Annotated in this window: 31 protein-coding genes and 1 other RNA gene; 20 read left to right on the top strand and 12 right to left on the bottom strand. The window is 61.3% G+C overall.

The window, feature by feature from the left end; translation table 11 throughout:
* Window positions 1-126: 126 nt before the first annotated feature.
* Both HX869_RS17265 and HX869_RS17260 read right to left on the bottom strand, forming a co-directional pair.
* Window positions 127-702 (bottom strand): ANTAR domain-containing response regulator, encoded by a 576-nt coding sequence (locus HX869_RS17265; RefSeq protein ID WP_003219125.1) that lies wholly within the window; start codon window positions 700-702, stop codon window positions 127-129.
* A 12-nt stretch (window positions 703-714) separates the two neighbouring features.
* Window positions 715-1,914 carry a CmpA/NrtA family ABC transporter substrate-binding protein gene (locus HX869_RS17260; protein ID WP_177080446.1) on the bottom strand — a complete coding sequence of 400 codons (1,200 nt, stop codon included), beginning with the start codon at window positions 1,912-1,914 and terminating at the stop codon, window positions 715-717.
* A 236-nt stretch (window positions 1,915-2,150) separates the two neighbouring features.
* Here HX869_RS17260 and sctC point away from each other — a divergent pair, with 236 nt between their 5' ends.
* From sctC to HX869_RS17240, 4 genes are all read left to right on the top strand, one after another.
* Window positions 2,151-3,614 carry a type III secretion system outer membrane ring subunit SctC gene (gene sctC, locus HX869_RS17255; protein ID WP_178903390.1) on the top strand — a complete coding sequence of 488 codons (1,464 nt, stop codon included), beginning with the start codon at window positions 2,151-2,153 and terminating at the stop codon, window positions 3,612-3,614.
* Window positions 3,615-3,788: 174 nt separating this feature from the next.
* Window positions 3,789-4,166, top strand: a complete 378-nt coding sequence (locus tag HX869_RS17250) for a winged helix-turn-helix domain-containing protein (RefSeq protein WP_178903389.1) — start codon at window positions 3,789-3,791, stop codon at window positions 4,164-4,166.
* Entirely contained in the window at window positions 4,163-4,630 is a 468-nt protein-coding gene (locus HX869_RS17245) for a transglycosylase SLT domain-containing protein (RefSeq protein WP_003219119.1), read from the top strand. The genes HX869_RS17250 and HX869_RS17245 overlap by 4 nt, the downstream gene beginning before the upstream one ends.
* An 86-nt stretch (window positions 4,631-4,716) precedes the next feature.
* Window positions 4,717-5,742: a quinone-dependent dihydroorotate dehydrogenase gene (locus HX869_RS17240; protein ID WP_003219118.1), complete on the top strand. Its 1,026-nt coding sequence runs from the start codon at window positions 4,717-4,719 to the stop codon at window positions 5,740-5,742.
* Window positions 5,743-5,862: 120 nt separating this feature from the next.
* Here HX869_RS17240 and rmf read toward each other — a convergent pair whose 3' ends face one another.
* Window positions 5,863-6,078: a ribosome modulation factor gene (gene rmf, locus HX869_RS17235; protein ID WP_002553055.1), complete on the bottom strand. Its 216-nt coding sequence runs from the start codon at window positions 6,076-6,078 to the stop codon at window positions 5,863-5,865.
* Window positions 6,079-6,609: 531 nt separating this feature from the next.
* On the opposite strand from rmf, the gene rlmKL reads away from it, so the two are divergent.
* Together rlmKL and HX869_RS17225 are read left to right on the top strand one after the other, a co-directional pair.
* Window positions 6,610-8,874, top strand: a complete 2,265-nt coding sequence (rlmKL, locus tag HX869_RS17230) for a bifunctional 23S rRNA (guanine(2069)-N(7))-methyltransferase RlmK/23S rRNA (guanine(2445)-N(2))-methyltransferase RlmL (protein WP_178903388.1) — start codon at window positions 6,610-6,612, stop codon at window positions 8,872-8,874.
* 141 nt (window positions 8,875-9,015) lie between these two features.
* Window positions 9,016-11,415, top strand: a complete 2,400-nt coding sequence (locus HX869_RS17225) for a diguanylate cyclase (RefSeq protein ID WP_177028693.1) — start codon at window positions 9,016-9,018, stop codon at window positions 11,413-11,415.
* 136 nt (window positions 11,416-11,551) lie between these two features.
* Here HX869_RS17225 and dacB read toward each other — a convergent pair whose 3' ends face one another.
* Complete coding sequence (dacB, locus tag HX869_RS17220) at window positions 11,552-13,012, bottom strand: D-alanyl-D-alanine carboxypeptidase/D-alanyl-D-alanine-endopeptidase (protein WP_003219103.1); 1,461 nt, start codon at window positions 13,010-13,012, stop codon at window positions 11,552-11,554.
* Window positions 13,013-13,248: 236 nt separating this feature from the next.
* On the opposite strand from dacB, the gene HX869_RS17215 reads away from it, so the two are divergent.
* Entirely contained in the window at window positions 13,249-13,593 is a 345-nt protein-coding gene (locus HX869_RS17215; protein WP_003219101.1) for a YggL family protein, read from the top strand.
* A gap of 54 nt (window positions 13,594-13,647) precedes the next feature.
* On the opposite strand, the gene HX869_RS17210 is transcribed toward HX869_RS17215, so the two are convergent.
* On the bottom strand, window positions 13,648-14,838 hold the full coding sequence (locus HX869_RS17210) for a benzoate/H(+) symporter BenE family transporter (RefSeq protein ID WP_017477152.1): 1,191 nt from the start codon (window positions 14,836-14,838) through the stop codon (window positions 13,648-13,650).
* Window positions 14,839-15,167: 329 nt separating this feature from the next.
* Here HX869_RS17210 and HX869_RS17205 point away from each other — a divergent pair, with 329 nt between their 5' ends.
* On the top strand, window positions 15,168-15,932 hold the full coding sequence (locus HX869_RS17205; RefSeq protein WP_003219095.1) for a GntR family transcriptional regulator: 765 nt from the start codon (window positions 15,168-15,170) through the stop codon (window positions 15,930-15,932).
* Between the two features lie 138 nt (window positions 15,933-16,070).
* Here the strand turns inward: HX869_RS17205 and guaD are convergent, their stop codons facing one another.
* The 4 genes from guaD to xdhA all read right to left on the bottom strand — a co-directional run bounded on the left by guaD (window position 16,071) and on the right by xdhA (window position 22,188).
* Complete coding sequence (gene guaD, locus HX869_RS17200) at window positions 16,071-17,375, bottom strand: guanine deaminase (RefSeq protein WP_178903387.1); 1,305 nt, start codon at window positions 17,373-17,375, stop codon at window positions 16,071-16,073.
* Between the two features lie 7 nt (window positions 17,376-17,382).
* Window positions 17,383-18,225, bottom strand: coding sequence for a xanthine dehydrogenase accessory protein XdhC (gene xdhC, locus HX869_RS17195; RefSeq protein ID WP_102368368.1), 843 nt, complete (start codon window positions 18,223-18,225; stop codon window positions 17,383-17,385).
* A 122-nt stretch (window positions 18,226-18,347) separates the two neighbouring features.
* Complete coding sequence (gene xdhB, locus HX869_RS17190) at window positions 18,348-20,747, bottom strand: xanthine dehydrogenase molybdopterin binding subunit (RefSeq protein WP_003219089.1); 2,400 nt, start codon at window positions 20,745-20,747, stop codon at window positions 18,348-18,350.
* Window positions 20,740-22,188 (bottom strand): xanthine dehydrogenase small subunit, encoded by a 1,449-nt coding sequence (gene xdhA / locus HX869_RS17185; protein WP_177067679.1) that lies wholly within the window; start codon window positions 22,186-22,188, stop codon window positions 20,740-20,742. The genes xdhB and xdhA overlap by 8 nt, the downstream gene beginning before the upstream one ends.
* Before the next feature lie 280 nt (window positions 22,189-22,468).
* Between xdhA and HX869_RS17180 the strand changes: the two genes are divergently transcribed.
* The 8 genes from HX869_RS17180 (at window position 22,469) to HX869_RS17145 (ending at window position 33,763) form a co-directional block, all read left to right on the top strand.
* Complete coding sequence (locus HX869_RS17180; RefSeq protein ID WP_003219085.1) at window positions 22,469-23,128, top strand: GntR family transcriptional regulator; 660 nt, start codon at window positions 22,469-22,471, stop codon at window positions 23,126-23,128.
* Between the two features lie 2 nt (window positions 23,129-23,130).
* Complete coding sequence (gene smc, locus HX869_RS17175; protein ID WP_003219082.1) at window positions 23,131-26,619, top strand: chromosome segregation protein SMC; 3,489 nt, start codon at window positions 23,131-23,133, stop codon at window positions 26,617-26,619.
* 259 nt (window positions 26,620-26,878) lie between these two features.
* A complete protein-coding gene (gene zipA, locus HX869_RS17170) occupies window positions 26,879-27,730 on the top strand; it encodes a cell division protein ZipA (RefSeq protein ID WP_003219080.1) in 852 nt (283 codons plus the stop codon).
* Between the two features lie 87 nt (window positions 27,731-27,817).
* Window positions 27,818-30,175, top strand: a complete 2,358-nt coding sequence (gene ligA / locus HX869_RS17165) for an NAD-dependent DNA ligase LigA (protein ID WP_008437559.1) — start codon at window positions 27,818-27,820, stop codon at window positions 30,173-30,175.
* Between the two features lie 221 nt (window positions 30,176-30,396).
* Window positions 30,397-31,560, top strand: a complete 1,164-nt coding sequence (locus HX869_RS17160) for a putative zinc-binding metallopeptidase (protein WP_003219075.1) — start codon at window positions 30,397-30,399, stop codon at window positions 31,558-31,560.
* 132 nt (window positions 31,561-31,692) lie between these two features.
* Window positions 31,693-31,789, top strand: an RNA gene (gene ffs / locus HX869_RS17155) — signal recognition particle sRNA small type.
* Window positions 31,790-32,100: 311 nt separating this feature from the next.
* The gene (locus HX869_RS17150; protein WP_178903386.1) at window positions 32,101-33,147 is read left to right on the top strand and encodes an N-acetylmuramidase family protein; all 1,047 of its coding nucleotides are present in this window, start codon (window positions 32,101-32,103) and stop codon (window positions 33,145-33,147) included.
* Between the two features lies 1 nt (window position 33,148).
* Window positions 33,149-33,763 (top strand): hypothetical protein, encoded by a 615-nt coding sequence (locus HX869_RS17145; RefSeq protein ID WP_003219069.1) that lies wholly within the window; start codon window positions 33,149-33,151, stop codon window positions 33,761-33,763.
* Between the two features lie 40 nt (window positions 33,764-33,803).
* On the opposite strand, the gene HX869_RS17140 is transcribed toward HX869_RS17145, so the two are convergent.
* On the bottom strand, window positions 33,804-34,667 hold the full coding sequence (locus HX869_RS17140) for a LysR family transcriptional regulator (RefSeq protein WP_003219067.1): 864 nt from the start codon (window positions 34,665-34,667) through the stop codon (window positions 33,804-33,806).
* 97 nt (window positions 34,668-34,764) lie between these two features.
* Here HX869_RS17140 and HX869_RS17135 point away from each other — a divergent pair, with 97 nt between their 5' ends.
* Window positions 34,765-35,733, top strand: a complete 969-nt coding sequence (locus HX869_RS17135; protein ID WP_102368374.1) for a DMT family transporter — start codon at window positions 34,765-34,767, stop codon at window positions 35,731-35,733.
* Here HX869_RS17135 and HX869_RS17130 read toward each other — a convergent pair.
* Both HX869_RS17130 and HX869_RS17125 read right to left on the bottom strand, forming a co-directional pair.
* On the bottom strand, window positions 35,647-36,018 hold the full coding sequence (locus HX869_RS17130; protein ID WP_003219063.1) for a VOC family protein: 372 nt from the start codon (window positions 36,016-36,018) through the stop codon (window positions 35,647-35,649). The genes HX869_RS17135 and HX869_RS17130 overlap by 87 nt on opposite strands.
* A gap of 150 nt (window positions 36,019-36,168) precedes the next feature.
* Window positions 36,169-36,483 (bottom strand): helix-turn-helix domain-containing protein, encoded by a 315-nt coding sequence (locus tag HX869_RS17125; RefSeq protein WP_003219061.1) that lies wholly within the window; start codon window positions 36,481-36,483, stop codon window positions 36,169-36,171.
* 306 nt (window positions 36,484-36,789) lie between these two features.
* Here HX869_RS17125 and HX869_RS17120 point away from each other — a divergent pair, with 306 nt between their 5' ends.
* The 3 genes from HX869_RS17120 to HX869_RS17110 are packed head-to-tail and all read left to right on the top strand — an operon-like array spanning window position 36,790 to window position 40,219.
* On the top strand, window positions 36,790-36,942 hold the full coding sequence (locus HX869_RS17120) for a hypothetical protein (RefSeq protein WP_157222851.1): 153 nt from the start codon (window positions 36,790-36,792) through the stop codon (window positions 36,940-36,942).
* A 1-nt stretch (window position 36,943) separates the two neighbouring features.
* A complete protein-coding gene (locus HX869_RS17115) occupies window positions 36,944-38,509 on the top strand; it encodes a PAS domain-containing methyl-accepting chemotaxis protein (protein WP_178903385.1) in 1,566 nt (521 codons plus the stop codon).
* An 18-nt stretch (window positions 38,510-38,527) separates the two neighbouring features.
* Complete coding sequence (locus tag HX869_RS17110) at window positions 38,528-40,219, top strand: bifunctional diguanylate cyclase/phosphodiesterase (RefSeq protein ID WP_003219057.1); 1,692 nt, start codon at window positions 38,528-38,530, stop codon at window positions 40,217-40,219.
* Window positions 40,220-40,427: the final 208 nt, after the last annotated feature.

Here is a 40,427-nt window from a genome sequence, read left to right as displayed (position 1 = left end):
CGAGGTGGAGAGTGGTGTGGCAAGAGCGTTTTGCATACTTTTGCGCTGTTCAAAAGTGAGCCGCCGTAAGAGCGGAACCAATAGTTGCCGTTACCTAAATAACGGATATACACCCCGCCCCCCCTCTCACCCCAACAACTCACTCATCGCAATAATCTGCTCCGCCACCTGAATCAGCTTCTGCTGCCGACTCATCGCCTGGCGCCGCATCAGCGTGTAGGCCTCTTCCTCATTACACCCCTTCATTTTCATCAACAACCCCTTGGCCGTTTCGATCCGCTTGCGTTCGGCCAACTGCTGATCCCGCGCCTGCAACTGCGCGCGCAGCGCCTGGTCACTCTCGAACCGCGCCATCGCCACATCCAGAATCGGCTGCAACCGCTGCGCCTGAATCCCCTCGACAATGTAGGCACTCACCCCGGACTTGATCGCCTGACGCATCACCCCCGGATCATGCTCATCGGTAAACATCACAATCGGCCGTGGCTGGTCGCGACTCACCAGCACCACCTGCTCCATCACATCGCGTCCCGGCGACTCGGTATCGATCAAAATCACGTCCGGGCGCACCGCTTCGACCCGCGCCGGCAAGTCGATCGTCAACCCCGACTCATCGATCACCTCAAACCCGGCCTCGGTCAACGCAGCCTTGAGCCGCCCGACCTTGCGCGGTGTGTCATTGATCAACAGGATTCGTAGCATGGGTTCCTCCTGTCAGCGCAAGGCCTGGCGGCTGGCAACATCTGCCATGGCATGCAGGCGAAAGCTGCGGGCATACCCGGCCGGGTCCGAACCGTCCCAGATTTTTCCGTCGATCAACTGGCTGCTGCGCATGGCCTCGCCATCGGCAGGCACGCCCACGGCGCTGGCCGCCTGGCGATAGATGTCCAGTTGTTGCACACGCCGGGCAACGCCGAGGTAGTCCGGGTCCTCCCGCAGCAGGCCCCAGCGGCGGAACTGGGTCATGAACCACATGCCATCAGACAGGTAGGGCAGGTTCACCTCGCCGTCGCCATAAAAACGCAGCGCGTGGGGATCCTGCCAGTGGTTGCCGAGGCCGTCATCGTAGTCGCCGAGCAGGCGCGGTTCGATGCAATCGAGCGGGGCGTCGAGGTACTGCGGGGCGCTCAGCAACTGTGCAGTGGAGCGGCGGTTTTCCGTGCTCTGTTCGATAAAACGGCTGGCCTGCAGGATCGCCATCACCAGTACCCGGGCGGTATTGGGGTATTGCTCGACAAATGCCTGGGTGCAGCCGAGTACTTTTTCCGGATGGTCCGGCCACAGTGCCTGGGTGGTGGCCAGGGTAAAGCCCTGGTTCTGCTTCACCGCACTGGCGCACCAGGGCTCGCCCACACAAAAGCCGTCGATGCGCCCGGCTTGCAGGTGCGCAACCATCTGCGGCGGCGGCACCACCACACTGTCCACATCCTGCAGGGGATGAATGCCCTGGCTGGCCAGCCAGTAATACAACCACATGGCGTGGGTACCTGTGGGAAAGGTCTGGGCGAAGGTGAGTTTTGTTCGGCTTTGGTGCACGTGGCGGTCCAGTGCCTCAGGACTGGTCACCCCCAGCTGTTGCAGGCCACGGGACAGGTTGATGCTCTGGCCGTTCTGGTTCAGGCCCATCAGCACCGCCATATCGGTGGGTGCCACGCCGCCGATACCCAGGTGCACGGCGTAGATCAGGCCGTACAGGCTGTGGGCGGCGTCCAGTTCGCCGCTGACCAGATTGTCCCGCAGGCTGGCCCATGATGACTGGCGCCTGAGATTCAAGGTCAGGCCATAGGGCTGGGCGAAGCCCTGGGTGGCGGCGACCACCACCGAGGCGCAATCGCTCAGGGCCATGAAACCCAGGTTGAGGCTGCTCTTTTCCGGGGCATCGCTGCCGTTGACCCAAGCCAGGGGATCACTCATCAATACGTACCTTTCATAAAAAAACGCCGTTCCGTCGGGTACTCAGAGGAAGAGCCCGGGGTAACGACGTCTGTGTCCTTGAGCCCGTTCCGCCGTTGGCGCGAGCTGCGATAGACAAGGCAAAGCAAGGCACATGCCACGATGCGCACAGGATGGGCTGGGCGTCAGCTTTCCATCAGGATTGAAATCGGCCTGCCTCGCAGTATGGCCGCTCTTTCAGCCCGGGCCATGCAGGCATGTTCAGCCACCTTCACCGTTTCTCGACGCTGCTTTTCTGCCTGGTGCTGCTGGGCAGCCCCGGCGCGTTCGGGGGCTCCTACCAGGCCCGTGATGAAAGCCTGCACACTTTTTTTACCGCGTTGTCCCTGCCGCTGGGGCAGCCGATCGTTGTCAGTCAGGCGGCAGCTCGCAAGCGCATTAGCGGGGCGTTCGATTTCGACTCGCCCCAACCGCTGCTGGAGTCGGTCGCCCAGCAGCAAGGCCTGATCTGGTACACCGATGGCCAGGTGCTTTACCTCTATGACGCCGACGAGGCGAAAAGCTCGGTAGTGACCCTGCGGCATATCTCGGTCGACCTCCTGCGCGGGTTCATGCGCCGTTCGGGGCTCGAAGAGGCGCGCTACCCGCTGCGTGCGAGTGGGGCGCGGGTGTTCTACGTGTCCGGGCCGCCGAACTATGTCGACCATGTGCTGCGCCTGGCCCAACTGATGGACCGCCAGCGTGCGGAACTGCACCTGGGGCCGCAGCGGATCGGGGTGGTGCAGGTGCTCAACACCCACGTTGCAGACCGCGAGTACAACATGGGCGACAGAACCGTCACGGTGCCGGGCATGGCATCCATGATCGAAAAACTGCTGGCCGTCGAGCAGGAGAGTGCGTCCCCGCGGCAACCCGGATTACTGGCCGACAAGAATATCTCGGTGCTGGCGTACCCGGACACCAACAGCCTGCTGATCAAGGGCAAGCCCGCGCAGGTGAGCTTTATCGAAGGTCTGGTGGCAGAACTGGACGTACCGAAGCGCGCGGTGGAGGTTTCGATGTGGCTGGTGGATGTGGACCGCGATGAGCTCAAGAAGATCGGCGCGACCATGCACAAGGGGTCGGACAAGCCTTCAGCGACCCGGCTCATGGCACCCATCGAGGACGAAGCATTCATGCAGCGGATCACCGCCTTGGAGTTGCGCAGGCGAGCGAGGGTCACGACGTTGCCGGTGATTCTCACCCAGGAGAATGTGCCCGCGGTTTTCAACGACAACCAGACGTTCTATCTGCCCCGGCCGGGTGAAGACCACGACGAATGGCAACCGGTGGTCTTTGGTACGCAGGTCAGTGTTCTGCCGCGCTTCGCCGAGGCGAATGAAATCGAGATGCTGCTCACCGTCGAGGATGGCCGCCAGATGGGCAAGGCTGCCAGTCGCGACAAACCCTCGGTGGGGGTGGAGCGGATGGGGATCAACACGGTGGTGCGTGTGGCTCCGGGCAGGCGATTGCTGGTGGGGAATTTTCAGCGCGATACCGGCACAGCCTTGCTCGGACGCTACAACGGGCCCATGGCCAACAGTGTGCGATTGTTTGTGATTCAGGCGACGGCGGTCGCAAATGTGCTGCATACCGCTGCCGAGCCGGGGCAGGCGCCGCCGTTGACGCGCTCCCAGCATGAGCAGGTGAAGCGGGCATTTAACCGGGTGACCGAAGGATAAGAACGTTGGTGGCGCCCCTGGGCGGGCATCGCCGAAAGGTCCTACGTGTCCAGTCTGAAAAAATCAGTGCCTATGGGGTTTTTTCCTCTCCTATACAGCGAGTGGGCTTTTTATAGTCGCGACCTTCAGGAAACCAGTGTTGGAAATGAAGGTGAGTTGGGTGCGGAGGTACGAATGGCCGTGGTGAACGATGGGGTACTGGCTACCCCCATGGTCTTTGAGCGCTGGACGTTGCACTGCGACGGTAGATTGACCAGTGAAGACTCGGATATTCAACTGCCGCCCAAGGAGTGGCAGGTGTTGCGCCTGTTGCTGTCCTCGGCCGGAGTGCTGGTGACCAAGGACCACTTGCTGGAACAGGCATGGCCCCATAACGAGGCCACGGAAGAGTCCCTGACCCGTTGCATCTGTTCGCTGCGCAAATATTTGAAGGGCGGCAAGGGCCTGATCAAGACGGTATACGGCAAAGGGTACCGGGTGACCTGTGCAGTCAGGGTGACCAGCCTGGCGGTGGGCGCTGTCTGTTCCACCTGCGGTCGGGGGCAGGCATGAGCAGCGCCCGGTGCAAGGGGGCGCTGCTGCTGATGCTCACGCTCGGCTTCGGCAATGAAGCCCGGGCGTATTGCTGGGCCGAGGCTGCCAGCCGATACGGCATGGAGCCGGAATTGTTGCAGGCCATCGCCGCAGTGGAGTCGGGCTACCGCGCCAAGGCCATGAATTACGCCAACAACAACGGCACCCGTGATATCGGGCTGATGCAGATCAACAGCATTCACCTGCCGCGCCTGCTCAAGGAGGGCATTACCGAGCAGCGCTTGCTGGATGAGCCTTGCCTGTCGGTGGAGGTGGGGGCGTCGATCCTTGCCGACTTCGTCAAACAGTTCGGCTACAACTGGACAGCGATCGGTTCCTACAATGTGGGCGGCGGGCCCGGGCCTCAGCGTGAGGCCCTGCGTCTTCGCTATGCGCAAAAAATCTGGGCCCGCTATGAGGAACTGATGACGCACCGTAACTGACGATTGGACGGCACGCCTCGCATGCAGCCCGTCACCCCGGCTATAATCGCCGCCACCTTTCGCCGCCATCCGAGTCAAGCCCGCCCATGTATACCCTGGCCCGCCAGCTGTTGTTCAAACTCTCTCCGGAAACCTCCCACGATCTGTCCCTGGACTTGATCGGTGCCGGTGGCCGCCTGGGGCTCAATGGCCTGGTGTGCAAGGCCCCGGCGAAAATGCCGGTGTCGGTGATGGGGCTCGATTTCCCCAACCCGGTAGGCCTGGCTGCGGGTTTGGACAAAAACGGTGCGGCCATCGACGGTTTTGCGCAGCTGGGTTTTGGCTTTGTCGAAATCGGCACCGTGACCCCACGGCCGCAGCCAGGCAACCCGAAGCCGCGGATCTTCCGCCTGCCGGAAGCCGAGGCGATCATCAATCGCATGGGCTTCAACAACCTGGGTGTGGATAACCTGCTGTCACGGGTTCAGGCGGCTAAGTACACCGGTATCCTCGGGATCAATATCGGCAAGAACTTCGACACGCCGGTGGAGCGTGCGGTGGATGACTATCTGATTTGCCTGGACAAGGTCTACGCCCACGCCAGCTACGTCACGGTCAACGTCAGCTCGCCTAACACCCCGGGCCTGCGCAGCCTGCAGTTTGGCGACTCCCTCAAGCAACTGCTCGAAGCCTTGCGCCAGCGCCAGGAAGATTTGGCTGTGCGCCACGGCAAGCGTGTGCCCCTGGCAATCAAGATTGCCCCGGACATGAACGACGAAGAGACCGTACTGGTGGCCCAGGCCCTGGTGGATTCGGGCATGGATGCGGTGATCGCCACCAACACCACCCTGAGCCGCGTCGGTGTCGAAGGCCTGGCGTATGGTGACGAAGCGGGCGGCCTGTCCGGTGCGCCGGTACGCGACCAGAGCACCCACATCGTCAAGGTGCTGGCGGCCGAGTTGGCAGGGCGCTTGCCGATCATTGCCGTGGGTGGCATCACCGAGGGCAAGCACGCGGCCGAAAAAATCGCCGCCGGCGCGAGCCTGGTGCAGTTGTATTCCGGCTTTATCTACAAGGGCCCGGCGTTGATTCGCCAGGCGGTGGATGCGATTGCGGCATTGCCGCGCGGCTGACAACAGGCAATAAAAAGGGCTCCTTGAAGGAGCCCCTGGGCCGAAGCCCGCCGCCCGGATGGGGCGTGCGTGGTTAAGTGGTTGCGTATTCGTGCTGGTGTCGGAATTAAATGCCCTTGATTAGCCGACGGCGTGAAGTTCGTTGAGTCTGTGGATTCCCGCAGTGCCAGTCATACCGTCCCAGTTGTCGCCGCGTCCTTCTCGCCAGCCGTTGATCCAGGCTTGGCGTACCGACGGTAGAGTAAATGGGCAAAGCTCACGGGATTTGCCATGAACGCCATATTGATATCCGCGTAAAAATGCTCTTTCCAACGGATCACGCTTAAGTCTTCTCATAGGGTGTTTCCCTCACTTGTTGACTGTCTTGATATCCTTCGGCCTCGTCCGAGGCCGGGCAGAGTTTTTCTGCCGTTGGTGCGCTCGCTGCCGGCGTGGCGAGCTATGTGTCGGCGTCGTTACGGCGCCAACCTGTGTTGAGTTCTAACCAATAGGTCACATGGATTCAATGATCGTTTTGTCATAAGCACGTAACGATAATGATGCTATAGCCATAAGCTGGGATGGCTTTTCGCCCCTTTTGTTGGGCAAACCCAGCTATGATGTGCCCTTCAAAGAGGATGGGTTTAATCCTTTAGTGAGAATGTCCGCCTGTTGCAGTCGGTTATTATTCGACGAAGGGTCGGAATGTTTCTTTTTGTTGCTTCAAATACTTGAACTGCCCCGTCGATAAAGACCCGAAAGGCCGGTAGCCGGGGTGGAACGGCACATTCGTGCCACACGAGCGTTCTTCAAGAAAAGCGCTTGATTGAAAACCGAATGCGCGATGCGTCGCCCGTTCACTTATTGCTGAAAAGCCTGGAATGCCCCATGTCGGACCGTTTTGAACTCTTCCTCACCTGCCCCAAGGGCCTCGAAGGCCTGCTGATCGAGGAAGCCGTCGGGCTTGGCCTTGAGGAAGCCCGCGAGCACACCTCGGCCGTGCGCGGCATGGCCGACATGGAGACCGCCTACCGCCTGTGCCTCTGGTCGCGCCTGGCCAACCGCGTGTTGCTGGTGCTCAAGCGCTTCCCGATGAAGGACGCCGAAGACCTCTACCACGGGGTGCTGGACATCGAGTGGGAAGACCACATGCTCGCCGACGGCACCCTGGCCGTTGAATTCAGCGGCCATGGCTCGGGCATCGACAACACCCACTTCGGCGCGCTAAAGGTCAAGGATGCGATTGTCGACAAGCTGCGCACCCCGACCGGCGAACGTCCATCCATCGACAAGATCAACCCGGACCTGCGCATCCACCTGCGCCTGGACCGTGGCGAAGCGATCCTTTCCCTTGATTTGTCCGGCCACAGCCTGCACCAGCGCGGCTACCGCCTGCAGCAGGGCGCGGCACCGTTGAAAGAGAACCTGGCGGCGGCGATCCTGATTCGCTCCGGCTGGCCGCGCATCGCTGCCGAAGGCGGCGCGCTGACGGACCCGATGTGCGGCGTCGGTACCTTCCTGGTGGAAGGCGCGATGATCGCCGCCGACATGGCGCCCAACCTGAACCGTGAGCTGTGGGGTTTCACCGCCTGGCTTGGCCACGTTCCGGCGCTGTGGAAAAAACTTCACACAGAGGCCAGCGAGCGTGCCGCCATCGGCATGGCCAAGCCACCGCTGTGGATTCGTGGTTACGAGGCGGATCCTCGCCTGATCCAACCCGCCCGCAACAACATCGAACGCGCAGGCCTTAGCCACTGGATCAAGATCTACCAGGGCGAAGTCGGTACCTTCGAGCCGCGTCCGGACCAGAACCAGAAAGGCCTGGTGATCTGCAACCCGCCGTATGGCGAGCGTCTGGGTGATGAAGCCAGCCTGTTGTACCTCTATCAGAACCTCGGCGAGCGTCTGCGCCAGGCGTGCCTGGGCTGGGAAGCGGCGGTGTTCACCGGTGCTCCGGACCTGGGCAAGCGCATGGGCATCCGCAGCCACAAACAGTATTCGTTCTGGAACGGCGCCTTGCCGTGCAAATTGCTGCTGATCAAGGTCACCCCGGATCAGTTCGTCACCGGCGAGCGTCGCACCCCGGAACAACGCCAGGCCGAGCGCGAGCAAGCGGCCTACGACCAGGCGCCGACCGAGCCGCAAGAGCGCCAGTACAACAAGAACGGGAATCCGATCAAACCCGCCCCGACCCCAGTGGTCGAGCAGGCGCGCTTGAGCGAAGGCGGGCAGATGTTTGCCAACCGCCTGCAAAAGAACCTGAAACTGCTGGGCAAGTGGGCCAAGCGCGAAGGCGTCGATTGCTACCGTGTGTACGATGCCGACATGCCGGAATACTCCATGGCCATCGACCTGTACCACGACTGGGTCCACGTCCAGGAATACGTGGCGCCGAAGTCGATTGACCCGGAAAAAGCTTCGGCACGCATGTTCGATGCCCTGGCGGCCATTCCCCAGGCGCTGGGCATCGACAAGAACCGTGTGGTGGTCAAGCGTCGCGAACGCCAGAGCGGCACCAAGCAGTACGAGCGCCAGAGCGCCCAGGGCAAGTTCACCGAGGTCAGCGAAGGCGGCGTCAAGTTGCTGGTCAACCTGACCGATTACCTGGACACCGGCCTGTTCCTCGACCACCGTCCAATGCGCATGCGCATCCAGAAAGAGGCGGCCGGCAAACGCTTCCTCAACCTGTATTGCTACACCGCCACCGCCAGTGTGCACGCCGCCAAGGGTGGCGCGCGCAGCACCACCAGCGTCGACCTGTCGAAGACCTACCTGGACTGGGCGCGCCGCAACTTCTCCCTCAACGGTTTCTCCGACAAGAACCGCCTGGAGCAGGGCGACGTTATGGCCTGGCTGGAAGCCAGCCGCGATGAGTTCGACATGATCTTCATCGACCCGCCGACCTTCTCCAACTCCAAGCGCATGGAAGGCATCTTCGACGTGCAACGCGACCACGTGCAGTTGCTGGACCTGGCCATGGCGCGCCTGGCACCGGGCGGCGTGTTGTACTTCTCGAACAACTTCCGCAAGTTCCAGCTGGAAGACAACCTCGTCGAGCGGTATGCCGTCGAAGAGATCAGCGACAAGACCATCGACCCGGATTTTGCGCGTAACGCCAAGATCCATCGGGCGTGGAAAATCACCGCGCGCTGATCACTGCGTTCTGAAGCCGCAGGCCCGGATCATTCCGGCCTTGCGGCTTTTTTTTGCGCTGGTCAAACGCAAGTCCTGTGGCTATAACTTAGGACCTGGCCAAAGTGACGCACCCGCACGCTGGCGTTCCGAGTCTTGTCTATGCCGCTGCATGCCGTCCGCCCGAAAATCCTAGGCTTTATCAGTGAGCAGGTGTCGGCGTGGCTGGTGGCGGTGGTGGTGTTGCTGGCCGGTATCGCGCTGACGATTGTCGTCGCCTGGGCCGCGTCCGAGCTTTACCAGCAGCAGATGCGCCAGCGCTTTCAACTGCTGGTCAACGAGCGCTACAGCCGTCTCCAGGAGCGTTTCGAGGACCAGGAACAACGCCTGGGCAGCCTGCGGCGGTTCTTCGTCAATTCAAATACAGTCTCGCGCAAAGAGTTCGAAGGGTTCGCGCAGCCCTTGCTGTTGCGTACCCGCGCCTATGCCTGGGCACCCCGGGTTTTGCGTGACCAGCGCGGTGCGTTCGAGCAGGCAATCACGGCGGAGCGCGGTGCGAATTTCTCCATTCGTGAATTGAATGCGGCGGGCGAACTGACCCCGGCGACTGATCGCGATGAGTATGTGCCGGTGCTGTACAGCCAGACCCAGAGCATTCTCGGCTCGCCGCTGGGTTTTGACCTGTTGGCCCAGCCACTGCGGCGCTCGACGGTGGAGCGTGCGCAACAGTCAGGGAAGATGGCGGTGTCCCAGCCCATGCAACTGGTGGGTGTGGAGCCGGCCTATGCCATGGGTGTATTGCTGGTGGCACCGGTCAGCCGGGCACCGACGACACAAGTGCCCAACAGTGAACCTTACGGCTACGTCATGGCGGTGATCAGCATGCGCCAGCTGGTGGCCGATGGCTTGCCCAAGGCCGCACGGGACAACCTGGTGATGCAGATTGTCGACACCTCCGATGCAGAGCAACGGGTGTTGTACGAATCCAGCAACCCCGTGGCAGACAGTGACCTGGTGGCAGCACGCCGGCTGACGCTCGGCGACCACGTCTACGCCTTGAGCCTGCGCCCCAGCCAGGTGTTCCAGCAGGGCAATCACTCTTCGCTGGTCAGTATCCTGGTCATGGGCAGCCTGCTGAGCGTGCTGCTCAGTGCGTTGCTCTACGTGGTGGTCAGTCAGCGCCAGCGCGCATTGAAGCTGGTGGAGCAGCGCACCGCCCAATTGCGTCAGCGGGAACAGGAACTGAGAGGCACCCACGGCCAACTGCGCAGCGTGCTCAATGCGGCCACCCAGGTGGCGATCATCGCGACGGACTTGCGCGGTGTGATCACCACCTTCAACGCTGGCGCCGAGCAGATGCTGGGCTTTGAAGCACAAGAGGTACTGGGCCACCTGACCCTCGAAAGCCTGCACCTGGCCCCCGAGCTGGAAGCCCGTGCCGCGCAATTGAGCGCAATCCTCGGCAAGCGCATCGCGCCAGCCCAGGCGATGCTGGTGGACAGCGCCGATGCAGTGCATGAGGCCCGCGAGTGGACGCTGGTACGCAAGGACGGCAGCCAACTGACGGTGAACATGCTCGCCACTGTTCTGCTGGACGAGCATGGCCTGTGGGTCGGGCACCTGGCGATCTGCCTGGATGTCACCGAGCAGAAGCGCGCCTATGAGGCACTGGCCGCGCGGGACCGCCTGCTGAAGAAACTCAGCGCCCATGTGCCCGGCGGTATTTTCCAGTTCATCCTGGAACCGAACAATGTCTCGCGGTTCATTTATGCCAGCGATGGCATCCGCGACATCTACGAAATCGAGCCTGGGGTGTTGCAGCAGGATGCGCGAAAGGTCTTCGAGCGGATTCATCCGCTGGATGTCGAGCGGGTACGGGAGTCCATTCGCCTGTCCACCCTGCAACTGAGCCATTGGCGTGAAGAATACCGGGTGCAGTTGCCCCATCGGGGGCTGCGCTGGGTTCGCGGTGAGGCGACGCCGGAAGAGCTGGCCGGTGGCGGTACGTTATGGCATGGCTATGTGTCGGATATTTCCGATCTCAAGCGGGTCGAGGAAGAGCTGCGGGCGCTGTCGATTACCGATTCCCTGACCGGCATTCATAACCGACGCTACTTCCAGGACCGGCTGAAGGCCGAGATGATCCGGGTCAAGCGTGCCTCGGGGGCGTTGTCGGTGATCATGTTCGACATCGATCACTTCAAGCGCATCAACGACCAGCATGGTCACGCGGTGGGTGATGAAGTGCTCAAGGAGTTATGCCGGCGCATCAGCCAGCGGTTACGACGCACGGATGTGTTTTGCCGGCTGGGCGGCGAGGAGTTTGTGGTGCTGTGCGCCAATACCGACGGCAGCCAGGCGTTCAATGTTGCCCTGGAGTTGTGGCAGGCGTTGCGCGGTGAGCCGATGGAAGGTGTCGGCACGGTGACGGCGAGCTTCGGGGTCGCCAGTTGGCGGGTCGAGGAGGGCGTCGACAGCTTGTTGCTGCGGGCGGATTCGGGTGTCTATGCCGCCAAGCAGGCGGGCAGGGACAGGGTTGAGGCAGAGCGGGTGCTTGCCTGAAGTGCACGGCCATTCAAGCTATTAGAGATCAATGTGGGAGCTGGCTTGCCTGCGATAGCATCACCTCGGTATTCCTGATAGACCGAGGCGTATACATCGCAGGCAAGCCAGCTCCCACATTTGATATTTGCTGCTGTTAGAGGACCGGGGCCGCCGCCGCCAGTTTCGGCTGGCGATACAGGTCCAGCAGCACCTGGTCCAGTACCGAGGACGCGCCCCACGGTTTCGGATCGTTGAGAATCGCCACCACAGCCCAGGTATTGCCATTGTTGTCGCGGCTGAACCCGGCAATCGCCCGCACGGTGTTCAGGGTGCCGGTCTTGACGTGGGCTTCGCCGCGCATGGCCGTGGTCTTCAGGCGTTTACGCATGGTGCCGTCGGTGCCGGCAATCGGCAGCGAACTGATGTACTCCGCCGCGTACGGGCTTCTCCACGCCGCTTGCAGCATGGTCGCCATCTCGCGGGCGCTGACCCGTTCAGCACGGGACAGGCCGGAGCCGTTCTCCATCACCAGGTGCGGCGCGGTGATGCCTTTTTTCGCCAGCCACTGGCGCACCACGCGCTGGGCGGCCTTGGCGTCGTCGCCGTCGGCATCGGTGCGGTACTGCGCACCCAGGCTCAGGAACAACTGCTGGGCCATGGTGTTGTTACTGTATTTGTTGATGTCGCGGATGATCTCCGCCAGGTCCGGCGAGAACGCACGAGCCAGCACTTTGGCGTTCTTCGGTACCGGCGCCTGGATGTCGCGGCCCTGGATGCTGCCGCCCAGTTCCTTCCAGATCGCCCGAACGGCGCCGGCGGTGTAGGTGGCGTGGTCCAGCAACGACAGATACGTCTGCGAGCTGCAGCCGTCCGCCAACTGGCCGCTGACGGTCACGGTGACGCTGCCGTCGGCGGCGGTCATCGGGCTGTAGCGCACATCGCCGGTGCATTGCTTGGCGTTGGAGACCTTGACCTGGTTGTCGATGCGGATGCTCGCAATCGGCGGCTCGACCGAGACCAGCACCTTGCCCGAATCATTGCGGGTGACGAAGCGCAGCGCCTTGAGGTTGACCATCAAGGCATCGGGCTTGACCAGGAACGGCTTGTTCTCGTCGTTGCCGTCGTCATTGAACTCCGGCAGTTGCGGCGGGATGAAGAAGCCACGGTCCAGCACCAGGTCGCCGGTCACTTGCTGCACGCCATTGGCCCGCAGGTCGCGCATCAGCAGCCAGAGTTTTTCCATGTTCAGCTTGGGGTCGCCGCCGCCCTTGAGGTACAGGTTGCCGTTCAGGATCCCGCCGCTCAGGGTGCCGTCGGTGTAGAACTCGGTTTTCCACTGATGGTTGGGACCGAGCATTTCCAGGGCCGCGTAGGTGGTGACCAGCTTCATGGTCGAGGCCGGGTTGACCGACACGTCAGCGTTGAACACGGTAGGTGTGCCCGGGCCATTGAGGGGAATCATCACCAGGGACAGGGCATTGTTTTGCAGCTTGGCTTTCTGGAGGGCTTCCTGGACCTTGGGCGGCAGGGAAGTGTTGATCGGGGCGGCGGTAACGGAAAAGGCCAGGGGCAGAAGAAAACTGGCGAGTAACAGTGGACGCAAAGATTTGATCATAAGAATTAAAACCCTACTGCTGAGGGGGTAAAAAGGTGAGGGGTATGTACGAAAAATCCCTCAATGGTCATGAAAGTGTCGGCATTATGCCCCAAGGCTGTCGCACTTGTGGCTGAACGATAGCTGCAATTGGCGGTTTTTTTTACTGGCACTCTGCCGCCTGTCCCAGAGAATCGGGCAAAGGCCTGCTTAAACTGCTAAAGTGCCGCCCGTTATTACTTAAGAGGATTGTTCCAATGGCGACTAACCGTTCCCGGCGTCTGCGCAAAAAACTGTGCGTTGATGAATTTCAAGAGCTGGGTTTCGAACTGAACCTGGACTTCAAAGAAGGTTTGGACGATGAAGCGGTTGACGCTTTCCTCGAAGCATTCCTGACTGAAGCGATGGACGGCAACGGCCTGGACTACGTCGGCGGTGATGACTTCGGTCTGGTTTGCAAAGCCACCCGTGGTTCGGTCAACGAAGAACAGCGTGCCGCTGTTGAAGCGTGGCTGAAGGCTCGTCCAGAGCTGACCCGCGTTGAAGTCAGCGCCCTGCTGGACGCTTGGCACCCAGAAAAGCCGATTAATCCGGCAGTCTGATGTCATGAAAAAGCGACCCGCCCGGGTCGCTTTTTCGTTACTGGGTCTAAAGAATCAGGCCTTGCGCCAGTTCAGAATCACCAGCGTCAACACCCCCGCGACAATCCCCCAGAACGCCGAACCGATGGAAAACAACGTCAACCCCGACGCTGTGACCATGAAGGTGATCAACGCAGCTTCCCGTTCCTTGGGTTCATTCATGGCGATGCTCAGGCCATTGATGATCGAGCCAAACAACGCCAGTGCCGCAATCGACAGCACCAGTTCCTTGGGCAGGGCGGCGAACAACGCGGCCAATGTCGCGCCAAACACCCCGGCGATCCCGTAGAAAATCCCGCACCAGACCGCGGCGGTGTAGCGCTTGTTGCGATCCTCATGGGCATGAGGGCCGGTGCAGATCGCCGCGCTGATGGCTGCCAGGTTGATGCCATGGGAGCCAAACGGCGCCAGCACCAGCGAGGCCAGGCCGGTGGTAGTAATCAATGGCGACGCCGGTACGTTATAGCCGTCGGCCCGCAGCACCGCGACACCCGGCATGTTCTGCGAGGTCATGGCCACCACGAACAGTGGGATGCCGATGCTGATGGTCGCGGCCAGGGAGAAGTGCGGCGTGGTCCACACCGGCGTTGCCACTTCCAGGTGAAAGCCACTGAAATCCAGCAGCCCCATCAGCCCGGACAGTGCCGTGCCGATCAGCAGTGCCGCGAGCACGGCATAACGCGGCGACAGGCGCTTGATGACCAGGTAAGTGAAGAACATCCCCAGTACCAGCCCGGTACGGTGCTGCGCGGCGACGAAAATCTCGCTGCCGATCTTGAACAGAATCCCCGCCAGCAAGGCGGCCGCCAGGGACGCGGGGATGCGCTTGACGAGTTTTTCGAAGCTGCCGGTCAGCCCACAGATGGTCACCAGCACCGCGCAGGTGATGTAGGCGCCGATGGCCTCGCCATAGCTGACGCCGCCCAGGCTGGTGATCAACAGCGCCGCGCCCGGTGTGGACCAGGCAATGGTGATCGGCGTGCGATAGCGCAGGGACAGACCAATGCTGCACACCGCCATGCCGATGGAGATCGCCCAGATCCACGAGGAAATCTGCGCGGTGGTCAGGCCGGCAGCCTGGCCAGCCTGGAACATCAGCACCAGGGAGCTGGTGTAGCCGGTCATCATGGCAATGAAACCGGCGACGATGGCCGAAGGCGAAGTGTCGGCCAGTGGGCGTAATCGCGCTTGGGGGACGTCGGACATGGGGCGGTGTTCCTTTTACCGGGCTGTCTGTAGGAGCGAGCTTGCTCGCGAAGGTCGTTAACGATGACGCTGGCATCCTGACTGAATGCGGTGCTTATACGTTTTTCGCGAGCAAGCTCGCTCCTACAAAGGAGAAAGTGCGGAATCAAGCCTAAACTCAAACGTAACGATTCATTGCAATACAGCCGGCGCCGCAAACAGCCGTACAGTGTGTTGGCGCACTGGGTTGTGTACAATGTGCGCTGATTTTACGCGATACTTGCCAGCGACCCTCTGTGCCGTATTACAGTCAACGTCAATTCGCCGCCGTTCTCCCGACCCGAGTGCCCATGAACGAACAGTTGCAGCCCCTCAAGAAACAGCCGCGAGCCGGTAAGGCCGGTCGCAGTGGAACCCAGGACGATATCGTCTACGCGCATATCTTCGAGGCGATCCTCGAACAACGCCTGGCGCCCGGTACCAAATTGAGTGAAGAAGCGCTGGGCGAAATCTTCGGCGTCAGCCGCACCATCATTCGCCGCGCGCTGTCGCGCCTGGCCCATGAAGGCGTGGTACTGCTGCGGCCCAATCGTGGTGCGGTAGTGGCCAGCCCGAGCGTCGAGGAAGCCCGCCAGGTATTCCTCGCCCGGCGCCTGGTGGAGCGTGCGATCACTGAATTGGCGGTGCAGCATGCCACGGCCGAGCAACTGGCCGAGCTGCGGCAGATGGTCAACGACGAGCGCGACAGCTTCTCCCGGGGCGATCGCGGCGCGGGCATCCGGCTTTCCGGCGAGTTCCACCTGAAGCTGGCCGAGGCGGCGAAGAATGCGCCGCTGATCAGTTTCCAGCGCAGTCTGGTGTCCCAGACCTCGTTGATCATCGCCCAGTACGAAAGCGGCAACCGCTCGCACTGTTCCTACGATGAGCACACGCAGTTGATCGACGCGATCGAAGCGCGGGATGCGGATTTGGCGGTGAACCTGATGATGCATCACATGGATCACATCGACAGCAAGCTCAACCTCGATGAGGAAAGCGCGTCGGATGACCTGCATGCGGTGTTCTCGCATCTGTTGCAGACAAAGAAGCCGGGGCGCTCGTCTGTAAAACTGTAATTTTCCAGGCTCGCCACTAACTAAATGTGGGAGCGGGCTTGCTCGCGAAGGCGGTGGATGAGTCAGCACATCCAGCGACTGACACACCGCCTTCGCGAGCAAGCCCGCTCCCACATTTGTTTTGTTGTACCTGTTAAATCAGCGTTGGTGCACCAATTGCCCCGCCGCATACGTCTGCAACACCGCCCGGTCATCCCCCAGCGTCATCAACACGAACAACGTCTCGGCGATGTTATTGGCCTGCTTCAGGCGATAGCTGAGCAGCGGGGTGGCGTTGTAATCCAGTACCAGGAAGTCCGCGTCAGTGCCGGGTTGCAGCGTGCCGATCTTGTCTTCCAGACGCAGCGCCCGAGCACCACCCAGGGTCGCCAGGTACAACGACTTGAACGGACTCAAGCGCGTCCCTTGCAGTTGCATCACCTTGTACGCTTCGTTCAGGGTTTGCAGCAGCGAGAAGCTGGTGCCACCGCCGACGTCCGTACCCAGGCCGACATTCAGCTTGTGCTTCTCGGCCATCGGCAGGTTGAACAAACCGCTGCCCAGGAAGAAGTTCGATGTCGGGCAGAACGCGACTGCCGAACCGGCTTCTGCCAACCGCGCGCATTCGTCGTCGCACAGGTGCACACCGTGGGCGAACACCGAGCGTTCACCCAGCAGTTTGTAATGGTCGTACACGTCCAGGTAACCCTTGCGTTCCGGGAACAGTTCTTTCACCCATTCCACTTCCTGCAGGTTTTCACTGATGTGAGTCTGCATGTAGAGGTCCGGGTATTCCCCCAGCAGCTGCCCGGCGAGGGTCAGTTGTTCAGGTGTACTGGTCGGTGCGAAACGTGGCGTCACCGCGTAGTGCAAACGGCCCTTGCCGTGCCAGCGCTCGATCAGCGCCTTGCTTTCCGCGTAGCCGGATTCGGCGGTGTCGGTCAAATAGTCCGGCGCGTTGCGGTCCATCATTACCTTGCCGGCGATCATCCGCAGGTCGAGCTTCTCGGCCGCTTCAAAAAACGAGTTCACTGACTGCGGGTGCACGCTGCCAAATACCAGCGCGGTGGTGGTGCCGTTGCGCAGCAGTTCCTTGATGAAAATATCCGCGACTTCTTCGGCGTGGGCCTTGTCGGCGAACTGGCTTTCACACGGGAAGGTGTAGGTGTTGAGCCAGTCCAGCAACTGCTCGCCATAGGCACCGACCATGCCGGTCTGCGGCAGGTGGATGTGGGTGTCGATCAGGCCGGGGGTGATCAGCGCGTCCTGGTAATGGGTGACTTCGATGTCGGCGGGCAGGCTGGCGAGCAAGTCGCTGGCGTGGCCAAGGGCACTGATCTGGCCGTTGTCGATCACCAGCAGGCCGTCCTCGAAATATTCGTAGGAGGCTTCGATCCCCACTTCGGCAGGGTCGGCGATGCTGTGCAAAATGGCGGCACGGTAGGCTTTGCGTGTCAAAGGCATGGTCGTCTCAGTTAGTCGCTTGGCTGCGGCGGGATACCGGCAGCAGTTTGGCAATGGGTTCGGCGCTCGCAGTGTGCTGGCCGAAGTTGGCGTTATAGGTGGCGATGATTTCGCCGGCGATGGAGATGGCGATTTCCACAGGCAGTTTGCCTTTGACCTCGGTCAGCCCCATCGGGCAATGCATGCGTTGCAGTTGCGCGGTGTCGAAACCGCGATCCCGCAGGCGGTGTTCAAACTTGACGCGTTTGGTCTTCGAGCCGATCAGGCCGAAGTAGGTGAAGTCATTGCGCTTGAGCAGGGCGGCGGTGAGTTCCAGGTCCAGCGCGTGGTTGTGGGTCATGACGATGCAATAACTGCCCACAGGCAAGTGGTCGATTTCATCCACCGGCTCTTCGCTGACGATTTTACGCACGCCTTGGGGGATGTGTTCCGGGAATTCCTGTTCCCGGGAATCGATCCAGCGCACCCGGCACGGCAGGCTGGCCAGCAACGGCACCAGCGCGCGGCCCACGTGGCCGGCGCCGAACACCGCGATCTGCGCCTGCACCTGGCCCATGGGTTCGAACAACAGCACCGTCACGCCGCCGCAGCACTGGCCCAGGCTGGCGCCGAGGCTGAAGCGCTCCAGGTGGGTGTTTTGCTGGCCGCGCACAAGCATGTCCCGGGCGATCTGCATCGCCTTGTATTCCAGGTGCCCGCCACCGATGGTGTCGAAGGTGTGGGCGGCGCTGATCACCATCTTCGAACCGGCGTTGCGCGGCGTGGAGCCGAGCTCTTCGATGATGGTCACCAGCACGCAGGGCTCGCCCTGGTTCTGCAGGTCGGCGAGGGCGCTGATCCAGTTGTTCATGTTTACCTCAACATCTCTGTTGTCAGTTCGACCGCCTTCGCGAGCAAGCCCGCTCCCACATTTGAATGTGTTCACAAATCAAAATGTGGGAGCGGGCTTGCTCGCGAAGGCAGCGCCTCGGTCTAGAGCGAAGCCAGCTCGGTTTCCGTTTCCACAGCTTTTGCAGCGGTCAGTTGGCGCATCTGCTCACAGCCCCACAACACCCGCTCCGGCGTCGCCGGTGCATCGATCTTCGGCTGATGGCGATAGTCACCCAGGCTCGCCACGGCGTCCTTGATCGCACACCACGAGGCAATACCAAGCATGAACGGCGGCTCACCCACGGCCTTGGAATGGAACACCGTGTCTTCCGGGTTCTTGCGGTTTTCCACCAGCTTCACCCGCAGGTCCAGCGGCATGTCGGCCACCGCCGGGATCTTGTAGCTGGCCGGACCGTTGGTCATCAGCTTGCCCTTGTTATTCCACACCAGCTCTTCCATGGTCAGCCAACCCATGCCCTGGATGAAGCCGCCTTCGACCTGGCCGATGTCGATGGCCGGGTTCAGCGAGGCGCCCACGTCATGCAGGATGTCGGTGCGCAGCATCTTGTACTCGCCGGTCAGCGTGTCGACGATCACCTCGCAACAGGCCGCGCCGAACGCGAAGTAGTAGAACGGCCGCCCACGTGCCTGGCTGCGGTCGTAGAAGATTTTCGGGGTCTTGTAGAAGCCCGTGCTGGAGAGCGACACCTGGGCGAAATACGCCTGCTGGATCAGCGCTTCAAAGGTCAGGATGTGATCGCGGACCCGCACATGCCCGTTGTGGAATTCAACGTCGGCCTCGCTGACTTCATATTTGCGCGCGGCAAACTCCACCAGGCGCTGCTTGATGGTTTCGGCAGCATTCTGTGCGGCCTTGCCGTTCAGGTCGGCGCCGCTGGAAGCCGCCGTCGGCGAGGTGTTGGGCACCTTGTCGGTGTTGGTGGCGGTGATCTGCACGCGGTCGATTTCCACCTGGAAAATCTCGGCCACCACCTGCGCGACCTTGATGTTCAACCCCTGGCCCATCTCGGTGCCGCCGTGGTTCAGGTGGATGCTGCCGTCGGTGTAGATGTGGATCAGCGCACCGGCCTGGTTGAGGAAACTGGCGGTGAAGGAAATGCCGAATTTTACCGGCGTCAGGGCCAGGCCTTTTTTCAGGATCGGGCTGTTGGCGTTGTAGCGACGGATCGCTTCGCGGCGCTCGAAATACTGGCTGCTTTGTTCGAGTTCGGCGGTCATCTCTTCGAGCATGTTGTGCTCGACGGTCTGGTAGTAGTGGGTGACGTTGCGCTCGGTCTTGCCGTAGTAGTTGGCCTTGCGCACGGCCAGCGGGTCGAGGGCCAGGTGTCGGGCAATCGCGTCCATCACTTCTTCGATGGCGACCATGCCTTGGGGGCCGCCGAAGCCACGGTAAGCGGTGTTGGAGGCGGTGTTGGTCTTGCAGCGGTGGCCGTTGACGGTGGCGTCGCCCAGGTAATACGAGTTGTCGGAGTGGAACATTGCGCGGTCGACAATCGAGTTCGACAGGTCCGGTGAGCAACCGCAGTTGCCCGCCAGGTCCAGGTTGATGCCGTGCAGCCGGCCACTGTCGTCGAAGCCTACGTCGTACTCGATATAGAACGGGTGGCGCTTGCCGGTCATCAGCATGTCTTCGACACGCGGCAGGCGCATTTTGGTCGGCTGGCCGGTGAGGCGTGCGACCACCGCACACAGGCATGCCGGGCTGGCGGCCTGGGTTTCCTTGCCGCCAAAACCACCGCCCATGCGGCGCATGTCGACCACGATTTTGTTCATCGATACGTCGAGTACTTCGGCCACCAGCTTCTGTACTTCGGTGGGGTTTTGCGTGGAGCAGTAGACGATCATGCCGCCGTCTTCGGTGGGCATCACCGAGGAGATCTGGGTTTCCAGGTAGAAGTGTTCCTGGCCGCCGATGTGCAGGGTGCCCTGGATACGGTTCTTCGCGGTCGCCAGTGCGCCCGCCGAATCACCGCGCTGGTGGGTGTGGCTGTCGAGCACGAAATGTTTTTTGCGAAACGCCTCGACCACGTCCAGCACCGGCTCCAGGTCTTCGTATTCGATCACAGCGGCCATCGCCGCCTTGCGTGCGGTTTCCAGGTCGCGGGCGGCGACGGCCAGCACCACCTGGCCGACGAACTGCACGGTGTCGATGGCCAGCAACGGGTCGCCGGGCATCAACGGGCCGATGTCTTTCAGACCCGGCACGTCTTCGTGGGTGATGACGATACGCACGCCTTCAAAGGCGTAGCAGGGCGCGGTGTCGATGCTGAGGATCTTCGCGTGGGCGCGGTCCGACATGCGTGCGTACAGGTGCAATTGGTTGGGGAATTCCAGGCGGTCATCAATGTACTGCGCTTCGCCCGAGACGTGCTTGGCGGCGCTGTCGTGCTTGACGCTGCGACCGACGCCGCTGGTCAGGTCCTTGGCAAACAGTTCGGCGAGTTCGGCCTGGGATTTTTCCACGGCGTGATGGTTAGACATAAGCGGTCACCCGAGTCTCGATGTGCGGCGTTTGCAGTTCGATGAAGTATTTGCGCAGCAGGTTCTGTGCGCTGAGCAGGCGGTATTCCTTGCTGGCGCGGAAGTCCGACAGCGGGGTGAAATCCTCGGCCAGGGCCGCGCAGGCTTTTTCCACGGTGGCGGAATTCCAGGTGGCGCCGTTCAGTACGGCTTCGCAGTTCTTCGCGCGTTTCGGGGTGGCGGCCATGCCGCCGAACGCCACGCGGGCATCGTCGATCACACCGTTAGTGATCCTCAGGTTGAAGGCCGCGCAGACGGCAGAGATGTCATCGTCCAGGCGCTTGGAAACCTTGTAGGCACGGAACAGCGGCACGCCTTTGGGCACGATGATTTTCTCGATGAATTCGCTGTCCTGGCGGGCGGTGACGCGGTAGTCGATGAAATAGTCTTCCAGCGCCAGGGTACGGCGGGTGTTGCCCTTGCACAGCACGATCTGCGCGCCGAGGGCGATCAGCAGTGGCGGCGAGTCACCGATGGGCGAGGCATTGCCGATATTGCCGCCCAGGGTGCCCTGGTTGCGGATCTGCAAGGAGGCGAAACGGTGGAGCAATTCGCCGAAATCCGGGTATTCGTGGTTGAGCGCGCTGTAGCAATCGGACAGGGGAGTGGCGGCGCCGATTTCCAGGCGGTCGTCGAAGCTTTCGATGCGCTTCATCTCTTCGATATTGCCGACGTAGATCATCACCGGTAGCGTGCGGTGGAACTGGGTGACTTCCAGCGCCAGGTCGGTGCCGCCGGCCAGCAGCCGGGCTTGTGGGTAAGCGTCGTAAAGGTCCGCCAGGTCGGCGACGGTCAGCGGCACCAGGCAGCGTTTGTCGCCGCTGTTCAATTCACCGGTTTGCGTCGGCGCGATGGCTTTCAGGCGGGCGATGGTGTCGGCCTGGCGACTGTCGAACTGGTCCTGGGGCTTATTGCAGCAGGCCTGTTCGGCGGCGGCGAGAATCGGGCGATAGCCGGTGCAGCGGCAGAGGTTGCCAGCCAGGGCTTCGTGGGCCTTTTGGCTGTCGGGTGCATCACTGTTCTTTTGCAGGGCGAACAGCGACATCACAAAGCCCGGGGTGCAGAAGCCGCATTGCGAACCGTGGCACTCCACCATGGCCTGTTGCACGCTGTGGAGTTGGCCCTGGTGCTTGAGGTCTTCGACGCTGATCAGTTGTTTACCGTGCAGGGACGAGACAAACGTCAGGCACGAATTGAGGCTGCGATAGCGAATCTGCTCGGCGCCCTGATCGTCGGTGTGCAACTCGCCGACTACCACGGTGCAGGCGCCACAGTCGCCGCTGGCGCAGCCTTCCTTGGTGCCGGATTTGCCCAGGTGCTCACGCAAATAGTTGAGCACAGTCAGGTTCGGGTCCAGGGCGTGCTCGCTACGGAGCTCCTGGTTTAGTAAAAACTGGATCACGGAAGGCCTCGCAGACTCATTATTGTTGTTAACCGCTTTGCGCCGAATCTAGTCATGTCTGACTTTTCGGTCAACGATTTTCTGACCTAAAGGTCAAGAAAATGCGATATCAACATCCTTAATTATGGTCCAGTTCTCTGGAACCGCCGTTTTTGGGGGCTTCTGGACTTTAATGGCTGCTTATTTCATGCCAAATTCCGCTCTGTGGGCCGTACGCCATCAACCGGCAAGTGCGCTACACTGCCGCGCTTGTACCGATAGAAGATTTTGAAGGGAAAACATGACGTTCAAGGCGCCGGATAGTCTTGCCGAGCAAATCGCTCACCACCTCGCCGAACGTATCATTCGCGGCGATCTCAAGCCTGGGGAGCGGATCCAGGAGCAGAAGGTCACACTGGCGCTGAATGTCAGTCGTGGTTCCGTGCGCGAAGCCTTGCTGATCCTCGAGCGCCGGCACCTGATTGCGATCCTGCCGCGCCGTGGCGCCCACGTCACCGAGCTGACGGCCCACAAGGTGCAAAGCCTGTGCACGCTGATGGGCGAGCTGTACATCCTGCTGGGCAATGCGGTCGCCGCCGGCTGGCAGACCCAGGCCGACATGGCGCCGTTCGTGCAAATCCAGCAGCGCCTGATCGCCAGCTTCGAACGCCAGGACATCCGCGCCTTCGTCGAAGAGAGCTTCAACGTGATGCGTGCCGCCTATCCATTCGCCAACAACCCGTACCTGCAGGAAACCGTCGAGAACCTGCAGCCGGCGATGAACCGCGCCTATTACCTGGCGCTGGATCAGCGCAAGGCGTCCATGAGCGAGTACCTGGTGCTGTTCGAGCAATTGCTCGCCGCCGTGCTGGCCCGTGACCTGCCGCAGATTCGCCTGGTGCTCTCGGCCTACGGCGAGCGCAGTTGCTCGCTGGTCATTGCTGCGTTGGCGGAAGCCTAAGCGTGCGGCTCAAGTGCATCAAACTGGCGGGGTTCAAATCCTTCGTCGACCCGACCACGGTGAACTTCCCCAGTAACATGGCGGCAGTGGTCGGGCCCAATGGCTGCGGCAAGTCGAACATCATCGACGCCGTACGCTGGGTGATGGGCGAGAGCTCCGCAAAAAACCTGCGTGGCGAGTCGATGACCGACGTCATCTTCAACGGCTCCACCAGCCGCAAGCCGGTGAGCCAGGCCAGCATCGAACTGGTGTTCGACAATTCCGACGGCACCCTGGTGGGCGAGTACGCGGCCTATGCGGAAATCTCCATTCGCCGCAAAGTGACCCGCGACAGCCAGAACAGCTACTTCCTCAACGGCACCAAGTGTCGCCGCCGGGACATCACCGACATCTTCCTCGGTACCGGCCTGGGCCCGCGCAGCTATTCGATCATCGAACAGGGGATGATCTCCAAGCTGATCGAAGCCAAGCCCGAAGACCTGCGTAACTTTATCGAGGAAGCGGCCGGCATCTCCAAGTACAAGGAGCGCCGCCGCGAGACCGAAAACCGTATCCGCCGTACCCATGAAAACCTTGCCCGCCTGACTGACCTGCGTGAAGAGCTGGAGCGCCAGCTGGAGCGCCTGCACCGCCAGGCCCAGGCCGCCGAGAAGTATCAGGAATACAAGGGCGAGGAGCGTCAGCTCAAGGCGCAACTGTCGGCCCTGCGCTGGCAGGCGTTGAATGACCAGGTGGGCCAGCGCGAAGCAATCATCGGCACCCAGGAAATCAGCTTCGAAGCCCTGGTGGCCGAGCAGCGCAATGCCGACGCCAGCATCGAACGCCTGCGGGACGGTCACCATGACCTGTCCGAGCGCTTCAATCTGGTGCAGGGGCGCTTCTATTCGGTGGGCGGCGATATCGCCCGGGTCGAGCAGAGCATCCAGCACGGCCAGCAGCGTTTGCGCCAGTTGCAGGACGACTTGAAAGAAGCCGAGCGTGCGCGCCTGGAAACCGAATCGCACCTGGGCCACGACCGCACCTTGCTGCTGACCCTTGGGGAGGAGCTGGACATGCTCACTCCCGAGCAGGAAGTCACCAGCGCCGCTGCCGAGGAAGCCGCTGCGGCCCTGGAAGAATCCGAAACCACCATGCACGCCTGGCAGGAGCAGTGGGACACGTTCAACCTGCAATCTGCCGAGCCGCGCCGCCAGGCTGAGGTGCAGCAGTCACGCATCCAGCAACTGGAAACCAGCATGGAGCGCCTGGCCGAGCGTCAGCGGCGCCTGGTGGAAGAGCGCGTGCTGCTCGCTGCCGACCCGGAAGATGCAGCGATCCTCGAACTGAGCGAGAAACTCGCCGAAAGCGAAATGACGCTGGAAGAGCTGGAAGCCAGCGAAGAACAACAAGTGGAGCGCCTCGAGCAATTGCGTCAGCAACTGCAGCAGGCGACCCAGGCACAGCAGCAGGCCCAGGGCGATTTGCAGCGGCTCAACGGCCGGTTGGCTTCCCTGGAAGCCTTGCAGCAAGCGGCGCTCGACCCGGGCACCGGCACGGCTGAATGGCTGCGTGACCAACACCTGGCCGAGCGTCCGCGCCTGGCCGAAGGCCTGAAGGTTGAAGCCGGTTGGGAGCTGGCGGTGGAAACCGTGCTCGGCGCCGACCTGCAAGCGGTGCTGGTGGATGATTTTGGCGGGTTTGACCTGGCGGGTTTTGCCCAGGGCGATCTGCGTTTGCTCAGCCCGGCGGCGGACGGCACTCGCGTGCCGGGCAGCCTGCTGGATAAAGTGGAGGCGGCGATTGACCTGTCGCCCTGGCTCGGCCAGGTCAAGCCGGTCGACAGCCTTGAGCAGGCCCTGGCCCAGCGCGGGCAGTTGGCCGCCGGGCAAAGCCTGATCAGCCGTGATGGCTTTTGGGTCGGCCGGCACTTTTTGCGGGTACGGCGTGCCAGCGAAGCGGAAAGCGGCGTATTGGCCCGTGGCCAGGAAATCGTCAACCTGACCGCCGAGCGCGAAGAGCGCGAAGCCACACTCGAGTCCCTGGAAAACCAGCTGCAAACCCTGCGCGCCACCCAGCGCCAGCAAGAGACCGGCCGCGAACACCTGCGCCGGCTGTTGCAGGACGAAGCGCGCCAGCAGGGCGAATTGAAAGCCCAGCTCTCGGCGAGCAAGGCCAAGGTCGAGCAACTGACCCTGCGCCGCACCCGGCTCGACGAAGAAGTGGCCGAGATGGGCGAGCAACGCGCCCTCGAACACGAACAAGTCGGCGAAGCACGCCTGCAATTGCAGGAAGCCCTCGACAGCATGGCCCTGGACACCGAGCAGCGCGAGTTGCTGCTGGCCCAGCGCGACAGCTTGCGCGAGCGCCTCGATCGGGTGCGCCAGGAAGCTCGCCAGCACAAGGATCACGCCCATCAATTGGCCGTGCGCCTCGGCTCCCTGCGGGCGCAGCACGACTCCACGCGCCAGGCCCTTGAGCGCCTGGAAATGCAGTCCGAACGCCTGACCGAAAAACGCGAGCAACTGAGCCTCAACCTGGAGGAGGGCGAGGCCCCGCTGGAAGAGCTGCGCCTGAAGCTTGAAGAGTTGCTCGACAAGCGCATGACCGTCGACGAAGAGCTCAAGACCGCCCAAATCGCCCTGGAAGACGCCGACCGCGAACTGCGCGACGCAGAAAAACGCCGGACCCAGGCCGAGCAACAGTCGCAACTGATCCGGGGCCAGCTCGAACAGCAGCGCATGGAATGGCAGGCCCTGACGGTGCGCCGCAAAACCCTGCAAGACCAGTTGCTGGAAGACGGCTACGACCTGCACGGCGTGCTCAATACCCTGACCGCCGAGGCCAACGAGAAAGAAGCCGAAGAAGAACTTGAACGGATTGCTGCGCGCATTCAACGACTCGGCGCGATCAACCTCGCGGCCATCGACGAGTACCAGCAGCAGTCCGAGCGCAAGCGTTATCTGGACGCGCAGAACGCCGATCTTGTCGAAGCGCTGGACACCCTGGAAAACGTGATCCGCAAGATCGACAAGGAAACCCGTAATCGCTTCAAAGATACCTTTGATCAGATTAATGGCGGTTTACAGGCGTTATTCCCGAAAGTTTTCGGTGGTGGCAGCGCTTACTTGGAACTGACGGGCGAAGATCTACTCGATACAGGGGTAACGATCATGGCGCGGCCTCCGGGCAAGAAGAACAGCACCATCCATTTGTTGTCTGGTGGCGAGAAGGCACTGACCGCATTGGCCCTGGTATTTGCGATCTTCAAGTTGAACCCGGCGCCGTTTTGCATGCTCGACGAAGTTGACGCCCCGCTGGATGACGCTAACGTTGGACGGTACGCCCGACTGGTTAAAGAGATGTCCCAGACGGTGCAGTTCATCTATATCACCCACAACAAGATCGCCATGGAAATGGCCGATCAATTGATGGGCGTGACGATGCACGAGCCGGGCTGTTCGCGATTGGTGGCGGTGGATGTCGAAGAGGCGATGGCGCTGGTGGAATCCTGAGCCGCAGGTCGAAGGAGGATTTTCAGCAGGACGTAAGGTGATTTACCGGTCTGGGAAAAGTGGCAAATGGACATATTTGTTCAAGGCATTTTGACAGACGGTGTAAAGTTATCTTTGGTCGTGCTAGTTTAATGTCAAATTTTCGTATGCGTGGGCAAAACGTCATTCAGAACATAGAGTTGGCGCCACGTTTTAAAGCGGTTTGCACGGTGCTAAACCCCTTATTTTTCAGCATTTTTTATTAGAGGCACGGGATTACATGGAAATCGGTCTGCGCGAGTGGCTGATCGTCATCGGCATTATTGTCATTGCCGGTATTCTTTTTGATGGCTGGCGCCGGATGCGTGGCGGCAAGGGCAAGTTGAAATTTCGCCTGGACCGCAACCTGTCCAATTTGCCGGACGACGACGGCAGCGCCGAGCTGCTGGGGCCACCGCGTGTCCTGGACAACCATAAAGAACCGCACCTGGACGAGCACGACCTGCCGTCGATGAGCGCACCGGTGCGTGAAGCCCGTGAACCCAAGCGCGGCAAGCGCAGCGCGGCCAGCGAGCCATCCCAGGGCGACCTGAACCTGGACCTGGAAGAAGGCCCGAGCTTCAGCAGCCGTGATGACGACTTCCCGGATGAGTCCCCGGCCAAGAGCGCCCATAAAGAATCCGTCAAGGACCAGCCGGCTGCCGAAGAGGTGCTGGTGATCAGCGTGATCTGCCGTGACGCCGCCGGCTTCAAGGGCCCGGCCCTGCTGCAGAATATTCTGGAAAGCGGTCTGCGCTTTGGCGAGATGGATATTTTCCATCGCCACGAAAGCATGGCCGGCAACGGCGAAGTCCTGTTCTCCATGGCCAATGCGGTCAAGCCGGGCATCTTCGATCTGGACGACATCGACCATTTCAGCACTCCGGCGGTGAGCTTCTTCCTCGGCTTGCCGGGCCCGCGTCACCCGAAACAAGCGTTCGACGTGATGGTGGCGGCAGCTCGCAAGCTGTCCCAGGAACTCAACGGCGAACTCAAGGACGATCAACGCAGCGTCCTGACCGCCCAGACCATCGAGCATTACCGTCAGCGCATCGTCGAGTTCGAGCGTCGTGCCCTGACACAGAAGCGCTAAGGTCCAAGCTTAAGCGTTGCCTGTAGAATCCATGCACTAACATATTGAGCAGCTTCGGCTGCTCTTTTGCTTTATGAGAGAACACCCATGACCGCCGCCCACACCCGCATCCTCGAACTGCGCGCTGAACTGGATCAGCACAACTACCGTTACCACGTCCTCGACGAGCCGAGCATTCCGGACGCCGAGTACGACCGTTTGTTCCACGAGCTCAAGGCGCTTGAAGCCGAGCACCCGGAGCTGGTAACCCGTGATTCACCGACGCAGCGGGTCGGCAGTGCGGCATTGTCTGCGTTCACTCAGGTACGCCACGAAATCCCGATGCTCAGCCTCGGCAACGCCTTTGATGAAAGTACCATGCTGGAATTCGATCGCCGGGTCACTGAAGGCCTGGACCTGCCCGTGGGCGACCTGTTTGGCGGTGGCGCAGCGGTGGAGTACAGCTGTGAGCCGAAGCTCGATGGCCTGGCGGTCAGCCTGCTGTATCAGGACGGTGAGCTGGTGCGTGGCGCCACCCGCGGCGATGGCACCACTGGCGAAGACATCAGCGTCAACGTGCGTACCGTACGCAACATTCCTTTGAAACTGCACGGCACCGGCTGGCCGGCGACCCTCGAAGTGCGCGGCGAAGTATTCATGTCCAAGGCCGGTTTCGAGCGGCTGAACGCCACCCAGCTGGAAGTTGGCGGCAAGACCTTCGCCAACCCGCGCAACGCGGCGGCGGGTAGCCTGCGTCAGCTGGACTCGAAGATCACCGCCAGCCGTCCGCTGGAATTCTGCTGCTATGGCGTGACCACGGATATCAGCGACACCCACATCGGCAACCTGCAACAGCTGAAGAAGTGGGGCATGCCCATCAGCCATGAGCTGAAGCTGGCCAAGGGGATTCAGGATTGCCTCGACTACTACCGCGATATCGGTGAGCGCCGCAACGCCTTGCCCTATGAAATCGACGGCGTGGTGTTCAAGGTCAACAGCATTGCCTACCAGCGGGAGCTGGGCTTTCGTGCCCGCGAGCCGCGCTGGGCAATTGCCCATAAATTCCCGGCCATGGAAGAGCTGACCGAGCTGCTTGACGTTGAATTCCAGGTCGGCCGCACCGGCGCTGTGACACCCGTGGCACGCTTGAAACCGGTCAAGGTCGCGGGTGTGACCGTGTCCAACGCCACACTGCACAACATGGACGAGGTGGCACGCCTGGGCCTGATGATCGGCGACACGGTGATCATCCGCCGTGCCGGTGATGTGATTCCGCAGGTGGTGTCGGTGGTGACCGAGCGTCGCCCGGAAAACGCCCGTGCGGTGCAGATCCCCGAGAGTTGCCCGGTGTGCGGTTCCCACGTTGAGCGTACGCAACTGGTCAAGCGCAGCAAGGGCAAGGAAACCGTCAGTGAAGGCGCGGTGTACCGCTGCGTCGGGCGCCTGGCCTGTGGTGCGCAGCTCAAGCAGGCGATCATCCATTTCGTTTCGCGCCGGGCCATGGACATCGATGGCCTGGGCGACAAGACCATCGAGCAACTGGTGGACGAAAAACTCATCGGCTCGCCGGCGGATCTCTACAAGCTCAAGTACGAACAGATCATCGACCTGGAAGGTTTTGCCGACGTTTCCAGCAAGAAGCTGATTGCCTCTATTGAAAACAGCAAGACGCCAACCCTCGCACGGTTTATCTACGCTCTGGGCATTCCCGATGTGGGCGAGGAGACGGCCAAGGTGCTGGCGCGCTCGCTGGCATCCCTGGAGCGCGTGCAGCAGGCCTTGCCGGAAGTGCTGACGTACTTGCCGGACGTTGGCCTGGAAGTGGCCCACGAGATTCACAGCTTCTTTGAAGACAGCCATAACCAGGATGTGATTGGCGCCCTGATCTCGAAGGACGAGTGCGGTCTGGAGTTGCAGGAGCAGGGCGACCTGAGCGCCGAGTTTGCGGCCAGCACCACGTTGGGCGGCTTGCTCGACAAGCTGCACGTACCGTCCGTAGGGCCGGGCGCCGCGCAGAAGCTGGCGGACAAGTTTGGCTCCCTCGAAGGCGTGATCAAGGCCGACTGGCTCGACATGCGCCAGGCGTTGCCGGAGAAGCAGGCCAAGGCCGTCCGGGACTTTTTTGATATTGAAGAAAACGCCCGGCGTGCGCTGGCCATCGAGCAACAGCTCAAGGACTTCGGCATGCACTGGCAGAGTGAGAAGAAAGTCGTCGAAGGCTTGCCCGAGGCCGGTCACACATGGGTGCTCACCGGCTCCCTGGAACTGATGAGCCGCGATGTTGCCAAGGAAAAACTCGAAAGCCTGGGCGCCAAGGTGGCGGGCTCGGTGTCGGCGAAAACCCATTGCGTGGTCGCCGGGCCGGGCGCGGGTTCGAAGCTCGCCAAGGCCACTGAGCTGGGCTTGAAAGTGCTGGATGAAGAGGCGTTCGTGGCATTTTTGGCCAAGCACAACATCACGGTCTGATGCTTTTGTGGTGAGGGGGCTTGTCCCCCGTTGGGCTGCGCAGCGGCCCCAGAACCCGCTATCGAGTTCTAGCTGAAAGAACCGGTTGACCTTACTGGGGCTGCTTTGCAGCCCAACGGGGGACAAGCCCCCTCGCCACAAGTAATAAGCCGCCAATAAAAAACTGGAACGATCAGCTCGTAACCATGATCTAGTCTTGGGCAGCCCTGGGAGAGATCGCCATGTACCGCTTCTTCGAACAACTCAGTTCGCGCATCGCCGCACCGTTCATGGCCGAGACCTCGCGCAACAGCAAGGTCTGGCAGTGCCGCTGTGGGCAATCGCTGTTCTTTCGCAACAGCCAGTGCCTGGCCTGCTCGGCGCTGCTGGGCTATCAGCCGGAGCAGAGTCGCCTGTCCTCCCTGCAGCCCGGCCCGTACGCCGATACCTGGCTGCTGGACGCCGACCCTGAAGCCGGTGCCTTTCGCCGCTGCGCCAACCTTGACACGCCCGCCGCGTGCAATTGGCTGCTGCCCGCCGACAACGGCCAGGTCTTGTGCGTGGCCTGCAGCCTGAACCGCACCATCCCCGACCTGTCGATCCCCGAAAACCCCGAACGCTGGCGCAAGGTCGAAACCGCCAAGCGTCGTCTGGTGGCCCAACTCATCAGCCTGGGCTTGCAGGTGATTCCGAAGACGGTCGATGAAGACACCGGCCTGGCCTTCGATTTTGTCGGCATCGACCTGGAAGGCAACGCGCCCACCACCGGCCACGCCAATGGCCTGATCACCCTCGACATCAAGGAAGCCGACGACGCCCACCGTGAGAAAATTCGCGTACAGATGCGCGAGCCTTACCGCACCTTGCTCGGTCACTTCCGTCACGAGGTCGGCCATTACTACTGGGACCGCCTGATCGCCAACAGCCATTGGCTGGAGCCGTTCCGAACGCTGTTCGGTGACGAGCGCGCCAGCTACGCCGACGCCCTGGAGCAGCACTACCAGAACGGCCCGCGCCCGGACTGGCAGCAAACCTGCGTCAGCGCCTACGCCACCATGCACCCGTGGGAAGACTGGGCGGAAACCTGGGCGCATTACCTGCACATGATGGACGCCGTCGACACCGCGCTGGGCTTCGGCATGAGCGCCCGGGAGATGGACCTGGATTACCAGCCGTTCCCCCTCAGCACCCTCTACGACCCCGGGCATCCCGGCGGCACGGCGTTCCTGTCATTCGTCAATGCGTGGATCGAACTGGCCGGTATGCTCAACGAACTGTCCCGCAGCATGGGCCAGCCGGATTTCTATCCGTTCGTCCTGCCGCCGGCGGTGATTGCCAAGCTGCACTTCATTCACCTGGTGATCCAGCAAGAGGGCGGTCGGGCGGACGAGGTCGTGCTTTTGTAGGAGCAAGCTTGCTCCTACGGCCAAGTACTTGAACCATCAGATATTTTTAATCCCGCGCCAACGGTTGTAACTTCCGATGAGATCGGTACAATGGCGCGGCTTGCCGAGAGGCGAGCGTCGTTATGGTGACCCCATCGGTCCCCCCGCAACGATTACCCGTGAACCTGGTCAGAGCCGGAAGGCAGCAGCCACAGCGGGAACATTGTGTGCCGGGGTGTGGCTGGTGGGGTTGCCTCCATAACGCCACCCCTCCTTGATTCAAAAAAATACGCGTATGAAACCCTTCGCTGACAATCGTCAACTGCGAAGCGATTTCTGCTGTTCGTCTTTCGGAAAATCCTTCGCACGCCCGACAGCAATCGCGCTGCCAAACGACCGTGAGGACTCTTTCACAACTTCAAGCATCCCTTCTGGACAGCGTCTACAAGCCTTGCTAGTTTGCGCCAGTCACATATTTCAAGATATGTCGTCAATGCATGGATGATATTAAAGTGATGGCGCTTTATTGCTCATTCACCCCAACTAACAAGGATGTCGGTAATGAAAAGCCTGCAAGGGTTGCCCACTCTCATCAGCGCTTCCGTCGGTGCGCCGGGCAAAGCCCGCAACTTGCCCGCCGATGTTCAATGCATCCAGTATTTATTCAACTTGATCATTCCCAAGTTGGGTTTCCCCCTGGCGGAAAATGGCAAATGCGACGGCCAGTTGGTGCAGTGCATCAGCCAGTATCAGTTCCGCCACCTCAAATACGCGCATCCCGACGGTGTCATCGACCCTACCGGGCGCACCTTCAATAGCCTGATCGAAGAAGCGGTGAAGGTGCCGGTCAAGCCGAACCCGACCCTGCGTATTCCGACGTTCCTCAATGTGTTCGGCAACACCGGCGCGGACATGGTCCAGGCCACTGTCGACCACTATCTGGACCGCATGCGGGCAATGATCGAGGCCGAGCGGCGCAACCGGCAGATGATGCTCCAGGCCACGTGCGACGGCGGTACGACGCTGACGGATACGGACTTCCAGAACGCTGCCGCGCAGTTGGGTAACGGGATTTCGGTCAATATTATCAAGGCCTTCGCCACGGTGGAGTCGGGCGGGCGCTCCGGGTTCGGCCCGGCCAAGTTGCCGGTGATCGCCTTTGAAGGGCACCATTTTCGCAAGTACACCAAGAGTAAATACGACCAGACCCACCCGCTGTTGTCGTACCCCTACGTGAAGAAGGCCGGGCCCCAGTGGAAGGCCAATAACAAGGACCAGACCAAGGCCTGGGAAACCATGGCCACCGCCTTTGCGCTGGATCAGGAAGCGGCCTTGAAGTCGGCCTCCTGGGGCATGTTTCAGATTATGGGCTCCAACTTCACGGCATGCGGTTATAAAACGGTTTTTGAATTTGCGGTGGCCATGAAAATTAATGCCGGGCATCAACTAAAGGCCTTCCTCGGTTTTTGCAGCCAGAGCCCGGCCCTGGTCAAGGCCATGAAGAACAAGGATTACGCCGCCATGGCGCTGAACTATAACGGCAAGGATTATGGCGACTATGACCAACGCATCAAAAAAGCCTACGAAGCACTTGAAGGGAAAAAATAGAATGCCGTTCAAACGTTGCGTGTCCCGATTGCTGGTTGCCTCTTTCGTGTGTGTTGCTGCAGGTGCGCCGGCGTTTGCCGCCACGCTGCACTCGGGCAAGTACGAAGGGCTGATGCTGGCCGTGACGCCCGAGCATCAGGTGGAGGGGTTTTATGCCGAGGAAATGGGCGAGGGCGTGACCCGCTCGTGCACGTTCTTCCTGCAGGGCAAGGTCGACGGTGCGAAGGCATCGGTGTCGACATGGCTGGATGAGGCCTATCCGGGTACCGTCGCGGCTTCCTCGGACGGTGTGATGCTGACCGTGGAGAAGGGCCGCGAACATCCCGGCTGCATCAACGTGTTGATGCCGGAAATTGCCACCGGCCTGGACCTGACCCAAACCGCTGCCAAGAAATGGATTGGCTTGGTGACCGTTTCGTCCGACAAGGCCTTCCTGCAGAAGACGCCGGACGCCAAGGCCAGCCATCGTGCCTACGTGGTCAAGGACGATGTGGTCGCGGTACTGGCGTTTAAGGATGGCTGGGCCCAGGTCGAGTTCATCAATGGCGAAGGCCGCTCTTCCAAGGGCTGGATCAGCCAGGACCAGTACGCCAGGCTGGTCCCCGCAAAAGGCTGAAGATGCTCCCTGCGCCCGCGCACAGCGGGGCGAAAACCGGTTAGCCGAAAGTCTCCCGCAACAGCCCCGCAAAGGCATCCCGCGCCAGATGGCGTTGGGTATCTTTGTGCCAGAACAGCAGGTTATCCACCGCCGCCAATTCGTCGAAGCGGTAGGACGTCAATTGATTGGCCTGCTCGTAGCGCGCCAGGATGCCTTCCGGCGCCAGTGCCACGCCAATCCCCGCGCTGACGCAGCCAATGATCGTGCCCCAACTGGCATAACTTGCGATGGCAGGCTTGATGTCGTGGGGCTTGAGCCAGTTCTCCAGGGCGGCGCGATACGGGCAGCCGGGCGGCCACACCAGCAGCGTGCGGCCGGCCAGGTCCCGGGCGTCCTCGATGGGTGCGCTGGAGGCGCTGGTAATCAGCACCAGGCGCTCGCTGTAGACCACGCTTTGTTCGAGCTTCGGGCGTTTGCCGCCGGCGGCCACCAGCGCGGCGTCGATGCGGTGATGTTGCAGGTCATCGAGTAACTGCGCCCAGGCACCGGTCACCAGTTCCAGCTCCACTTGTGGATAACGTCGATGGTATTCGGCCAGCAGCGGCGGCAGGCGGCCACTGGCGCTGGATTCCACTGCGCCGATGCGCAGCTTGCCGCGGGGAATCGCGTTGCTGTCGACGGCACGCTTGGACTCTTCCACCAGCGCGAGGATGCGCTCGCAGTAGTCGAGAAACACTTCCCCTGCGGCACTGATCGCCAACCCGCGCCCGGCGCGAATGAACAGCGGGGTACCCAACTCGCTTTCCAGTTGCTTGATGCGTGTGGTGATGTTGGACGGCACGCAGTGCAGTTGCAGGGCGGCCTGGGCCACGCTGCCGGTTTGTGCCACGGCTTTCACCATTTTCAGTTGGGCCAGTTCCATCGCTCAGTTCCAGTGATTACAGAAGTCAGAAACGGTTAATTGTCCTGCGCCTTGCCGAGGCCAAGACTGACGGCATTCCCACTGCTGGACGCCGTTCATGAAAGCCCCATCACCTGTAAAGCTTACGCTAGTCACTGCCAGCGTCATCCTCTGTTGGGCGTATTCGCCGATTGGCGTGCATCTGGCCTTGCACAGCTACAGCCCTGGCCAGTTGGCCTTGGGGCGGTTCCTGATTGCTTCGGTATTGATGGCCGGCGTCGCGTTGGTCATGAGGATCGAGCGGCCACGTCTGCGGGACCTGCCGTGGTTGCTGGTGCTGGGCTTCTTCGGGATTTTCCTGCATCACCTGACGATCAATTTCGGCCAGCAATTTGTCACGGCCGCTGCCTCCAGTGTGCTGGCGCAGTCGGTTCCGCTATTTACGGTGCTGGTGGCGTTTTTCGGCTTGAAGGAGCGAGTTACCGGCTGGCGCTGGGGTTGCGTGCTGCTGGGCTTGAGCGGGGTGCTGGTGGTGATCTGGGGCGAGCATGGCCTGGGGCAGATTGATCCCCGTGGACTGATGATCCTGCTGGCGGCGTTGTCGTGGAGCCTTTATTTCACCATCCAGAAACACTATTCCCGGCGCTACAGCCCGCTGACCACGGTGTGCTACACCGTGTGGTCGGGCACCTTGCTGTTGTGTGTGTATTTGCCGGGTTTGCCGGCGGTGGTGTCGCAATCATCAACCCAAGCCAACTGGGCGGTGTTGTTGCTCGGCGCCTTTCCCAGCGCCCTGGCGTACCTGGCCTGGGCCTATGTGTTGCGGCATGTCGAGGTCAGCCGCGCGTCAGTGGCGTTGTACCTGGTGCCGCCGGTGGCGATGGTGATGGCCGCCACGCTGCTGGGCGAGCAGGTTTCGCTGCGCGTGGTGCTGGGTGGCCTGATCGTGCTGGCCAGTGTCGGCGCCATCAGCCTCGAAGGGCGCTGGCGCCGCAAGCCGTTACGGGTTCACGGTGAACACCCGCAGGCGGTGACCGTCGGGGTCCTGGGCGACAAAGGTGTAGCCGAAGTCCGCCTCGACCGGTGACTGGATGATGCTCATCCCGAGTTGCACCCAGCGTGTGTGCAAATCGTCGACCGTTGCGATATCAGCGACGCAGAAACCCGCCTCGCTACCACCAACCGAGGCTTGGGCCGCAGGCTCCACGGTATGGCGCGACCACAGGCCGAGTTTCACCCCGTTGTCGAGGATGAACAGCGCGAAGGTCGGCCCCAGCTCCACCGGCGGCTTGTCCAGCAGCCGGCTGTAGAGGTTGGCGCTGGTGGCCGGGCTGTCGACGTACAACAAAAAGTAATGGGCAATGCTATTCATGATGACTCCGTGGAATGCGCAGCAATGGCGCGGCTCAGTCCCTAGTCTAAGGGGCTGTCCTGTCAGTTCATGTCAGGAGTCATCAAGCAAAGAGCAGACAGTCAATCTGGCTGTCTGCTCTTTTTATTGCGTGCACGTGTGTTGCGAGCTCTAAGGCTTGGACAAGGCCTGGTCTACCGCTGCGATCAGCTTTCCCAGATCCTTCGGGGTGGCTTTGTGAATGACACCGAACAGATAAGCGCGCTGTTCCTCCTCGTCGACCAGGTCTGCGAAAAAGACTTTCAGCTTCACTCCCAGCGCCTCTGCGAACAAGAACAGTGCCTCGACGCTGGGTGTATAGGTGCCGGTTTCGAAGCGGCTGATGGTTTTAGGGTCAAAACCGGTTTTTTCACCTAGTTCAGCCTGAGTAAGCCCTGCGACCTTGCGGTAACGTCTGATGGCTGGACCCAAACTTGAAATGTGCATCGCTCAATTCCCATTTAGAATCAAGAACTTAACGATAAATCTTAAAATTAGACAACCGCATGTACCATCACCTTTTCTTGCAAAATGTGATGTAATTCGTAGAATCGGCATCTAGGACAAGTATTTGGTGGTCTCGTTTCAGAAGGCAGGTTTATGAAACAGGAAATCATTGCTCTCTCCTTACTCTCATAAATGTGCCCATAAAACGGACGCCTGGCAGGGACTGAAATGTCGCTCGTCAGTGCCACGCTTCATTGCGCCTCACGTGCCGGATACCCGAATTCAAGCCTAGTTGATCATCACTGAATGGATGATGAATTGCTGTGCAAAATCGTGGGTTTGCGTACCTTTGCGGCCAACCAGCCGATCGACGGCGCAGCCCGACTGGAAATACGAATCCGCCTGTCCTGCCTACCCGGTGGTCGAGAGGGCGATCGAATGCTGTCCATGGAGCTTTAACGTGCGTCTCAATTTGCCGGTCACTGCTGTTGAACAGACTTTTGGGGAGCAGCAACGGCTAATTTCCGCAACTGACGTCAACAGCCATATTACCTACTGCAACGCCGAGTTTGCCGCCATGAGCGGCTTTACCCAGGCCGAGCTGATCGGCAGCACCCACAACCTGGTGCGCCACCCGGACATGCCGCCCGCCGTGTTCCAGCTGATGTGGAGCTACCTCAAGGCCGGGCAGAGCTGGATGGGCGTGGTGAAGAACCGCTGCAAGAACGGCAACTATTATTGGGTCAGCGCCTATGTGACGCCGATTCTCGAAGACGGGCGGCTGACGGGCTATGAGTCGGTGCGGGTCAAGCCCACCCGCGAACAGGTGCGCCGCGCAGAGGCGCTGTACGCGCGGTTGCAGGCAGGTGGTGCGGCGGTCTCGCCGGTGCGGCGTGTGGCGTCTGTGTCCCGGGCCATGGCGTTGCCACTGGCGGCTGCCGTTGCCAGTGTCGCCGCCTTCCAATGGGTTCCGGGTGTATGGGCCCAGGCGTTGACTGTCGGCTTGTTTCTCGGCCTGGGCGTCTGGGGGCATCAACGCTTGGGGCTGCAGCTCAAGCAGATTGTGCAGAACACGCCCAATACCTTTTCCGACCCCATCAGCGCCATGACCTACAGCGACGCGCTGGGGCCGAGCGCGCAGCTCGAAATGATCCTGATCAGCGAAGAAGCGCGACTTAAAACCGCCCTGACGCGCCTCAGCGACCTGGCCAACCAGATGGCCGAAGCAGCCGCCCATTCCAGCGTGTTGTCGAGCACCACCGAATCGGCGTTGCTGGAACAGCGCGCCGAGACCGACATGACCGCCGCCGCCATGACCGAGATGGCTGCGTCCATCGCCGAAGTGGCGGTGCACGTGCAGCAAACCGCCAGCGAAGCTCACACCGCCAACACCCTCGCCGAGCAGGGCAGCCAGGTGGCCGGCACGTCCCGCGAGGCGATCCAGCTGCTGGCCGGCACCGTCACCCAGATCAACCAGGCGGTGGGCAACCTGGCCGGGCAGACCCAGCAAATCCAGGTGGCCGCGAGCATGATCCAGGCAATCGCCGACCAGACCAACCTGCTGGCCCTCAACGCGGCCATTGAAGCGGCCCGCGCCGGCGAGCAGGGCCGTGGCTTTGCCGTGGTGGCCGACGAGGTGCGCGCCCTGGCGGGCAAGACGCGGGAGTCGACCCAGCAGATCCAGGGCATCATCCAGAACCTGCGGGCCGGCGCCGATGAGGCGGTCGAGATCGCGAGCCTGGGCATTCACGAGGCCGAGCAGGGCGTGCAGCAAGTACTTGAGGCGCAGCAGGCGCTGCAAGGTATTCGCCACGCGGTGGAGCGTATTACCGGTATGAGTCAGCAAATGGCTGCTGCCTCACAGGAACAATCCCACGTCGCCGAGGAAGTTTCACAGCAGATCAATAACGTTGCCGCCACGGTGCAAAAGACAGCGGGCAATGCCAACGCTGCAGTCACCCGTGGCCGGGAACTCGAAAGCATCTCTTCCGGGTTGCGCGCCCTGGTCGAGCGGTTCAACCGCTAGCCACAGTGAGCCTGACTCATGGACGAGAAATACCGCAGGGCCGTGGATGCAGCCGCCATTTTCTCCGAGACTGACTTGGCGGGCTGCATCACTTACGTCAATGACCAGTTCTGCGGCATGTCCGGCTACGGGCGTGACGAGTTGCTGGGGCAAAATCACCGCATTCTGAGCTCGGGACTGCACCCTGCGGGGTTCTTCCAGGGCATGTGGCAAGCCATCAGCGAAGGCCGGGTGTGGCGTGGGGAAATCTGCAACCGGGCCAAGGATGGGACGTTGTATTGGGTGGACAGCACCATGGTGCCGCTGCTCGATGAGAAGACCGGGCGCGTGCAGAAGTACGTGTCGATCCGCTTTGATGTCAGCGAAAAGCGCCAGCTGTTGCACACCCTGCAATGGCGGGTCGGCCACGATGTGCTGACCGGCTTGCCGAACCGCGCCTATCTGTCGGAGTTGCTTAACCAGTCCCTGGAGTTCTCCCGCAGCGAAGACATACCGTTGGCGTTGTGCATGCTCGACCTGGACGGCTTCAAGGCGGTCAACGACGGGTATGGGCATGCCTGTGGGGATCTGTTGTTGGTGGAAGTGGCCACTCGGTTGCGGGAGATCATCCGCGGCGAGGACGTGGTCGCCCGGCTCGCCGGTGACGAATTTGTGCTGATCCTGCGTTATGTGCGCGATATCGACGAGCTGAACGGCGCCTTGCTGCGCATCCTCAAGGCGATTTCCGAGCCGTACTCGATCCAGGGGGCGGAGCTGAATGTGTTCGCCAGCATCGGCGTCACGCTGTTCCCCCTGGACGACGAGGACGCCGACACCTTGCTGCGCCATGCCGACCAGGCGATGTATGTGGCCAAGCAGAGCGGGCGCAACCGCTACCAGTTGTTTGATGTATCCCTGGAACAGGAGGTCAAGGCCAGCCACCAGACCGTGGAGCAGATCCGCCAGGCCCTGGCGGCGGGCCAGTTGTGCCTGCATTACCAGCCCAAGGTCAACTTGCGCTGCGGCACGGTGGTGGGGTTCGAAGCGTTGTTACGCTGGCAGCACCCCGAGCGTGGCCTGGTGAAGCCGGGGGATTTCCTGCCACTGATCGAGCAGACCGACCTGATTGTCGATATCGGCGAATGGGTGATCGCCCAGGTGTTGGGCCAGATGCATCGCTGGCAGGTGCATGGGCATTGGTGGTCGGTGAGCGTGAACATCGCGGCGCGGCACTTCCAGCGCGAGGATTTTGTCGAGCGCCTGCAAGACTTGCTGGCGCAATACCCGCAGGTGGAGCCGCACCGGCTGGACCTGGAGATCGCCGAGTCGGTGGCCATCGACAATATCCAGCGTGTCACCCAGCACCTGGAGGCCTGCCAGGCCTTGGGCGTGCAGTTCTCCCTGGATGATTTTGGCACCGGCTATTCCTCCCTGAGCTACCTCAAGCGCCTGCCGACCCAGACCATCAAGATCGACAAGTCGTTCGTGCGCGACATCCTGCACGACAAGGACGACCTGGCGCTGACCAAGGCCGTGATAGGTCTGGCCCGTGCGTTTGGCCGCGAAGTGATTGCCGAAGGCCTGGAAACCCTGGAGCACGGCCAGCTGTTGATGCGCATGGGCTGCGAAGTGGCCCAAGGCTATTTCATCGCCCGGCCGATGCCTGCGGACGACGTGCCGGGTTGGGTCGAGGGATTTGCACCGCCGCCGCAGTGGCAAAAGCTTGAGTGATGTTTACTGTGGCGAGGGAGCTTGCTGTGGCGAGGGAGCTTGCTCCCGCTGGGCTGCGTAGCGGCCCCAAGATCTTTGGGAGCGCTGCGCACTCCAGCGGGAGCAAGCTCCCTCGCCACAGCAAGCTCCCTCGCCACAGCAAGCTCCCTCGCCACAGCAAGCTCCCTCGCCACATTCAGCGCAGTTATTTATTGCGGGTAATAAAGTC

The organism is Pseudomonas sp. P7779 (assembly GCF_013386315.1).
Classification (GTDB): domain Bacteria; phylum Pseudomonadota; class Gammaproteobacteria; order Pseudomonadales; family Pseudomonadaceae; genus Aquipseudomonas.
This window is presented reverse-complemented; position numbering and strand designations above follow the sequence as displayed.

Excerpts from the sequence above, each read along its gene's own strand:
- HX869_RS17265 (WP_003219125.1), bottom strand. The coding sequence starts at position 702 with ATGCTACGAATCCTGTTGATCAATGACACACCGCGCAAGGTCGGGCGG.
- HX869_RS17260 (WP_177080446.1), bottom strand. The coding sequence starts at position 1,914 with ATGAGTGATCCCCTGGCTTGGGTCAACGGCAGCGATGCCCCGGAAAAG.
- sctC (WP_178903390.1), top strand. The coding sequence starts at position 2,151 with ATGTTCAGCCACCTTCACCGTTTCTCGACGCTGCTTTTCTGCCTGGTG.
- HX869_RS17250 (WP_178903389.1), top strand. The coding sequence starts at position 3,789 with ATGGCCGTGGTGAACGATGGGGTACTGGCTACCCCCATGGTCTTTGAG.
- HX869_RS17245 (WP_003219119.1), top strand. The coding sequence starts at position 4,163 with ATGAGCAGCGCCCGGTGCAAGGGGGCGCTGCTGCTGATGCTCACGCTC.
- HX869_RS17240 (WP_003219118.1), top strand. The coding sequence starts at position 4,717 with ATGTATACCCTGGCCCGCCAGCTGTTGTTCAAACTCTCTCCGGAAACC.
- rmf (WP_002553055.1), bottom strand. The coding sequence starts at position 6,078 with ATGAGAAGACTTAAGCGTGATCCGTTGGAAAGAGCATTTTTACGCGGA.
- rlmKL (WP_178903388.1), top strand. The coding sequence starts at position 6,610 with ATGTCGGACCGTTTTGAACTCTTCCTCACCTGCCCCAAGGGCCTCGAA.
- HX869_RS17225 (WP_177028693.1), top strand. The coding sequence starts at position 9,016 with ATGCCGCTGCATGCCGTCCGCCCGAAAATCCTAGGCTTTATCAGTGAG.
- dacB (WP_003219103.1), bottom strand. The coding sequence starts at position 13,012 with ATGATCAAATCTTTGCGTCCACTGTTACTCGCCAGTTTTCTTCTGCCC.
- HX869_RS17215 (WP_003219101.1), top strand. The coding sequence starts at position 13,249 with ATGGCGACTAACCGTTCCCGGCGTCTGCGCAAAAAACTGTGCGTTGAT.
- HX869_RS17210 (WP_017477152.1), bottom strand. The coding sequence starts at position 14,838 with ATGTCCGACGTCCCCCAAGCGCGATTACGCCCACTGGCCGACACTTCG.
- HX869_RS17205 (WP_003219095.1), top strand. The coding sequence starts at position 15,168 with ATGAACGAACAGTTGCAGCCCCTCAAGAAACAGCCGCGAGCCGGTAAG.
- guaD (WP_178903387.1), bottom strand. The coding sequence starts at position 17,375 with ATGCCTTTGACACGCAAAGCCTACCGTGCCGCCATTTTGCACAGCATC.
- xdhC (WP_102368368.1), bottom strand. The coding sequence starts at position 18,225 with ATGAACAACTGGATCAGCGCCCTCGCCGACCTGCAGAACCAGGGCGAG.
- xdhB (WP_003219089.1), bottom strand. The coding sequence starts at position 20,747 with ATGTCTAACCATCACGCCGTGGAAAAATCCCAGGCCGAACTCGCCGAA.
- HX869_RS17180 (WP_003219085.1), top strand. The coding sequence starts at position 22,469 with ATGACGTTCAAGGCGCCGGATAGTCTTGCCGAGCAAATCGCTCACCAC.
- zipA (WP_003219080.1), top strand. The coding sequence starts at position 26,879 with ATGGAAATCGGTCTGCGCGAGTGGCTGATCGTCATCGGCATTATTGTC.
- ligA (WP_008437559.1), top strand. The coding sequence starts at position 27,818 with ATGACCGCCGCCCACACCCGCATCCTCGAACTGCGCGCTGAACTGGAT.
- HX869_RS17160 (WP_003219075.1), top strand. The coding sequence starts at position 30,397 with ATGTACCGCTTCTTCGAACAACTCAGTTCGCGCATCGCCGCACCGTTC.
- HX869_RS17150 (WP_178903386.1), top strand. The coding sequence starts at position 32,101 with ATGAAAAGCCTGCAAGGGTTGCCCACTCTCATCAGCGCTTCCGTCGGT.
- HX869_RS17145 (WP_003219069.1), top strand. The coding sequence starts at position 33,149 with ATGCCGTTCAAACGTTGCGTGTCCCGATTGCTGGTTGCCTCTTTCGTG.
- HX869_RS17140 (WP_003219067.1), bottom strand. The coding sequence starts at position 34,667 with ATGGAACTGGCCCAACTGAAAATGGTGAAAGCCGTGGCACAAACCGGC.
- HX869_RS17135 (WP_102368374.1), top strand. The coding sequence starts at position 34,765 with ATGAAAGCCCCATCACCTGTAAAGCTTACGCTAGTCACTGCCAGCGTC.
- HX869_RS17130 (WP_003219063.1), bottom strand. The coding sequence starts at position 36,018 with ATGAATAGCATTGCCCATTACTTTTTGTTGTACGTCGACAGCCCGGCC.
- HX869_RS17125 (WP_003219061.1), bottom strand. The coding sequence starts at position 36,483 with ATGCACATTTCAAGTTTGGGTCCAGCCATCAGACGTTACCGCAAGGTC.
- HX869_RS17120 (WP_157222851.1), top strand. The coding sequence starts at position 36,790 with ATGGATGATGAATTGCTGTGCAAAATCGTGGGTTTGCGTACCTTTGCG.
- HX869_RS17110 (WP_003219057.1), top strand. The coding sequence starts at position 38,528 with ATGGACGAGAAATACCGCAGGGCCGTGGATGCAGCCGCCATTTTCTCC.